This is a genomic window from Marinagarivorans sp., from assembly GCF_982758155.1.
Genome location: NZ_CEXWTU010000002.1, coordinates 1 through 57,671 on the forward strand (window position 1 = coordinate 1; position 57,671 = coordinate 57,671).

Below are 57,671 nucleotides of genomic sequence, written 5' to 3' on the forward strand. Positions count from 1 at the left end.
AAAACCGAAAGTTGGGGGTTCGAGTCCCTCCTGGCCTGCCACTATATGCACGAATGCGTGCGGCGCGAAAGGTTGAAATGCGAGTTTCAACCTTTCTGTGTATTACGCACTATCGTAGAAAGAGAAGAAGCCATGAGTACAAATGTAGAGTCTCCACAGAATAAGCTAGACGGCCTTAAATGGTTGGTGGTTATCGCTATTATTGCTGCTGGCACGGTAGGAAATTCTTATTACGCCGAACAAGTTGCGATCCTTTATCGCGTGTTGGCGATGGTTGCTTTGGGTTTGGCTGCTGCGTTTGTTGCTTTGCAAACTGCCAAAGGTGCTGCTTTTTGGGAGTTACTAAAATCTGCCCAAATAGAAATGCGCAAAGTGGTTTGGCCCACCAAGCCAGAGACCAATCAAACGACTTTGATGGTGTTAGTGGTCGTGTTCGTGATGGCTCTTCTTTTGTGGGGCCTTGATGCCGTATTCGGAAAGATCGCCTCTTTTATTATTGGATAACTACGGACATTTCTCCCCATGGCAAAGCGTTGGTATGTGGTACACGCCTATTCAGGTTACGAAAAGAAAGTTGCAGCAGTACTGAAAGAGCGTATTGAGCTCGAAGGTATGCAAGAACATTTTGGTGATGTTCTCGTTCCCACTGAAGAAGTGGTTGAGATGAGAGATGGGCAAAAGCGACGTTCAGAGCGTAAGTTTTTCCCTGGTTACGTTCTTGTTCAAATGGAGCTTAACGACGAAGCGTGGCACTTAGTAAAAGAAACGCCACGTGTGATGGGTTTCATTGGCGGTAAGGCAGATAAGCCTGCCCCAATTACTGAGAAAGAGGCTAACTTAATTCTTCAACGTGTTGATGACTCTGTTGATAAGCCTAAGCCTAAAACGTTATTTGAGCCCGGCGAGATGGTCCGTGTGACTGATGGCCCGTTCAATGACTTTAACGGTGTTGTTGAAGAGGTGAATTATGAGAAGAGTCGCTTGCGAGTAGCGGTTCTTATTTTCGGTCGTTCAACTCCTGTTGAATTGGAGTTTGGTCAGGTCGAAAAAAGCTGATTAAAAAACTGAATTTTTATGACTCTCACTGCCTTTCAGGGCAGTGGGGGTTTTTGTGTCTCTGGGTGTCACGTATTTAGTAGCGTGTCTATTACCCAAAACGGGGAGCCGATGACGTTAGGTTTAACCTAACAGAGGCGTTTAACCCATAACCTGAGGAAGTTGAAAATGGCTAAGAAAATTAATGCCTATATTAAGCTGCAAGTTGGTGCCGGTAAGGCCAATCCAAGTCCACCAGTTGGTCCTGCTCTAGGTCAGCACGGTGTGAACATTATGGAGTTCTGTAAAGCGTTTAACGCACAGACTCAAGATATTGAAGCCGGCTCTCCAGTGCCAGTTGTTATCACTGTATACAGCGATAAAAGCTTCACTTTCGCAATGAAGACTCCACCCGCTTCTTACTTGTTAAAGAAAGCGGCTGGCATCACTAGCGGTAGCAGCAATCCTAATACTAAGAAAGTGGGTGCTGTAACGCGTGCACAGTTAGAAGATATTGCAACAGCTAAGGCTCCGGACTTGACTGCTGCTGATATGGATGCAGCTGTGCGTACTATCGCGGGCTCTGCTCGTTCCATGGGTTTGGATGTTGAAGGGGTTTAATAATGGCTAAGTTATCTAAGCGCCAGCGCGCTATCAACGAAAAAGTTGAATCAACTAAACAGTACAGCATTGACGAAGCCGTTGCTTTGTTGAAAGAGCTTTCTGGTGTTAAGTTTGCAGAAACAGTAGAAACAGCGATTAACTTGGGTATCGATCCTCGTAAATCTGACCAGTCTGTACGTGGCGCCACGACTCTACCGAACGGTACCGGTAAAGAAGTTCGCGTTGCTGTATTTACTCAGGGTGCAAACGCTGAAGCTGCAAAAGCTGCGGGCGCTGACTTTGTGGGTATGGAAGAGCTAGCAGCTGAAATCAAAGGCGGCATGATGGACTTTGATGTTGTTGTTGCTGATCCTGCTGCCATGCGTGTTGTTGGTCAATTAGGTCAGGTGTTAGGTCCTCGTGGTCTTATGCCTAACCCTAAAACCGGTACTGTAACGCCTGACGTTGCAACTGCTGTTAAAAATGCTAAAGCCGGTCAAGTGCGTTTCCGTGCTGACAAAGGCGGCATTATTCATGGTGGTATCGGCAAGTTAAGTTTTGATGCGTCAGCATTAAAGCAAAACTTAGAAGCATTATTACTTGATGTGAAAAAATTGAAGCCTGCTTCATCTAAAGGCGTTTACATCAAGAAAATTACTTTGAGCACGACAATGGGTCCAGGTTTAACCTTGGATGCATCGACTCTCGAAGCATAGTTATTCCGCGCTATTACATTAGTGCAGCGCCTTTGGGTGCAAAAAACTTTGGGGTCTAGCTCCTAGAGCTAGGTCGTCAAAGACCGTAGGTGAAGTGAGTGGTAACGGGTTGGAGCGAGATGTGAATCTGGGTCTGTAGCTCGCGTGTCATGAATTTCTTAATTGAGTTTTGCAAAGCCTACGCAGATGGTGGACCCTGTTCAGAATTCTGAACCTGTTGTCGCCGACATAGGGTTCAAGTGGAAACATTTGAACTGGTAGAAAACGATGGGGGTAGCCCCGTCATTAACCAGGAGAAATCCCGTGGCATTAGGACTTGAAGACAAAAAAGCGATTGTTGCTGAAGTCTCAGAGGCTGCCAAGAGCGCTCTTTCTGCAGTAGTAGCCGATTCACGCGGCGTTACTGTTAGTCAGATGACGGCTCTACGAAAAGAGGCTCGTGAGCATGGCGTATGGTTACGCGTTGTTCGCAACACCTTGGCTCGTCGCGCGGTTGAAGGCACTGACTACGAATGTCTCGTTGAGAGTTTCGTAGGTCCAACTATCATTGCATTTTCGAGTGAGCACCCAGGTGCTGGTGCACGTATTTTACGTGACTTCGCTAAAGCAAATGAGATGTTGGAATTAAAAGCTGCCTCGTTTGAGGGCGTTTTAGTTGATGTTAATTTGTTGGCTTCTTTACCAACATACGACGAAGCTATTGCACGACTCATGAACGTGATGAAAGAAGCAGCCGCTGGCAAGTTGGTACGTACTCTTGCAGCACTTCGCGATCAAAAAGAACAAGAAGCCGCTTAATTTCATATCTCAACAGATTGGAATTACCGACTTTTTTAAAAAATTATCCGAGCTTAATGCTCACGTAAGAATAGGACTTGAAAAATGTCTATCTCACAAGAAGATATCTTAAACGCTGTTGCTGAAATGTCTGTTAAAGACGTTGTTGAATTAGTTTCTGCAATGGAAGAAAAATTTGGCGTTAGCGCTGCAGCAGCAGTTGCTGTTGCTGGCGATGCTGGTGGCGCTGCTGAAGAGCAAACTGAATTCGATGTTATCCTTACCTCTGCTGGTGAGAAGAAAGTTAGCACGATTAAAGCTGTTCGTGAAATTACCGGTCTTGGCTTGAAAGAAGCTAAAGCAATCGTTGATGGTATACCTTCTCCTGTTAAAGAAGGTGTTTCTAAGGACGACGCTGAAGCGGCTAAAGAAAAACTCGAAGCTGCTGGTGCAGCTGTCGAAGTTAAGTAAGCTTGAAGTTAAAGTCCAATCTCTGATTGGCACAGGGCTGGCAGGTAATTTACCTGCTGGCCTTTTTCCGTTTGCGGTCTAGTGTGCTTTGGATCGTAGAATGGAACTGATATTTAATATTCGCGCTTATTAGTGTGAATTGGGAGTTAACCCTCCCCGTGTCTCGCAAAGATTGCATCCCCGTGAAAAGCTGAGGAAATCTGATGGCTTACTCGTATACTGAGAAAAAACGTATCCGCAAGGATTTTGGCAAGTTGCCGCACGTCATGGATGTGCCGTTCCTCCTGGCAATACAGCTCGATTCATACAGAAAATTTACGCAAGTTGATACCGCGCCCAAAAAGCGTTTGGATATGGGTTTGCATGCCGCGTTTAAATCGGTATTTCCTATCGTAAGCTATTCTGGTAGCGCCGCTCTCGAATACGTGAGCTATGCACTTGGGAAACCAGTATTTGACGTTAATGAATGTGTATTGCGCGGAGCAACTTATGCCGTGCCTTTACGCGTTAAAGTTCGCTTGATCATTTACGATAAAGAATCCAGCGCAAAAACAATTAAAGATATTAAAGAGCAAGAAGTGTACATGGGCGAAATTCCGCTCATGACCGATAACGGTACTTTTGTTATTAACGGTACTGAGCGCGTTATTGTTTCTCAGCTACATCGTTCTCCTGGTGTGTTCTTCGAGCACGACAAAGGTAAGACTCACTCATCAGGTAAATTACTCTATTCTGCGCGCGTTATTCCTTACCGTGGTTCATGGTTGGACTTTGAGTTTGACCCCAAAGACCTTGTCTTTGTACGTATTGACCGTCGTCGTAAATTACCAGCGACAATTCTTTTGCGTGCGTTAGGTTATAGCTCGCAAGAAATGCTGGATATGTTTTTTGAAACCAGCAGTTTCCGCCTTTTAGAAGATGGCAGCTTAAAGCTTGAGCTAGTGCCTGCTCGTTTGCGTGGCGATACGGCTTCTTTCGATATATGCGATACCGAAGGTAATGTCATTGTTGAAGAGACTCGCCGCATTACGGCTCGTCATATTAAGCAGCTTGAAAAAGCGAATGTTAAAGAGCTGGATGTCCCTTCTGACTACATCTTGGGGCGTGCTTTAGCAAAAGACATCATTGACGAAAGCACCGGTGAAGTTCTCGTCGAGTGTAATACCGAAATTACAGAAGAAGTCGTTGCGCAGCTTATTGCTGCAGGCATCTCTGATGTGGAAACGTTGTACACCAACGATCTTGATTGCGGTTCTTTCTTGTCCGACACCTTGCGCAGCGATCCTTCTCGCACTGAGCTTGAAGCGTTAGTTGAAATTTATCGCATGATGCGTCCAGGTGAGCCGCCCACAAAAGAATCAGCAGAAGGTTTATTCCAGAACTTATTCTTTAGCCAAGAGCGTTATGATCTTTCTGCTGTAGGTCGCATGAAGTTTAACCGTCGTCTGGGTCGTGATGAAGATACTGGCGAAGGCACCTTGTCGCGTGAAGATATCGTTGATGTCTTAAAAACCTTGATCGATATACGTAACGGTAAGGGTGTTGTTGATGATATCGATCACCTCGGTAACCGTCGCATTCGTTCTGTTGGCGAAATGGCTGAGAACCAATTCCGTGTTGGTTTGGTGCGTGTTGAGCGTGCTGTTAAAGAACGTCTTTCTATGGCTGAAAGTGAAGGCCTTATGCCGCAAGACTTGGTTAATGCTAAGCCTGTTGCTGCCGCGGTTAAAGAGTTCTTCGGTTCTAGTCAGCTGTCCCAGTTTATGGACCAAAACAATCCGCTTTCAGAAGTTACGCACAAACGTCGTGTTTCGGCTTTAGGGCCTGGCGGTTTAACGCGTGAGCGTGCTGGTTTTGAGGTTCGAGATGTACACCCGACTCACTATGGTCGTGTATGTCCTATTGAAACACCGGAAGGTCCAAACATTGGTTTGATCAACTCGTTGGCAACCTATGCGCGTACTAACAGCTACGGTTTCCTTGAGAGTCCAGTGCGTAAAGTCATTGGCAACAAGGTCACTGATGAAATCGAATACTTGTCTGCAATTAACGAATCAAAGTTTGTTATTGCCCAGGCATCTGCAACGCAAGATGAAAACGGTAATTTGATCGACGAACTTGTTTCTTGTCGTCACATGAATGAATTCACCTTGGTGGCGCCATCTGAAGTTCAGTACATGGATGTGTCACCTCGTCAGGTTGTATCGGTTGCCGCATCGCTGATTCCATTCCTGGAGCACGATGATGCTAACCGAGCCTTGATGGGTTCGAACATGCAGCGTCAGGCTGTACCCACACTAAAAGCACAAAAGCCTTTAGTGGGTACGGGTATGGAGCGTAAAGTTGCTTCGGATTCTGGTGTGTGTGTTGTTGCTAAGCGCGGTGGTGTTATTGACCGTGTTGATGCTGGCCGAATTGTTGTTCGTGCTGGTCAAGAAGAAGTTGAAGCGGGTGATGCGGGTGTAGATATCTACAACCTCACTAAATACACCCGTTCGAACCAGAATACGTGTATTAACCAGCGTCCTATCGTTAGCACTGGCGACACCATCGTGCGTGGCGACATTCTAGCGGATGGTCCTTCGGTAGATATGGGTGAGCTTGCCCTCGGTCAGAATATGCGTATCGCATTTATGCCTTGGAATGGTTATAACTTTGAGGATTCGATCCTTGTTAGTGAGCGCGTTGTTCAAGAAGACCGCTTTACGACAATTCACATCCAAGAGTTAACCTGTATTGCGCGTGATACCAAATTAGGCTCTGAGGAGATCACGGCTGATATTCCCAACGTGGGTGAGTCTGCGCTATCTAAGCTTGATGAGTCTGGTGTTGTTTATATTGGTGCCGAAGTAGGCCCTGGCGACATTCTCGTGGGCAAGGTAACACCTAAGGGTGAAACCCAATTGACGCCAGAAGAAAAACTTCTTCGTGCAATCTTTGGTGAAAAAGCCAGTGACGTTAAAGATACCTCCTTGCGTGTGCCTACCAGCACCAAGGGTACAGTTATTGACGTTCAGGTCTTTACTCGTGATGGTCTAGAAAAAGATCAGCGTTCACGCGATATCGAAAAAACTCAGCTTAACCAAGTCCGCAAAGACCTTAACGAAGAATACCGAATTGTTGAAACGGCAACGTTTGAGCGCTTGCGCGTCGCGTTGGTTGGCCAAGTGGCTGCCGGTGGCAAGGGTGTTGTTAAGGGTAGTTTGGTTACTAATGAGCAGCTTAATGAATTGCCGCAAAAAGAATGGTTCAAAATCCGTATGGATGAGGACGTTCTGAGTGAGCAAATCGACCGCGCTGAAGAAAGCTTAGCAGAGCGTCGTAAAGAGCTTGATGATCGCTTTGAAGATAAAAAAGGCAAGCTGGAAACAGGTGATGACTTAGCACCGGGTGTTCTGAAAATTGTTAAGGTTTATTTGGCGATTAAACGTCGTATTCAGCCTGGCGATAAAATGGCGGGACGTCACGGTAACAAAGGTGTTATCTCTGTGATTATGCCTGTTGAAGATATGCCATACGACGAGCATGGCGTACCTGTTGATATCGTTTTGAACCCTCTTGGTGTTCCTTCGCGAATGAACGTTGGGCAGGTGCTAGAAATGCACTTAGGCTTAGCGGCGAAAACCTTGGGCGAGAGAATCGATACCATGATGGCTGAGCAGCGTGCTGTTGCAGAGGTCCGTGGTTTCCTTGAGGAGATCTACAACAAGTCTGGCATTGCGAAAGATAAAGAAGATCTTAATTCATTCTGTGATAAGCAAATTCTAGACATGGCTCAAAACCTACGTGCTGGTGTGCCAATGGCTACGCCTGCATTTGATGGTGCGAAAGAGAGCGAAATTAAAGAGTTGCTGCGTTTAGCGGGTCTTTCTGATACAGGCCAAATGCAATTGCATGACGGCCGTACAGGCGACGCCTTCTTGCGTCATACCACTGTGGGCTACATGTACATGTTGAAGCTCAACCACTTGGTTGATGACAAGATGCATGCACGTTCTACCGGTTCTTACAGCTTAGTTACTCAGCAGCCACTGGGTGGTAAAGCGCAGTTCGGTGGTCAGCGTTTCGGTGAGATGGAAGTGTGGGCACTTGAAGCATACGGTGCTGCTTATACCTTGCAGGAAATGTTGACGGTTAAGTCGGATGACGTGAATGGTCGAACCAAAATGTATAAAAACATTGTGGACGGCGATCATCGTATGGAGCCTGGCATGCCCGAGTCGTTTAATGTATTGGTCAAAGAGATTCGTTCTTTGGCGATCAATATTGAGCTTGAACACGATAAATAAAGTAGACCCTTAAAACGGTGGCGGGGTGATAATCACCGCCCCGCCGTGCAAGGCTCCCACTGGAGGAAACACCTTGAAAGATTTGCTGAACATTTTGAAAAACCAAGGGCAAGCGGACGAGTTTGATGGCATCCGCATTGGTTTATCGTCCCCCGAAATGATCCGCTCTTGGTCATTTGGTGAGGTTAAAAAACCTGAAACTATTAACTATCGTACTTTTAAGCCTGAGCGTGAAGGTTTATTTTGCGCCAAGATTTTTGGCCCAGTAAAAGATTACGAATGCTTGTGTGGTAAGTACAAGCGTATGAAGCACCGCGGCATCATTTGTGAAAAATGTGGCGTTGAAGTGACTTTGGCAAAAGTGCGTCGCGACCGTATGGCGCACATCGAATTAGCTGCACCGTGCGCGCATATTTGGTTCTTGAAATCATTGCCAAGCCGTATTGGTTTGCTGCTTGATATGACCTTGCGTAGCATTGAGCGCGTGCTGTACTTCGAATCTTATGTGGTTGTTGATCCCGGTATGACGACGCTTGAGCGTGGTCAGTTATTAACGGATGAGCAGTATTTCGAAGCGATGGAAGAGTTCGGTGACGACTTTGATGCCAAAATGGGTGCAGAAGCTATTCAGCGCCTAATGATGGATATCGATTTGGAAGCTGAAGGGCAAATGTTGCGTGAAGAAATTCCCAACACCAACTCTGAAACTAAGATCAAGAAGCTTTCTAAGCGTTTGAAGTTGGTTGAAGCCTTCATTAACTCCGGCAATAAGCCGCAGTGGATGGTGCTTGAAGCCTTGCCGGTTCTTCCGCCTGATCTTCGTCCGTTGGTTCCTCTTGATGGCGGTCGTTTTGCGACTTCGGATCTTAACGATTTGTATCGTCGTGTTATTAACCGTAACAACCGCTTGAAGCGCTTATTAGATCTGAATGCGCCAGACATTATCGTGCGTAACGAAAAGCGTATGCTGCAAGAGTCTGTTGATGCATTGCTGGATAACGGCCGCCGCGGTCGTGCGATTACCGGTTCAAACAAGCGTCCATTGAAGTCGCTTGCTGACATGATTAAAGGTAAGCAAGGTCGTTTCCGTCAAAACCTTCTTGGTAAGCGTGTTGATTACTCGGGTCGATCGGTAATTGTTACTGGTCCTACCTTGCGTTTGCATCAGTGTGGTCTTCCTAAGAAGATGGCATTGGAACTCTTTAAGCCATTCATTTTTAGTAAGCTTGAGTTGCGTGGCCTTGCCACCACAATTAAAGCCGCCAAGAAAATGGTTGAGCGTGAAGAGCCTGTTGTTTGGGATATCCTCGACGAAGTGATTCGTGAGCACCCGGTATTGCTTAACCGTGCGCCAACACTTCACCGTTTGGGGATTCAGGCATTTGAGCCTGTTCTTATTGAAGGCAAGGCGATCCAGCTTCACCCACTCGTTTGTGCGGCTTACAACGCCGACTTCGATGGCGATCAGATGGCTGTTCACGTTCCGTTGACTATCGAAGCGCAGCTTGAAGCGCGCGCCTTAATGATGTCGACCAATAACATTCTTTCGCCAGCATCAGGCGAGCCCATTATCGTGCCGTCTCAGGATGTGGTATTGGGTTTGTATTGGATGACACGTGAGCGTGTAAATGGTTTGGGCGAAGGCATGGCATTCTCTGATGCGCTCGAAGTCTCGCGTGCATTCTATGCCGGTAAAGTTCATCTTCAGTCACGTATTAAATGTCGTATTAACGATATCGTGATGAGTGAAGGTGGTGATACCGAAGAAACAATGAAAATCGTTGATACGACTGTTGGCCGAATTTTGTTGTGGGAGATTGTTCCCGATGGCGTACCTTTCGAGCTGATTAACCGCAATATGGTTAAGAAGGCGATCTCAACGGTTATTAACTTTTGTTATCGTATTGTTGGTCTTAAGGCGACGGTTATCTTTGCTGACCAATTAATGTATATGGGTTATGACTTCTCGACTAAGTCTGGCTCATCGATTGGTGTAAATGACTTCCAAATCCCAGATGCAAAAGCTGAGCTTATTGGTCGCGCTGAAGCCGAAGTTAAAGAAATCGAAACGCAATATGCTTCAGGCCTTGTAACGCAAGGTGAGAAATACAACAAAGTTATCGATATTTGGTCTCGCGCTAACGACTTAGTGGCGAAATCGATGATGGAAGGTATTTCGACTGAGCCTGTTATTAATAAGCAGGGCGAAGAAGAGAAGCAGGCATCATTCAACTCTGTCTATATGTATGCCGACTCAGGTGCTCGTGGTTCACCAGCTCAGATTCGTCAGCTTGCTGGTATGCGTGGCTTGATGGCGCGTCCGGATGGTTCGATTATTGAAACGCCTATTACGGCAAACTTCCGTGAAGGTCTAAACGTACTTCAGTACTTTATTTCTACTCACGGCGCGCGTAAGGGTCTAGCGGATACAGCACTTAAAACCGCAAACTCGGGTTATTTGACTCGTCGTTTGGTGGATGTTGCGCAAGATGTTGTTATCACCGAAGTTGATTGTGGTACTGACCGCGGTTTGATTATGACGCCTGTTATTGAAGGCGGCGACATTATTGAATCGCTGGGCGATCGTATATTGGGTCGTGTTATTGCGCAGGATGTTATTCGTCCCGGTACTGATGAGATATTGGTATCTGCCGGTACTATTATCGACGAGAAATGGGTTGAGCGCGTAGAGCATATGGCGATCGATGAAGTGATCGTACGTTCTGCCATTAACTGTGAAACACGCCATGGCATTTGTGCGCAGTGTTACGGTCGTGACTTGGCTCGCGGTCATCGTGCAAACGTTGGTGAGGCTATTGGTGTTATTGCGGCGCAGTCTATTGGTGAGCCAGGTACACAGCTTACTATGCGTACCTTCCACATTGGTGGTGCGGCTAGCCGGGCTTCTGCTGTAGATAGCGTACAGATCAAGCAAGACGGTACAATTCGTCTACACAACATCAAAACTGTATCGCGTGATGATGGTTCTTTAGTTGCTGTATCGCGCTCTGGTGAGATCGCAGTTGCTGATGTTACTGGTCGTGAGCGTGAGCGTTATAAGGTGCCGTACGGTGCTGTTATTAGCGCGAAAGAAGGTGCTGAAGTTGCTGGTGGTGCCATTGTTGCTAAATGGGATCCACATACTCACCCCATTGTGACTGAAATGACCGGTAAGGTTATTTTGAGTGGAATGGAAGATGGCTTATCTGTGCGTCGTCAGCAAGATTCGATCACAGGTCTTTCATCGATTGAAATTCTTGATCCATCAGAGCGTCCATCGGCGGGTAAAGATTTAAAGCCTGCAGTAACCTTGGTTGACGCTGATGGTAACGAGCTTTACTTACCCAATACCAATCAGCCTGCGCACTACATGTTGCCGCACAAGTCCATTTTGAGCTTGGCTACAGGCGATATGGTTAGCATTGGTGATGTTATTGCGCGTATCCCACAAGAGAGTTCAAAAACTCGAGATATTACGGGTGGTCTACCGCGCGTTGCTGACTTGTTCGAAGCGCGTAAGCCTAAAGAGCCTTCTATCTTGGCTGAAATTTCGGGTACGGTAACCTTCGGTAAAGAAACTAAAGGTAAGCGTCGTCTAGTGATCACTCCGCCAAATGGCGAGGCGATGGAAGATGGCTCTACCCACTATGAAGTGCTTATTCCTAAGCATCGTCAGCTCACCGTGTTTGAGGGTGAGGCGGTAACTAAGGGTGAGGTTGTATCTGACGGCCCGTCTAACCCGCATGACATCTTAAGGCTTAAGGGCGTTGCAGCATTGGCTGATTACATTACCAATGAGATTCAGGATGTTTACCGCTTACAGGGCGTGAAAATTAACGATAAGCACATCGAAGTTATTGTTCGTCAGATGTTGCGCAAAGTTGAGATCACCGAAATGGGTGATTCTGACTTCGTTAAGGGTGAGCAAGCTGAGTTCGTTCGTGTGCTTGAGCAAAACGAAAAGCTGCGCGCTGAAGATAAACAGCCTGCACGCTATGTTCGTGAGCTGCTGGGTATCACTAAGGCATCTTTGGCAACGGAATCGTTCATATCGGCGGCATCGTTCCAGGAGACAACACGCGTACTGACCGAGGCTGCTGTAACTGGCAAGCTGGATACTTTACGCGGCTTGAAAGAAAACGTGGTTGTTGGTCGACTCATTCCTGCGGGAACGGGTTTGTCATATCACAAAGAGCGTAAGCGTAGGCGTGAGCAAGTTGAAGAGGTTGTTACTGAAGGCGTAAGTGCTGCAGAAGTTGAAGCAGCACTCACAGAAGCTTTGCGTTCGAGTAATGATTAATTTTCAGGCAATCACTGCTTGACCTTGCTGGGTGGCGCCTTTATTATGCGCCACCCGCATTTTGCGGGCGGGTTATTTGCACCCGATTTTGTTTAATAGCTGTTTAATTACGGCGTAATTTATTTTGGAGTTTTTTCCATGGCAACGATCAACCAGTTGGTTCGTAAGCCGAGAAAACGTAAAGTACAGAAAAGTGACGTTCCTGCGTTGCAAAACTGTCCTCAGCGTCGCGGTGTTTGCACCCGCGTTTACACCACAACCCCTAAGAAGCCAAACTCTGCCTTGCGTAAAGTTTGTCGTGTTCGCTTAACTAGCGGCTACGAAGTGACTTCCTATATCGGTGGTGAAGGGCACAATTTGCAGGAGCACAGTGTTGTATTGATTCGCGGCGGTCGAGTAAAAGATTTGCCGGGTGTTCGTTATCACACTGTTCGCGGTTCGCTTGACACCTCTGGTGTTGCCGATCGTAAGCAAGCACGTTCTAAGTACGGTACTAAGCGTCCTAAATAAGGTTGCTTAACGTTTTTGAATCTTAAGATCCAGTAAGGCTGAGCTAAATTGTTAATCAATTTGGTCTCAGGCAAGCCTGAATTAAAGTGAGTGTAGTTATATGCCAAGAAGACGCGTCGTCGCAAAACGTGAGATTCTTCCTGATCCAAAGTTTGGAGACCAAACTTTGGCTAAGTTTATGAACCACGTAATGGTTAGCGGTAAAAAATCTGTCGCTGAGCGTATCGTTTATGGTGCTTTGGATGTTGTTGCTGAGAAAACCAGCAAAGATCCGTTAGAAGTGTTTCAAGAAGCTCTTGAAAATGTTGCTCCAATGGTCGAGGTTAAGTCTCGTCGTGTTGGTGGTGCAACTTACCAAGTTCCTGTTGAGGTTCGTCCTTCACGTCGCACAGCTTTGGCTATGCGCTGGTTGGTTGATTACTCGCGTGGGCGTGGTGAAAAGTCTATGGCTTTCCGCTTAGCGGGCGAGCTTATTGACGCGGCCCAGAGTAAGGGTGCTGCTGTTAAGAAGCGTGAAGATGTTCACCGTATGGCTGAAGCGAACAAAGCGTTCTCGCATTTTCGTTTCTAGGTTTTGTGTGGTGTTCGCAGCGAAAAGGCAGCTATATTTGCTGCCTTTTCGTTGTTTATCTGGTTTGTTTTTAGTTTAAAAAGTTTTTCATATTAAGAATTCTGAGGAATGTCATAGTGGCACGTAAGACTCCAATTTCGCGTTACCGCAATATTGGTATTTGTGCGCACGTTGATGCGGGTAAAACCACAACAACGGAGCGAGTGCTTTTTTACACTGGCGTTTCACATAAAATCGGCGAAGTGCATGATGGTGCTGCGACGATGGATTGGATGGCTCAAGAGCAAGAGCGAGGGATTACAATCACCTCGGCCGCGACAACCTGTTTTTGGCAGGGTATGGCGAAGCAGTTCGAAGAGCATCGAATTAATATTATTGATACACCTGGCCACGTAGACTTCACGATTGAAGTAGAGCGTTCGCTCCGTGTGTTGGATGGTGCGGTTGTTGTGTTATGCGGCTCTTCTGGAGTGCAGCCACAAACGGAAACCGTATGGCGTCAAGCGAATAAGTATGAGGTCCCGCGAATAGTTTTCGTGAATAAGATGGATCGTACGGGCGCAGATTTTCGTCGAGTGGTAGAGCAGCTAAAGGTGCGCTTGGGCGCAAAAGCAGTACCTCTTCATATGACGATAGGTTCAGAAGAAGATTTTAAAGGTGTTGTAGATTTAATTAAGAATAAAGCGATCCTCTGGGATGAGGGTGATCAGGGTGTTTCTTTTGAATATGCTGACATTCCTGCAGATTTAGCCGAAGAGTGTGCTGAAATGCGGGAGTTTGTTGTTGAATCGGCTGCCGAGGCAACTGATGAGCTTATGGATAAGTACCTCGAGGGTGGGGAGTTGACGGAGGATGAGATTAAATTCGGTATCCGCAAGTTGACGCTAGAGAATAAGCTTGTGCCTGTTTTGGGCGGCTCAGCTTTTAAGAATAAGGGTGTGCAGGCGGTTTTGGATGCGGTGGTTGAGTTTTTACCTGCACCGGATCAGGTTAAAGCTATTGAAGGTATTCTTGATGATAAGGAGTCTTCTGTAGCTACGCGTGCAGCCGACGATAGCGCCCCTTTTGCGGCGCTGGCGTTTAAAATAGCGACGGACCCTTTTGTGGGGACGTTGACGTTCTTTCGTGTTTATTCTGGCACCTTAAAGCAGGGTGATTCAGTTTTTAATTCGGTGAAGGGCAAAAAAGAGCGTGTTGGGCGGATGGTGCAAATGCACGCCAATCAGCGCGAAGAAATAAAAGAGGTTCTGGCGGGGGATATTGCTGCTGGAATTGGCTTTAAGGATGTAACCACTGGCGATACCTTGTGTGCGCAGAGTGATGTTATTACCTTGGAGCGAATGGAGTTTCCTGAGCCGGTGATCTCGGTGGCTGTTGAGCCCCGTACGCAGGCTGATCAGGATAAAATGGGTGTCGCGCTAGGTAAATTGGCGCAAGAGGATCCTTCGTTTCAGGTAAAAACGGACGAGGAAACTGGGCAGATCATTATTTCGGGTATGGGGGAGCTCCATTTAGATATCCTAGTTGATCGCATGGCGCGTGAATTTGGGGTGCAGGCCAATATTGGTAAGCCTCAGGTCACCTATCGAGAGGCGATACGCATTGCCTGTGAGGTTGAGGGTAAGTTTGTGCGTCAGTCTGGCGGTCGCGGCCAGTACGGGCATGTTTGGATTAGGTTTGAGCCGGGTGAGGATGAAACATCCGAAGGGCTTGAGTTTGTGAATGAGATTGTAGGCGGTGTTGTGCCTAAGGATTTTATTCCAGCTATCCAAAAAGGCATAGAAGAGCAGATGAAAAACGGCGTTGTTGCCGGCTATCCTCTGCTTGGGCTAAAGGCGACAATTTACGATGGTTCGTACCATGATGTTGACTCTTCCGAAATGGCCTTTAAGATTGCTGCCTCGATGGCAACTAAAAAGCTGGTTGAGTTTGGTGGTGCGGTGCTGTTGGAGCCCATGATGAAGGTTGAGGTTGTCACCCCTGAAGAAAATATGGGGGATGTAGTTGGCGATTTGAATCGGCGTCGTGGGATGATCTTAGGTATGGATGATAGTGCTTCCGGTAAGGTCGTCACTGCTGAGGTACCTTTGGCACAAATGTTTGGTTATGCAACGGCTGTCCGTTCTGCCACACAGGGTCGCGCGACCTATGCCATGGAATTCTGTAAATATGCAGAAGTGCCAGGTAATGTTGCGCAGGACATCATCGCTAGAATCTGACTGTAAAAATTTAACTGTAAGATGGTACCGGCGAATAATTGGTTTTTATCTGACTTCACTAAAGTAATTTTTTGAGAGGACTTTAAAAGTGGCAAAAGAAAAATTTGAACGTAATAAACCCCACGTTAACGTCGGTACTATCGGCCACGTGGATCACGGTAAAACAACTTTGACTGCAGCGTTAACACGCGTGTGTGCTGAAGTTTACGGTGGTACTGCCGTTGCTTTTGATGGTATTGATAATGCCCCAGAAGAAAAGGCGCGCGGTATTACCATTGCAACTTCACACGTTGAGTATGACTCACCAACTCGTCACTACGCGCACGTAGATTGTCCTGGTCACGCCGATTATGTGAAAAACATGATTACTGGTGCTGCTCAAATGGATGGCGCTATCTTGGTTTGTGGTACAACTGATGGTCCAATGCCGCAAACGCGTGAGCACATCTTGTTGTCTCGCCAGGTTGGTGTTCCTTATGTTGTTGTATTCTTGAACAAAGCTGATCTTCTTGCTGAAGATTGTGGCGGCGTTGATTCAGAAGAATATGCAGAAATGCTTGAGCTTGTTGAAATGGAAATTCGTGACTTGTTGTCAGCTTACGATTTCCCTGGTGACGACACTCCAATCATTGCAGGTTCTGCATTGATGGCGTTGGAAGGTAAGGATGAGCACGAGCTCGGAACAACCGCTGTTACTAAATTGATCGAAGCTTTGGATTCTTACATTCCTGAGCCTGAGCGTGATATCGACAAGCCATTCTTGATGCCTATTGAGGATGTTTTCTCTATCGCGGGTCGTGGTACTGTTGTAACTGGTCGTGTAGAGCGCGGTGTTGTTAAAGTTGGTGAGGAAATCGAAATTCTCGGTATCCGTGACACCACTAAGACAACATGTACTGGTGTAGAGATGTTCCGCAAGCTTCTTGACGAAGGTCGTGCTGGCGAGAACGTTGGTGTTCTTTTGCGTGGTACTAAGCGTGAAGATGTTGAGCGTGGTCAAGTTTTGGCTAAGCCTGGTTCAATTCAGCCGCACACTAAGTTCGAAGCTGAAGTTTACGTGTTGTCAAAAGATGAGGGTGGTCGTCACACTCCTTTCTTTAAGGGCTACCGTCCGCAGTTCTACTTCCGTACTACTGACATTACTGGTGCTTGTGAGCTTCCAGAGGGTGTTGAGATGGTAATGCCTGGTGATAACATCAAAATGGACGTTACTTTGATCAACCCTGTTGCGATGGATGACGGCTTACGTTTCGCTATTCGCGAAGGTGGTCGTACCGTTGGTGCTGGTGTTGTAGCAAAAATCATAGAGTAATTTCTACGATTTAGCCTTCGGGCATTAAAAAGGGAGCCATTGGCTCCCTTTTTTGTGGTTGTTCGCAAAAATGCACTACTGTCCAAAAAGTATGCAGTTATTTCCCCGCTACTGTTGACATGGTGTGGCTCCGCACATAGAATGCCGCCTCCATTTTGACTGAGTCCAATAAGGCGCTCGTTCAAAAGTTCTTTAAAAATTACTGGAGTTTTGGTTCAAATGCAGAATCAACGCATACGAATTCGCTTAAAAGCATTCGATCACAAGCTGATTGATGCTTCGACGCAAGAAATTGTTGAAACAGCAAAGCGTACTGGTGCTCAGGTTCGCGGTCCTATTCCGCTGCCTACGCGCAAAGAACGCTTTACAATTTTGGTATCACCGCACGTTAACAAAGATGCGCGTGACCAATACGAGATTCGCACTCATAAGCGTTTACTCGACATAGTAGAACCAACCGAGAAGACCGTAGACGCCCTAATGAAGTTAGATTTGGCGGCTGGTGTTGAAGTACAGATTAGTCTCGGTTAATAAAGCTCCACAGCCAGCCCCTTCCGGCAAGTCCATTCGGGGTGTGTAACGCTCTGAGATGGGCGGCCATAGCGGGTAAGAGCCCCGTACACTTGAGGTTAAAACAATGACAATTGGTATTGTCGGCCGCAAAAGCGGTATGACGCGTATATTTACAGAAGATGGTTCTTCCATTCCTGTCACTGTGATTGAGGTAGATCCCAATCGCATCACCCAGGTTAAGAGCGTAGAAACCGACGGCTACAATGCAGTGCAGGTAGCGGTAGGGTCTCGTCGTGCCTCCCGTGTAACTAAGCCACAAAAAGGCCATTACGAAAAAGCGCAATCAGAAGCAGGTTCTATATTGATAGAGCTTCGCAATGACGCGCAAGAATCTTTCGAAGTGGGCGGCAAAATTACAGTAGAAGCTTTCGAAGCTGGTCAAGTTGTTGACGTAACAGGTCAATCTAAAGGTAAAGGTTTTGCCGGTGGTGTTAAGCGTTGGAATTTTGCAATGCAAGACGCGACTCACGGTAACTCTTTGTCTCACCGTGCGCCAGGTTCTATTGGTCAGTGTCAAACTCCAGGTCGTGTTTTCAAAGGCAAGAAAATGGCCGGTCACATGGGTGCTGCTCAGGTGACTACACAAAATCTGGAAGTTGTTAGGGTCGATGTTGAGCGCAACTTGCTTCTTATCAAGGGTGCAGTTCCTGGTGCTCCAGGTGGCAGCGTGATTGTTCGTCCTGCCGTTAAATTGCGTAATAACGGTTAATTTCCTAGGGGGTCGACCATGGAATTAAATATAGCTACACCAACCGGAACCAATGGAACTGTTTCAGTTTCAGAAGTTGCTTTTGGTAAAGAGTTTAACCAAGACCTTGTACACCAAGCAGTTGTTGCGTACATGGCTGGTGGCCGTCAAGGCACCAAAGCTCAGAAAACCCGTGCAGAAGTATCTGGCGGTGGCAAAAAGCCATTTCGTCAAAAAGGTACTGGTCGTGCACGTGCTGGTACTATTCGTAGCCCAATTTGGCGTACGGGTGGTGTTAGTTTCGCTGCGAAGCCGCGTAATTTTGAGCAAAAGTTAAATAAGAAAATGTATCGCGCTGCGTTGCGTTGCATTTTGTCAGAGCTTGCACGTCAAGAGCGTTTAATCGTTGTTGAAAGCTTTGATGTTGATGCGCCTAAGACTAAGTCTTTGATTGCTAAGCTGAATGAATTTAGCTTGTCAAACGCGTTGATTGTAAGCCAAGAAATAAGTGAAAACTTATACCTTGCTTCACGTAACTTACACAAAATTGAAGTGTGTGATGCGCAGGCTGTTGATCCTGTTAGCTTAATCCGCGCCGAGAAAGTTGTAGTTACTGTTGCTGCACTTAAACAACTTGAGGAGGCTTTGGCATGAACCAAGAGCGTTTATACAAGGTGCTTTTAGGGCCAGTTGTTTCTGAAAAAGCTGCGATCCTAACTGAAGCGTCAAATCAAGTTGTATTCAAAGTTGCACGCGATGCGGCTAAGCCTGAAATCAAAGCAGCTGTTGAACAGTTGTTTGAAGTTAAGGTTATTGATGTCCGTACTGCGCTTGTTAAAGGTAAGACTAAGCGCACTAAGCACGGTATCGGTAAGCGAAACGATTGGAAGAAAGCTTACGTTCGCTTGGAAGAAGGTCAAGATTTAGATCTTCTTTCTGCAGAAGCAGGAGCATAAGAAATGGCTATCGTAAAACGTAAACCTACGTCACCAGGACGTCGCTTTGTTGTAAGTGTCGTGACTCCTGATTTGCACAAAGGCGCACCACACGCACCTTTGATTGAGAAAAAGTCTAAAAGCGGTGGTCGTAACAACAACGGTCGAATTACTATTCGTCACGTTGGTGGTGGTCACAAGCAGCGTTACCGTCTAATCGACTTTCGTCGTAACAAAGATGGCATTCCGGCAAAAGTAGAGCGTTTGGAATATGATCCAAATCGCACTGCAAACATTGCTTTGGTTTGTTATGCAGACGGTGAGCGTCGCTACATTATTGCTCCTAAAGCGCTTAAAGCTGGTGATGTTATCCAGTCTGGTGATGCGGCGCCTATTAAGATAGGTAACACATTACCTTTGCGTAACGTGCCTTTAGGTAGTGTTGTTCATTGTGTTGAAATGAAGCCTGGTAAGGGTGCTCAAATCGCTCGTTCAGCTGGTACAAGTGTTCAGTTGGTGGCTCGCGAAGGTGCTTACGCAACTCTTCGTTTGCGATCTGGTGAGATGCGTAAAATACCTGCAGATTGTCGTGCGACTCTAGGTGAAGTTTCTAATAGTGAGCATAACCTGCGTTCACTAGGTAAGGCAGGTGCTACGCGCTGGCGTGGTGTTCGTCCTACTGTCCGCGGTGTTGCAATGAACCCAGTTGATCACCCGCATGGTGGTGGTGAAGGTCGTACCTCTGGTGGCCGTCATCCAGTATCGCCTTGGGGTACCCCAACTAAGGGTTATAAAACGCGCAGTAACAAGCGTACCGACAACATGATAGTTCGTCGTCGCAATAAAAAATAACGACGACTGACCGGACATAGAGAGGAACTTGCAGTGCCACGTTCACTAAAGAAAGGCCCGTTCATTGATCACCATCTTTTAAAGAAGGTAGAAGTGGCAGCCGAGAAAAACGATCGTCGTCCTATTAAAACTTGGTCACGACGCTCAATGATTTTGCCTGAAATGGTTGGCTTGACCATCGCAGTACATAATGGTCGTCAGCATGTCCCCGTTTCAATTAATGAAGAAATGGTTGGGCACAAATTGGGTGAGTTTTCTGCAACACGTACCTATCGTGGTCATGTTGCAGACAAGAAAGCTAAGCGCTAATCGCGCGAGAACCTACGAGGTGTTTCACGATGGAAGTAGCAGCAAAACATAAAGGTGCTCGTATCTCTGCGCAGAAAGCGCGATTGGTGGCTGATCAGATTAGAGGTTTAGGTGTTGAAGAAGCACTCGAACTTTTATCGTTCAGCACGAAGAAGGGTGCAGCCTTAATTAAGAAAGTTCTTGAATCCGCAATCGCCAATGCTGAGCATAACGAAGGCGCCGATGTCGATGAGCTTAAAGTATCTACGATCTTTGTAGATGAAGGTATAACCATGAAGCGGATAATGCCGCGTGCTAAAGGTCGTGCAGATCGCATTCTTAAGCGCAGCTGTCACATTACCGTTAAAGTAGCTGATCAATAAGAGAGCGACGTTATGGGTCAAAAAGTACATCCGACAGGCATTCGTCTCGGAATCGTTAAAAAGCATACGTCGACTTGGTATGCCGGTAAGGATCAATATGCTGAAAAGCTATTTAACGACCTTACTGTGCGTGCATTTATTCAATCGACATTGGCTCACGCATCTGTAAGTCGTGTGGAAATTGAGCGTCCAGCTAACACTGCTCGCATCACTATCCACACTGCTCGCCCCGGTATTGTTATCGGTAAAAAAGGTGAGGATGTGGAGAAGTTACGCGCTGCGATAACTAAGAAAATGGGTGTGCCCGTGCACATCAATATCGAAGAAATTCGCAAGCCTGACTTGGATGCAACTTTGGCTGCGCAGAGTGTTGCGCAACAACTTGAGCGTCGTGTTATGTTTCGTCGTGCTATGAAGCGCGCGGTACAAAATGCAATGCGTCAAGGAGCCGAGGGTGTAAAAATTCAAGTTGGCGGTCGCTTAGGCGGCGCAGAGATCGCACGTACCGAATGGTATCGTGAAGGTCGCGTACCTCTTCATACTTTTCGCGCAGATATTGACTACGCACACGCAGAAGCAGCTACTACTTACGGCATCATTGGTGTCAAGGTGTGGATCTTCAAAGGCGAAGTTATTGGTGGTGTCGAGAATGTCGAGACCAATCAAAAGAAAAAGAGCTCAAAATAAGGGGTACGCAAAATGTTACAACCTAAGCGTACGAAATTTCGTAAGCAGCAAAAAGGCCGTAATCGCGGCTTAGCCCATCGCGGCTCTAAAGTAAGTTTCGGTGAGTACGGTTTAAAAGCAACCGGACGTGGACGCATTACTGCGCGCCAAATCGAAGCTGCTCGTCGCGCTATGACTCGTCACATTAAGCGTGGCGGTAAAATTTGGATACGAGTGTTTCCTGATAAGCCGATTACTCAAAAGCCTTTAGAAGTTCGTCAAGGTAAAGGTAAGGGTAATGTTGAATACTGGGTTTGCCAGATTCAGCCAGGTAAAGTTCTTTATGAAATGGAAGGTGTTTCTGAAGAATTGGCGCGAGAAGCTTTTGCCTTAGCGGCAGCCAAGCTTCCTGTGGAAACAACGTTTGTTAAGCGATCGGTGATGTAATGAAAGCGCAAGAACTCCGCGAAAAAACAGTCGAAGAGTTGAACAGCGAATTGCTCGCTCAATTGCAAGAACAGTTCAAGCTTCGCATGCAAGCGTCTACGGGTCAGTTGACGCAAACTCACTTGGTTAAGCAAGTGCGTCATAATATTGCCCGTATTAAAACTTTGCTCGCAGAAAAGGCAGGTAAATAAGATGTCTGAGACAAAACTTGTTCGTACTTTAACCGGAAAAGTTGTTAGCGACAAAATGGATAAGTCTATTACTGTACTTATCGAGCGTCGTGTTAAGCATCCTATTTACGGCAAATACGTCAGTAAATCATCAAAAGTCAAAGCTCATGACGAAAACAATGAGTGTAACACTGGTGATTTGGTAACGATTGCAGAATCGCGTCCTCTTTCTAAGACCAAAAACTGGTCTTTAGTGAAAGTGGAAGAGCGTACTGCGGCGATATAACCGCCATTGGAGCTTTGGAGATAAAAAATGATTCAAACGCAAACATATCTTGATGTGGCGGATAACAGTGGTGCACGTCGAGTGATGTGTATCAAGGTTTTAGGCGGTTCGCACCGTCGTTACGCTGCAGTAGGTGACATTATTAAAGTGACCGTTAAGGAAGCAATTCCCCGCGGTAAAGTTAAAAAAGGCCAAGTAATGACAGCCGTAGTCGTGCGCACCAAAAAAGGTGTTCGTCGCAACGATGGTTCTATTATTCGCTTCGATGACAATGCAGCAGTTTTACTGAATGCTCAAAATGCGCCGATTGGTACGCGTATTTTTGGACCAGTAACCCGCGAGTTGCGCAGCGAAAAATTCATGAAGATTATTTCTTTGGCGCCCGAAGTGCTTTAAGCACGCCGGTATTTAGAGGACGGGTTAATGCGTAAAATTAAACGTGATGACGAAGTGATTGTAATCACTGGTCGCGACAAAGGAAAAAGAGGCAAAGTGTCTCGTGTATTTTCTGATGGTCGCTTGTTAGTTGCCGGTGTACAAATGATTAAGAAGCACCAAAAGCCAAACCCTCAAGCAGGTATTGCCGGTGGCATTATCGAAAAAGAGGCGCCAATTCAGGAATCTAATGTAGCGATTTTTAATGCTGCAACAGGTAAGGCTGACCGTGTTGGTTTTAAAGTTTTGGACGATAAGCGCAAGATTCGTGTGTTCAAGTCCAATGGCGAGGCGGTAGACGCGTAAGCGCACTGAGAGAATGATGGCCAGGCTACAAGAACGTTTTAAAAACGAAATTGCACCCCAGCTCTTTAAAGATCTGGGTTTGAAAAATGTAATGGAAACACCAAAGATTACCAAAATCACCATTAACATGGGTGTTGGTGAAGCTGTTGGTGATAAAAAAGTTTTAGATCACGCAGTAAGCGATATGCAAAAAATTGCTGGTCAAAAACCTGTTATTACTTTGGCGCGTAGATCAATCGCTGGTTTTAAGGTTCGCGAAGGCTGGCCAGTCGGTTGTAAAGTAACTCTACGTGCAGAAAAAATGTACGAATTTTTGGATCGTTTAGTTTCAATTGCGATTCCACGTATTCGTGACTTCCGTGGTATTAGTCCTAAGCAATTTGATGGGCGTGGAAACTTCTCTATGGGTGTTTCTGAGCAAATCATTTTTCCTGAGATTGACTACGACAAGATCGACAAAATGCGCGGTTTGGATATTTGTATTTCCACCACAGCCCGCACTGATGACGAAGGTCGCGCGCTGTTAAAAGCGTTCAACTTCCCGTTCAAAGGTTAATAGGAATTGGTGTAGGAAATGGCAAAGAAATCTATGATCGCGCGCGAAGCAAAACGCGCCAACCTTGTTAAAAAAGATTCTTCAAAGCGTGATGCGTTGAAGGCAATCATTTCTAGCGTAGACTCTTCTGAAGAAGAAGTGTGGGACGCGATGATTAAGCTGCAGAAATTACCACGTGATGGTAGTGCTGCACGTATTCAGCGTCGTTGTCGTATTACAGGTCGTCCACATGCGGTATACCGCAAGTTTGGCTTGTGTCGAAATAAGCTCCGCGAAGCAGCAATGCGCGGTGATGTCCCTGGCTTAGTTAAAGCTAGTTGGTAAGGTTGGTTCTGAGGAGCAATTAACAATGAGCATGCAAGATCCATTAGCTGATATGCTGACTCGCATCCGAAACGCACAAATGGTTGGTAAAACCAGCGTTTCTATGCCTTCATCTAAGCTGAAAAAAAACGTAGCACAAGTTCTTAAGAGCGAAGGCTACATTACAGATTTTGGTGTAAACGACGCAGTGAAAGCTGAGCTGTCTATCGAACTTAAGTACTTCGAAGGCAAGCCTGTTATCGCCGAAATCGACCGCGTGAGCCGTCCAGGTTTACGTTCTTATGCCGGTAAAGGTGCATTACCTTCGGTTCGGGGCGGCTTAGGCGTAGCGATCGTTACTACCAGTAAAGGTGTAATGACAGATCGCGCGGCTCGTGCTGCAGGTATCGGCGGTGAAGTTCTCTGCACCGTTTTCTAAAGGCCGAGATTTAACGGGAATACAGTTATGTCACGTGTTGCAAAAAGCCCAGTGAGCTTGCCTAGCGGTGTTAGTGTGACCCTAAACGGTCAAAGCATTAGCATTAAAGGAAGTCAGGGCACGCTTGATTTTGAAGTTCACAATAGCGTTGAAGTAAAGCAGGAAGATAACGTTTTAAGTTTTGCCGCCCGTGATGGTGGTAAATCGTCTGACGCATTAGCCGGTACTACTCGCGCTTTAGTAAATAATATGGTGACTGGCGTTAGCGCTGGTTTCGAGAGAAAATTACAGTTAGTTGGTGTTGGTTATCGAGCGAAAGCAACGGGCAACACAATTAACTTAACTTTAGGTTTTTCTCACCCTGTTGATTATGAATTGCCAGAAGGTGTTAAAGCCGAAACTCCAACGCAAACTGATATCGTACTGAAAGGTATGGACAAGCAATTGTTAGGTCAGGTCGCTGCTGAGATCCGTGCTTTCCGTCCACCTGAGCCTTATAAAGGTAAGGGTGTTCGCTACGCCGACGAGCATATTCGTCGTAAAGAAGCTAAGAAGAAGTAGGCATAGGTTATGAGCGATAAAAAAGAAGCACGTCTACGTCGCGCTCGCCGTGCTCGTAGCAAAATCAGTCAGCTAGGTGTTACGCGCTTGAGTATTCATCGTACTCCGCGTCACATTTATGCCCAAATCATTGCCCCTGAAGGCAATCGTGTTTTGGCAAGCGCATCGACTGTAGAGAAAGATTTTTCTCTTGATAAAACCGGTAACGCAGATGCTGCAAAAGTTGTTGGTCAACTTGTTGCAGAGCGAGCAAAAGCAGCTGGTGTTTCCAGCGTCGCTTTTGATCGTAGCGGTTTCCGTTACCATGGTCGTGTTAAGGCGTTAGCCGATGCTGCACGCGAAGCCGGATTGGAGTTCTAAGACTATGTCGACTAACGATAAGAAAGATAGCAGCGCCGAAGGCATGCAAGAAAAATTGGTTCAAGTGAACCGCGTTTCTAAAACTGTTAAAGGTGGACGTATCTTCCAGTTTACCGCTCTAACAGTTGTTGGGGACGGAAATGGTCGCGTAGGTTATGGCCGCGGTAAAGCACGTGAAGTGCCTATCGCAATTCAAAAAGCGATGGAAGCTGCTCGTCGTAATATGATTAGTGTTGAGCTTAATGGCGACACCATTCAATATCCTACGAAAGGTGTTCACAGCTCTTCAAACGTTTATATGCAGCCTGCTTCTGCTGGTACCGGTGTTATTGCTGGTGGCGCTATGCGTGCTGTATTAGAGATTGCTGGTGTGCAGAACGTTCTTGCTAAGTGCTACGGTTCTACTAACCCAGTAAACGTTGTTCGCGCTACTTTTGAAGCGTTAGGGGCAATGTCTTCTCCTGAGTCTGTTGCTGCGAAACGCGGCAAGACTGTAGAAGAGATTTTGAATTAATAGGGCGCCTTCGGGCGCTCTAGTACTAATTACGAGTATCTAGCCATGTCTAAGAATACGATCACGGTTACTCAGGTTAAGAGTATTGCCGGCCGACTAAAAGCTCACCGAGCCTGTGTTGCAGGTTTAGGGCTTCGTCGTATAGGTCACACTGTTCAAGTAGAAGACACACCTTCTGTGCGCGGTATGATCAACAAAGTTAACTACCTACTTAAGGTTGAGGGTTAATCCGATGCGTTTGAATGAATTATCGCCAGGCCCAGGCCGCTCTCAGAGCACTAAGCGTGTAGGTCGTGGTATTGGTTCTGGCCTGGGTAAAACCTGTGGCCGTGGCCACAAAGGTCAAAAGTCTCGTTCTGGCGGTAGTGTTCGTCCAGGTTTCGAGGGTGGCCAGATGCCTTTGCAGAAGCGTTTACCCAAGTTCGGTTTCACAAGTCGCGTTAGTTTAATTTCTGCTGAGATTCGTCTCGGTGAATTAAACAAAGTTGATGGCGATGTGATCGATCTGGATGCGTTGAAGCGTGCCGATCTTGTTAAGCTTAGTGCCAAGCGTGCGAAAGTATTCTTGTCTGGTGAGCTAACGAAAGCTGTAACCTTGAAAGGTTTGGCTGTTACTAAGGGTGCCAAAGCTGCAATTGAAGCTGCTGGTGGCAAAGTAGAAGACTAAGCGAGGTTCCTATGGCAACGCCGGGAAATATAGCGCTAGGTGGTTCTAAAGGCACAGGTGAGCTTAAGGCTCGTCTGTGGTTTTTGTTTTTGGCCATTGTGGTATACCGTATAGGTACTCATATTCCCGTTCCGGGAATTGATCCACAGCGTGTAGCTGATCTATTTAATCAAAATCAAGGCACTATCTTGGGAATGTTCAATATGTTCTCTGGCGGTGCTTTAGAGCGTATGAGTATCCTAGCTTTGGGTATCATGCCTTATATCTCTGCCTCTATTATTATGCAGATGATGACGGCTGTGACTCCTTCGTTAGAGGCGCTAAAGAAAGAGGGTGATGCGGGGCGTCGAAAGATTAGCCAATATACGCGTTATCTTGCTTTATGTTTGGCGTTAGTGCAGGGCTTTATCATGGTTGCCGGTATGGCTGGCCAGGGTATGGCTTATGTAGGATTAAATAGCCTTAGCTTTTATCTAGTGGCTGTGAGCTCTTTGGTGACTGGTGCCATGTTTATGATGTGGTTAGGTGAGCAGGTTACTGAGCGAGGTATCGGTAACGGTATTTCAATGCTTATCTTTGCAGGTATTGTTGCTGGATTGCCGAGTGCAATTGGACAGGCAATTGAAAGTGCGCGCCAAGGCGATTTGCACTTCCTCTTGTTACTGTTGATTGGTTGTTTTGCCATCGCTATTGTTTGGTTTGTCGTATTTATGGAGCGTGCGCAGCGTCGTATCACCATCAATTACGCCAAGCGTCAAACGGGTCGTCATGGTGGGTATAATCAGCAGACAAGTCATTTGCCATTAAAAATTAACATGGCCGGTGTTATTCCTGTGATTTTTGCCAGTAGCTTGCTTCTATTTCCTGCGTCTATTGCTCAGTGGTTCGGCCAGTCGCAAGAAGGTCGTGCAGGAGAAATATTGCAAGAAGTTGCTTTAGCTATTGGGCCGGGTCAACCGCTGAATTTTGTTATATTTGGTGCTTTGATCATTCTCTTCTGTTTTGTTTATACAGCTATGATGTATAATCCGAAAGAAGTCGCTGATAACCTTAAGAAGGGTGGGGCTTATATTCCTGGGATTCGTCCTGGAGAGCAATCAGCAAAGTATATTGATTCAGTATTAACTCGCTTGACCATGGTTGGAGCTGTCTACATCGCTGGTGTGGCTCTTCTTCCACAGTTCTTAGTCGTTTCTGCAGATATTCCATTCTATCTTGGTGGTACATCGCTGTTGATTGTTGTGGTGGTTGTCATGGACTTTATGTCTCAAGTTCAATCTCACCTCATGAGTCACCAGTATGAATCTGTGCTGAAAAAAGCAAATTTGAAAAACTACGGTCGCTAAGTAAGCGGCCACTTTCGGTGAGGTTAAATCGATGAAAGTTCGTGCATCTGTTAAAAAAATCTGCCGTAACTGTAAGATTGTTCGTCGTAGTGGTGTTGTACGCGTAATCTGTAGTGCGGAACCCCGTCATAAGCAACGTCAGGGTTAAGTATTAAGCGGTTCGCCGCTTAGCTGGTCAGTAATGACTGGCAAAACTGGGGGCACTAACTGTCGTTAATCATACGGTTAGCTATTGAAATCCAGCAACAATGCCGTTATTCTTCCGCGCCTTTGGCCCCAGGGTAATACCTGGGGTCTTGCGTTTGTAATGTGTAAGGGTTGCTGTTAGTGCCGCAACATAATGAAATATTGGAGTAACTAGATGGCTCGTATTGCTGGTGTCAACATACCAGATCACAAACATGCCGTAATCTCTTTGACTTACGTCTATGGCGTAGGTGCTACATCAGCTAAGAAGGTTTGTGCTGATGCTGGTGTTGAAGAGAGTGCAAAAATTGGCGACTTAACTGAAGAGCAGCTTGAATTGTTGCGTGCTGAAGTGGCTAAATTAACGGTTGAAGGTGACCTTCGTCGCGAAGTGTCAATGAACATCAAACGTTTAATGGATTTAGGTTGTTACCGTGGCTTACGCCACCGTCGTAATCTGCCATTACGTGGTCAGCGCACTAAAACAAATGCGCGTACCCGTAAAGGTCCACGTAAGCCCATTAAGAAGTAATAGCCCGTTAAGTTGAGGATCCATTGCTATGGCCAAGCCAGGTAATAAAAGCACTCAGCGCAAAAAGGTCAAAAAGACAGTTGTCGATGGCATTGCGCATATTCACGCATCGTTTAATAACACGATCGTAACAATTACAGACCGTCAAGGTAATGCTCTTTCTTGGGCTACATCTGGTGGTTCTGGTTTCCGTGGTTCACGTAAGAGTACTCCATTCGCTGCGCAGGTTGCTGCAGAGCGTGCGGGTCAAGCTGCGTTGGATTATGGTTTGAAGAACTTAGACGTTGAAGTTAAGGGCCCCGGTCCTGGCCGAGAGTCAGCCGTTCGTGCACTTAACAATGTTGGTTACAAAATAACTAACATTACCGATGTGACACCCATTCCACACAATGGTTGTCGCCCTCCCAAGAAACGTCGCGTTTAGGAGTTTAATCAGATATGGCTCGTTATGTAGGACCTACCTGTAAACTGGCGCGTCGCGAAGGAACTGATTTGTTCCTGAAAAGCGGAGCGCGCCCATTAGAATCAAAATGTAAGCATGAAACTGCACCTGGCCAGCATGGTCAGCGTCGTGGTCGTTTATCCGACTATGGTGTTCAGTTACGTGAAAAACAAAAAGTTCGTCGTACTTATGGCGTTCTTGAGAAACAATTCCGAGGCTACTATAAAGAAGCAGCTCGCCGTAAAGGCGCTACTGGTGAAAACCTACTGCAAATTCTTGAGTGTCGCTTAGATAACGTTGTGTACCGTATGGGCTTTGGCTCTACACGTGCAGAATCGCGTCAGTTGGTTTCTCACAAAGCTATTGTTGTTAATGGCATTGTTGTCAATATTGCTTCATTCCAAGTGAGTGTTGGTGATGTTGTTGCAATTCGTGAAAAGTCTAAAACCCAATTGCGAATTCAAAACTCAATGGGCATTGCCGCACAGCGTGCTGATGTTGAGTGGGTTGATGTAAACACTGATAAGAAAGAAGGTGTTTTTAAGCGTGTTCCTGATCGTGCTGATCTACCCGCTGATATCAACGAGAACCTCATTGTAGAGCTTTACTCTAAGTAAGGTCTCCAACTAACCGCTAACAGGTGAAACTATGCAGACAGCTGTGAATGAATTTTTGACCCCGCGTCACATTGACGTCACCGAAGTATCTCCTAATCGAGCTAAGGTTGTTTTGGAGCCGCTTGAGCGAGGTTTTGGTCATACTTTAGGTAACGCTTTGCGTCGTATCTTGCTGTCTTCAATGCCGGGTTGCGCAATTACTGAAGTTGAAATCGAAGGCGTTCAGCACGAGTACAGTGCAGTTGAGGGTGTGCAGGAAGATGTTATTGAAATCTTGCTTAACCTCAAGAACGTTGCTTTGACTCTAGAAGGTAAAGATAGCGTTACTCTAAGCTTATCAAAGCAAGGTCCCGGTGTTGTAACTGCTGGCGATATTCAAGTTGATCAGAGTGTTGAAATTAAAAACCCTGATTTAGTTATTGCCAACATTACTGGTGATGCTAGTTTGAATATGCAGTTGATTATTGCTCGTGGTCGGGGTTATCAGCCAGCCGATGCCCGCGTTGTTGACGAAGAAGAAAACCGAACTATCGGCCGCCTTCAGTTAGATGCCTCTTTCAGCCCTGTTCGTCGTTTGGCGTACTCAGTTGAAAGTGCTCGTGTTGAGCAGCGTACGGATCTTGATAAGTTGGTATTGGATCTAGAGACCAATGGGACCTTAGATCCAGAAGAAGCTATTCGTCGTGCTGCCACTATCCTTCAGCAACAGTTAGCGGTATTCGTTGACCTTGAAGGTGAAAAAGAAGCAGAGCCAGAGAAGAAAGAAGATCAAATTGATCCTGTTCTTCTTCGCCCAGTAGATGATCTTGAGTTAACAGTTCGCTCTGCAAACTGTTTGAAAGCCGAGAATATTTACTATATTGGTGACCTTATTCAGCGTACAGAAGTTGAGTTGTTGAAGACACCAAACTTGGGTAAAAAATCTCTTACTGAGATTAAAGATGTGCTCGCATCTCGTGGCTTGTCATTAGGTATGCGTTTAGAAAACTGGCCACCAGCCAGCTTGCGTACCGGCGACTAATTAATTGAGCGGGCTCTTAGTGGGCCCCAGTAACGTTTGCTGAGAAGCAAAAAGAAGGGTTTAAGTTATGCGTCATCGTTTAAGTGGCCGAAAATTAAATCGGAACAGCTCGCATCGTAAAGCGATGTTCAAAAACATGATAGCTTCTCTTGTAGAGCATGAAGCTATCAAGACTACTTTACCTAAAGCTAAAGAGCTTCGTCGTTTTGCCGAGCCTCTAATTACTTTAAGTAAAGTAGACTCTGTTGCTAACCGTCGTTTGGCGTTTGATCGCCTTCGTTGTAAGGCTGCAGTAGGTAAATTGTTTAATGAGCTAGGTCCTCGCTACGAGGCTCGTCCTGGTGGGTATGTCCGCATTTTAAAATGTGGATTCCGTACTGGTGATAAAGCGCCAATGGCGTTTGTAGAGTTAGTAGATCGTCCAGTAACGGGCGAAGTGGTTGAAAGCGCTGAAGCTGAGTAAGCTTAAGTGTCGTAAAAACCGGGCATTGCCCGGTTTTTTTTCGCCTGAAGAATACGTAGATGCCACTATTTAGGTTGTTTCTGGTGCGGTTTGTGTGATATCTGATCGCTTGTTGCCGTAACGCAAATTTATCTGCCATTGTTTTGTTTGTGAGTGGCATATAGAGTGCAAACAACTTAACATTCACGAACCTCTTTCCTTTTAAACGGGCTGATAATACGCTATGGAAACCCTCGATCAGTTATTGTATTGGCGCGGTATTGCTTCGGATTACTTTAACTACAAGGGGGAGAAAGTTCAGGTCTCGCTTGAGAATCGTAAAGCCTTATTAAGAGCAATGTCGATTGACCCTGATGACGCTAAAAAAGTCGCTGAAGCAGCTTATAAGCTGGATGTTGCGCCTTGGAAAGAGTGGGTTCAGGCTTTTCAAATTGTTGAAAAGCATAAAGAGTGTTGTTTTTTCATCAATGCCGCGCCACAAGATCTGAATCAGCCCCTGTCCTATTCAATCACACTGGAAGATGGCTCTATTCAAGAAGGTGTTTTCACGCCGAGCACCCAGCCTGAAGTGGGCGATTATATCTATGACGGAGTCCGTTTTTCACGTCGAGTGATCATGTGTGGTGCACTTCCTTTAGGCTATCATGCACTCGAAGTTTCTAGTCCTAAGCGTACGAGTTCTGGTCAGATTGCAGTGGTGCCTGAAAAAGCCTACGTTTCTGAGGAGCTTGATAGCGGTAAAAAAATATGGGGCGTTATTGTTCAGCTTTATACTTTAAGGTCTTCTCGTAACTGGGGAGTTGGAGATCTTTCTGATTTAAAAGCTTTGGTTGTTAATACGGCTAAGGCGGGGGCAAGTATTGTTGGCCTTAACCCCTTACATGCTTTGTGCACGCCAAATGAATATCATTGCAGCCCCTATAGCCCATCAGACCGGCGCTTTATTGAGCCCTTATATATTGACCCCGAGCAGCTAGAAGAATTTTCACCCGAGCTATTCCCTTCGCAGGAATCTTTTGACGAGCTGCGGGGCGGTACTCAGGTTGATTACAAGCGTGTTTATGGCACTAAGTTTAGTGTCTTTACCGAATTGTTCCTGCGTTTTCAGCAGCAACACTTAGCGTTAGACTCACCTAGGGCGAAGGCTTTTTCACGATATGTCGTCAAAGGCGGTGAAGCGTTACATAGCTATTGTGTTTACCAGGTTATGCGTGATGCTGGGGTGCATGAATACGATATTGGTGCGGTTGAATTAACACCTGAGCAGCAAGAAAAAATAGATTTTTATGCGTACTTACAGTGGGCTGCGCAGCTGCAAATGGCTGAGTGCCAAGATGCTGCTGAAGAATTAGGTATGGCTGTTGGGCTTATGCGTGATTTAGCCGTTGGTGCTGACGGTGGTGGTGCTGAAGTGAGTTCGACGGGACGTCTTTTTTGTAAGCAAGCATCCGTTGGCGCGCCGCCAGATCCTTTGGCTGAAAAAGGCCAAAATTGGGGTTTACCCCCCATGGACCCAGCATTGATGCGTGCAACAAAATTCGAGCACTTTATAACGCTACTTCGAACCAATATGGCAAATTGTGGTGCTTTGCGTATTGATCATGCTATGGCGCTAATGCGTTTGTGGTGGTGCCCTCCAGGGCATACCGCCGATTATGGTGCTTACATTTACTATCCCTTCCCTGAAATGTTAGGTTTGTTAAAGCTTGAAAGCGTGAGAAACCGTTGCATGGTTATTGGTGAAGATATGGGTGTTGTTCCCAATGAATTCCGTGAAGCGATTATTGACGGCGCTGTCTTCACCAATAAATTGTTCTATTTTGAGCGTGAGCATGATGGGCAGTTTAAAGCGCCGGAAAATTACATGCCGCGTGCGTTAGCGATGTTAACCAATCACGATGTCCCCACTTTAACGAGCTGGTGGTCAAGTACTGATATTGCATTGAGGGGTGAACTCGACCTATTGGACGACACTGTACCCATAGCCGATGTTTATGCTGAGCGCGTTAAAGATAAGCACCGATTACTCGATTGGTTGGAGCGAGGAGGACTGACATTGTTGGCTCCTAGACACGAGCTTATTGATCTACCGCTCACAAAGTCACTGGCGGCTCAAATTTTCACATGCGGGGCCAGGGTGGCCTCTCAAATATTTGTCATTCAGCTCGAAGACTTAGAATTAATGGATGCTCCGGTTAACGTACCGGGTACCAGTACACAATATGCCAACTGGCAGCGCAAGCTTGCGGATAATCTCGACGATGTCTTTGCTGACTCTGATATTCAGGCAGTAATGGCGAGTATTACCAAAGAGCGTAATCAATAATTAAAAGCCTGCTAGGCACATGATAATAACTTGGGGGAAACGTGGAAGTAACAACAGCGATGATATCGGCGGCTGAACTGGATTCGATTGTTCACGCCTATCACGGCAATATTTTTGCGGCGCTTGGACCGCACCAAATGCACAGCGGCAACTATGTTGTTCGTACTTTTTTGCCCGAAGCTAGTCAAGTCATCGTTGTGGATCGCGACACGCATAGCCACGTTCAGGTGTTAAATAGAATTCATCCGGCTGGTGTTTTTGAGGGCGAAGTTGCCCTTCGTACGCGTAGCGATTACAAGCTTGAAGTTCACTATGGTGAAAGCAAGGTTGTCGTAGAGGACACCTATCGTTTTCCGAGTGCTTTGAGTCCTACCGATGTTTATCTGTTTGGTGAAGGCACACACGAAAAACTGTACCACTGGCTGGGGGCGCATTTACGTGAAATTGACAACGTAAAAGGTACGCTCTTCACCGTGTGGGCGCCTAACGCTAAGCGTGTTTCAGTGGTCGGTGAGTTTAATTACTGGGATGGCCGTCATCATGTAATGCGACAGCATGCCGCAAGTGGACTGTGGGAATTATTTATTCCAGGTGTTGCGGCAGAGACACTCTACAAATATGAAATATTAAGTCAAAGTCATGGCATTTTGCCGTTAAAAGCTGACCCTATGGGGGTTGCTGCACAGCACCCACCTGAAACCGCGTCAAAAGTTATGGCTCCGAGTGAGTACACTTGGTCTGATCAGGAATGGTTGGGTCGAAAAGTCGAGCAGGGCTATCGGGATCAACCCGTATCCATTTACGAAGTTCATTTGGGCTCTTGGAAAAGACGGGGTGATAACGGCGAAACCTATTTAACATATCTAGAATTGGCCGATGAGCTAATTCCCTATGTTCAGTCATTAGGTTTTACTCACATTCAGCTTATGCCTATTAGTGAATTCCCTTTTGATGGCTCATGGGGTTACCAACCGGTAGGTTTGTATGCACCAACAAGTCGTTTTGGTTCTCCAGACCAGTTTCGGGAATTTATTAACCGCTGCCACTTAGCAGGCGTGGGTGTCTTAATTGACTGGGTACCGGGCCACTTTCCATCCGACGGACACGGCTTAGCCTTTTTTGATGGCTCGCCTTTATATGAACATGCTGATCCGCGGCAGGGTTTCCATCCTGATTGGAATACTTATATTTACAACTATGGTCGCTGTGAAGTTGCCAACTTTTTATTCAGTAATGCCTTGTATTGGTTTGATGAGTTTCACATTGACGGTCTTCGAGTTGATGCCGTGGCTTCAATGTTGTACCTCGATTACAGTCGTGAAGCGGATGAATGGGTGCCGAATACTCACGGTGGCCGAGAAAACCTTGAAGCAATTGCCTTGTTAAAGCGAGTAAACCAAAAAGTTTATGAGCATTACCCAAATGCAATGATGGTGGCTGAGGAATCGACGGCATGGCCGGGCGTATCGCACCCTGTTTATGCCGGCGGTTTGGGCTTTGGTTACAAGTGGAATATGGGCTGGATGAATGACAGCTTACGCTATATGAGTAACGACCCAATCCATCGTCGTTACCACCACCATGACATGACTTTCAGTTTGCTCTACGCGTTTAATGAAAATTTCATGCTACCGTTGAGCCATGATGAAGTGGTTCATGGCAAGGGTTCGCTGCTGGATAAAATGCCTGGGGACACTTGGCAGAAGTTTGCTAATTTACGTGCTTACTACGGTTTTATGTGGGCTCATCCCGGTAAAAAATTGTTGTTCATGGGGTGTGAATTTGCTCAAGGGCGAGAGTGGGATCATGACAACTCACTAGATTGGCACTTGATGGACGAGACCCACTGGCATGGCGGTGTACAAAAGCTGGTTGAAGATTTAAATAATTTATACAGCAGTACGCCAGCACTTTACTATGATGATTGCGAGGCGCGTGGCTTTGAGTGGTTAGATGCCGATGATAACGGAGCTTCGGTTTTTGCTTTGGCTCGTAAAGCCCATAATGATGTTGTTATTGTTGTGAGTAACATGACCCCCGTGCTACGAGAAGGGTATCGCTTAGGTGTACCAAAGCTGGGTTTTTATAAAGAACGGTTGAATACGGATGCGGGTATTTATGGCGGTGGGGAGAAAGGTAATGCAGGCGGTGTTAATGCCGAAGTTATACCGTCTCACGGTCGAGATAATTCAATCACAATTACTTTGCCGCCACTGTCGACGGTATTTTTTGAGTGGAAGCCTGAGTAGGGGATTGCAATAGAATGGTTCAAACTGCTGATCGTTACGAGCTTGAGTTAGGTAAGCCTTATCCGTTAGGTGCAACGGTTGTAAGCGGCGGGGTTAACTTTGCACTTTTTTCGGCGCAAGCTAAAAAAGTAGAGCTTTGCTTATTCTCAAATGATGGAAAGGAAGAGCTTCAGCGTATCGAAATGCTGGACCGAACTGATCATGTTTGGCATGTCCATTTGGTGGGGGCGGCGGCTGGATTAGTCTATGGTTATCGCGTCGATGGTGATTACAATCCCAAAGAAGGCTTGCGATTTAACGCCCATAAATTATTGGTGGACCCTTATGCAAAATCGCTGGTTGGTGAGTTTGTTTGGTCTGATAATCATTACTCCTACATACCCGGCGACGTGGCTGGCGATCTCAGCTTTTCAACATTAGATAACGCAGCCTTTATGCCGAAGGCGGTCGTGCTCGCACCTTCTTTACCTCCGACTCCGTTGGCGAAGCCTATCGCTTGGGAGGACACGATCATTTATGAAACGCATGTAAAAGGGTTTACTCATTTACAGCGTCGATTACCCCCTGCGTTACGCGGTAAATATTTAGGCTTTGGGCACCCGGATGTTATTAGTTATTTAAAAGACCTAGGCATTACTAGCGTAGAATTTTTACCTGTACATGGTTTTATTCATGACCAATTTGTCGAAGATAAAGGGCTTAAAAATTATTGGGGTTATAACAGTCTCAACTTTTTTCTTCCGCATGGCGAATATGCCAATGACGATGCCGTGGCCGAGTTTAAGCAAATGGTCTCGGCATTACACGAAGCTGGAATCGAAGTTTTATTGGATGTCGTTTACAACCATACCGGTGAAGGTAATCAGTTGGGGCCAACCTACTCTTTTCGGGGGGTTGATAATGCAAGCTATTATGGCCTAGAAGCGGATCGACGTTTCTATATTAATGATACGGGTTGCGGCAATACGATTAACATCAATCACCCGCGCGTTTTACAGCTTGTAATGGACAGCTTGCGCTATTGGGTTACTGAAATGGGCGTTGATGGTTTCCGGTTTGATTTAGCCAGTGTTCTTGGGCGGGAACCCCATGGCTTTGATCCGCACTCGGGATTCTTTGATGCGGTTAGACAAGACCCTGTTTTATCAACGGTGAAAATGATTGCTGAGCCTTGGGATATTGGCCCAGGTGGCTATCAATTAGGTAATTACCCCGCTGGCTGGGGCGAGTGGAACGATAAGTATCGCGATATTGTGCGCCGTTTTTGGCGTGGTGATAGCGGCATGCTGCCAGATTTTGCTAAACGTATTCATGGTTCCAGTGATTTATTTGAAGCCGGCGGTCGCCGTCCATCCGCAAGTATCAATTTTGTTGCTAGTCACGATGGTTTTACCACAACCGATATGGTGAGTTATAACCAGCGTCATAATCTTGCCAACAAGGAAGATAATAATGACGGCCATAAAGGTAACTTTAGTCATAATCATGGTGTTGAAGGTCCGACTAATGATGCCGTGATTAATGAAATTCGGAATCGTCAGAAGCGCAATCTTTTAGCGACCTCATTACTGAGCCAGGGCACGCCCATGTTACTGGGCGGTGACGAGCTAGGGCGAAGCCAAAAAGGTAATAACAATGCGTATTGCCAAGATAGTGAAATTAGCTGGTTCAATTGGGCGGAGCTAACACTTGATGACTGGACGCTAAAAAACTTTGTACGACAAGTGATTAAACTTAGGCAAAGTGTATCGTTATTGCGTAACCCTCGTTATATCCATAATCCCGGTGAGGATGAAGCGCAAAATATCAATATTGTTTGGCTTAGTCGTGACGCCAAGCCTATGGAGGACGGTGATTGGCATGAGCAAGATAATCACAGTTTAGGCTGGATGCTGGAGTCAACGTACCCTACTCGCGAGTGCGTACTTACCTTATTTAATGCAGACAGTCGCAAGCAATCGTTTGGCTTGCCGAGTGGTTGGGAGTGGGAGCTCAGGTTGGATACAGCAAAGCCGAATGGGCAACCGGTTAAGTTAATGGCCGGTGTGGAAAGTGTCACTTTAGAAGATAAAAGCTTAATGGTTTTTTTGGGTGTTGAGAGTACTACTGAATAACGATTAACTGATGTAACGATAGCGCATGCAGGGGTTCGGCATGTTTTTTCCTCTTTAAATCTTCAAGGGCAAAAAATGAAAAAGGATGACGGCAATTCAACTCTAGGTGATAGCGGTGTGCATTTGTCTGCGGACCTGCAGCGGCATTACAACTTTACACTGGGTCGTGTTGATAGCCATGTACAGCCACCCTATTTATTAAAAGCATTATCTTTTGCTGTTCGCGACCGTTTGATGGAGCGCTGGCGCTTATCGCGAGAGCTTGAGAGTAGCCATAATTCGAAACGGGTTTATTATTTATCGCTAGAGTTTTTACTGGGGCGAAGTTTATCGAATGCGGTTAAAAACTTAGGTCTTGAGGAAAGCGCTGAAAAAGCTTTGCACCACTACGGTTGTACGTTAGAGGAGTTAGAAACGTCTGAAATTGATGCCGGGTTGGGTAATGGTGGATTAGGACGTTTAGCCGCATGCTTTTTAGACAGTTGTGCAACTCTAAATTACCCTGTTATGGGTTACGGTATTCGTTATGAATACGGTATGTTCCAGCAGCGAATAGAGCAAGGGCGGCAGGTTGAATGCCCTGACCACTGGTTGCGTGATGGCAACCCCTGGGAATTAGAACGTCCGGATCATCGGCGTCGTATTAAATTCTATGGTCAGACCGAACATTATACGAATGATGTTGGCAAACAGTGTGCGCGCTGGGTCGACACTAGCGATGTTTACGCCTTGGCTTACGATATGCCAATTCCTGGTTTTGATACGCAAACGGTGAATACCTTGCGCTTATGGAAGGCCACCGCTACGGACGAATTTAATCTGAATGAGTTTAATGCCGGTGACTATGCCGAAGCGGTTGCCGCTAAAAATTTAGCCGAGCAAATTACAATGGTGTTGTACCCCAACGACGCCAGTGAAAACGGTAAAGAGTTACGATTACGCCAGCAGTACTTCTTAGCCTCAGCCAGCCTGCAGGATGTAATTGAGCAATATCTAGAGCATATAGACACTGACTTTAGTGCGTTCGCCGCAAAAAATTGCTTTCAGCTCAATGATACTCATCCCACCTTAGCCATTGCCGAGTTAATGCGACTCTTAATGGACGACCACAAGTTACCCTGGGACGAGGCATGGGCCATTACACAAAAAACGATGGCATATACGAACCATACGCTATTACCTGAAGCCTTAGAGCGATGGCCGCTGCGTTTATTCGGTGAGCTACTGCCGCGCTTACTCGATATTATTTATGAGATTAATGCGCGCTTTTTGGCGCTACTTTCACAGCGTTGGCCGGGCGATACAGAGCGCCAGCGCAGAATGTCGTTAATTGAAGAGGGGCCTGAACCCATGGTACGCATGGCGTATTTGGGTATTGTGGGTAGTTTTAGTGTGAATGGTGTTGCTGCCTTGCACTCGCGGCTTTTGGTTGAAGACTTATTTAAAGATTTTTATGAGTTATGGCCTGAGAAGTTTAATAATAAAACGAATGGCGTAACGCCGCGGCGTTGGCTGTCACACTGTAACCCTAGCTTGTCGCAGCATATTACACAGGCGATTGGTTCTGGTTGGAAGAAAGACTTAAGTGAGCTTGTGCGTCTTAAAGAGTTTGCTAATGATGCTGCCTTTGCTGATGAGTGGCATCAAATTAAATATGATAATAAGGTACGTTTAGCTCAGTTGGTTGAAGACTCGACAAAAACTGTTTTTAACCCCGATAGCCTTTTTGACGTACAAGTGAAGCGTATTCACGAGTACAAGCGCCAGCTATTAAACATTATGCATGTCATTCACCTCTACGATCGTATTTCACGTGGCGATGTTGAAGGTTTACAGCCTAGGTGCGTGCTTATTGGCGGGAAGGCGGCGCCAGGTTATTTCTTGGCTAAGGGCATTATTAAATTGATAAATAATGTCGCGGCGGTGGTGAATTCAGACCCAGCTGTTTCGCACTTATTGCAGGTGGTGTTTTTACCCAACTATTGTGTTTCAGCAATGGAAATTATTACCCCCGGTACTGATTTATCTGAGCAAATATCGACGGCAGGTAAAGAGGCTTCAGGTACTGGTAACATGAAGTTCATGATGAACGGTGCTTTGACGATAGGCACTTATGATGGCGCTAACATTGAAATACTTGATGCTGTTGGTGAGGATAATTTCTTTTTGTTTGGTTTGAAGGTCGAGGACATTTCAGCGCATCGCTCAAAGTATAGCCCTAATCGCATTATTGAAGCTGATGCGGATTTATCTCGAGTGATGCGTTTATTGGAGTGTGGGCATTTTAGTTTGTTTGAGCCGAGTCTATTTGATCCCATCGTGCAAACTATTCGCAACCCCAATGACCCTTGGATGGTCGCGGCTGATTTCCGTAGTTACATCGATGAGCAGCAGCGTGCGATTAGTTGTTATCAGGATAAGACCAGCTGGGTAAGAAAGAGTATATTAAATACAGCGGCAAGCGGCTTATTCTCGAGTGACCGAACTATTGCTGAGTACGCGAAAGATATTTGGAAGTTGTAACGCAGCGGATGATATAAGATTTTTGAAACGTTTTAATTTGGAGTGAGCATGGAACATCCTAACCCGCGCTATGTGAGTCGTTTAACAAAAGACACGCTCGCGCTTGTATTGGCCGGCGGCCGCGGCAGCCGTTTGTATGAATTAACTGATTGGCGCGCCAAGCCTGCCCTGTATTTTGGTGGTAAGTTCCGCATTATCGATTTCCCGTTATCGAACTGTGTGAATTCTGGTATTCGTAAAATCGGTGTTTTAACGCAGTATAAGGCGCACTCATTAATCCGCCATATTCAGGTAGGTTGGAGTCACTTTAAACGCGAGCTGGGTGAGTATGTGGATGTCTTACCTGCATCGCAGCGTAATTCCCCAAACTGGTATCAAGGCACTGCAGATGCGCTTTATCAAAACACGGATATTATCCGCGCCTCTGGGTGCAAGTACGTCATGGTGCTTTCTGGCGATCATGTTTATCAGATGGATTACGGCAACATGCTGGCTTACCACGTCGAAAACGAAGCTAAGTTAACGGTGTCTTGTATTGAATTTCCAATAGAAGAAGCGGCTGGCGCTTTTGGTGTTATGTCTGTTGATGCAAGTGATCGCGTGTTGGGCTTCGAAGAAAAGCCCGAAAAACCGACACCTATCCCTGGGGATGAAACCCAGTGTTTAGCGTCTATGGGTAATTACATTTTTGATACTGAGTTTTTGCTCGATATCTTAGAAAAAGATGCGGCTAAAGAAAACTCTGAGCACGATTTTGGTAAGGATATTATTCCCTCCATTATTGATAGCACCGATGTTTTTGCCTATCGCTTTCGCGACGAAAATGGCGAACGTGCCTATTGGCGTGATGTAGGTACGCTTGATGCGTTCTGGGCTGCAAACATGGAGTTGATCTCGCCAACGCCTTCGTTAAACCTTTACGATCACCAGTGGCCGATCTGGACTTATCAAACACAACTGCCACCGGCTAAGTTTGTATTTGATGATGATGATCGTCGTGGTTATGCGGTTGATTCTATGGTGAGCGGTGGCTGTATTATTTCTGGTGGTAAGCTGACTAAATCTCTGTTGTTTTCAGATGTTCGCGTGCACTCGTATGCTGAAATTGAAGAGTCGGTTATTTTGCCTGAAGTAGAAATTCATCGCAGTGTCAAAATTAAAAAAGCGATTATTGATCGTCAGTGCGTCATTCCTGAGGGCATGGTTATTGGCTATGATCACGAGCAGGACCGCGCCAATGGTTTTCGGGTGACATCGAAAGGGGTTGTGCTTGTAACTCCTGAAATGCTCGGTCAACGCGGTGGGGCTAAACCTCAGGTTTAACCTATTTAAGTGTTGAAGCATAAAAAAGCCCGCAATCGCGGGCTTTTTTATGTCTATTATCTTACAGAAATGTTAGTACTATTTGATAAGCTGATAGCCGCTGCTGCTGAGTGCTTCGAGAATTTCAGCTTTCGGATTTTCAGGTATTTTGATGTTGGATCCGGTAATTTTACGGGCGATATCTAAGTAGGTGTTAGAAACATCCATAATAGCTTGTTGTGGTAGTGGGTTGTTCTTAGCAAGCAGTTCGCGCTCTGGCATTCGGTCTTTGTTTAATAAAATATCGGGGTCATCAAAATTATTCAGCAAAAACTGCCTGAATGCTTCTTTGCTCTGTTCTTCTATTTTACCTTCGCGGTAGCTACTCCCCGTCCATATGCGCGAAGAGTCTGGGGTGCCGACTTCGTCCATATAAATGAGTTCATCGTCACCTTTTGCGTTTTTAACGTAACCAAACTCAAACTTCGTATCGACAAAAATTTGATCCAGAGCGGATAGCTTTTGGCTGATTACGTTAAAGCCTTCCCTGAGTAGTGTTTCATAGCGTGCAATGTCGACGATGTTTTTAAAGTTGAAAGCTGCATAGTTATCCACAATGTTCTGGCGGGTAATGTTTACGTCATCAGCTTCGGGGACGCCGGCAATACCTTTAAGGATCCCTTTTGTAGAAGGGGTAATGAGCAACTCGGGAAGCTTTTGATCTTTCTTAAGGCCTTCTGGTAGCGTAATGCCGCAGAAGTTTCGCTCGCCTTTAGCGTAAGCCCGCCACATGCTTCCTGTAATGTACTGGCGGCAAATCGCCTCAATCATCACGGGTTTTGCTTGTTGCACAATCCACACAAAAGGGTGAGGGATGTCCACGATGTGGCTATTTGCTAAACCTTGTTGCTTGAACTCATTAAACCAATGGTTGGCGATGCTGTTAAGCGCAGCACCTTTACCGGGTACGCCGGCCAAGCCGCCTTCACCTTGCCATATGCAGTCGAAGGCTGAAATACGGTCGCTGATCACCATAATTGCAAGCGGTGTTTCGGTTGGAATGGCGTAACCTTGCTCTTGAATTAAGCGCTTGCTATCACCGCTGTCCAGCCAGTAAACCGAGCGGACTTTACCGCTGTGGACTGGGCGAGAGGTTTTGATAGGAAGGTCGTTGTTAACAGCTAATACTTGGGAGGCAAGAGACATAAGAAACCCGGCTACAGAGGTAGTCATCAATCAAGGGAAATTTAGGTCGCGATGATACCAGCTGCCTTCCCAATCAACAATTTAGGGGCGAGGCAATAATAGTTTGTCCAAATTAGACGCAGAGTCCTGCTTTCTCAGCAAGGCGCTCGAAGAGGCGCATGCCTGGGCCTGTAACGCATCGAGCAACGCAGCTGAGGAAGCAGGAAACCAGTATTATTGGATAAAGTATTACTGCCTCGTCCCTTACCTGAAGCCTTTGTAGTTCAAGGAGTGAGGCAATTTATGCTATGGTTCTGGCCTGTTTTTAAAGCTTGAATGACCCTTTGGGAGAGTAAGGATCTGTGACTAAACGCATATTAATGGTAGCGGCTGAAAATGATGCTTTACCGAACGCAAAGGTCGGTGGTATTGGCGATGTTGTACGGGATATCCCTTTAGCGCTAGCCGAACAAAACTGCAACGTACAGGTTGTGTTGCCTGATTATGGGCACTTCGCCATTATGCCGGGAGCCGAACTGTGTGGGCAGTATCAATTGCGCTTCGCGGGTGTTACTGAGCGCGTAGAGCTCTATCGCCTGCAATCAAAGAGCCATCAACACAAAAATGTCACTTATTGGGGGCTAGGGCATACACGCTTTTCTCCATGTGGTGATGGCAGTGTGTATTGCAATGATGACGACAATCGTCCCTTTGCCACGGATGCTTCCAAATACGCTTTCTTCTGTGCCGCCGTAGGGCAGGTGATTGTGAATGGGGGTTTTGACGAGCTGGATGTTATACATCTCCACGATTGGCATGCGGCATTGTTACTCGTTCTAAGAGAGTACGACCCAAGCCTTGCCTCTTTGAAAAGCATTCATACCACTTATACGATCCATAATTTATCGCTACAAGGCGTGCGCCCGTTTAAAGGCGACGATTCCTCTTTTGAATCATGGTTTCCTCAACTGGATTACAGCCCGCATTTAATTTGCGATACACGGGCCGTCCATTGCTTAAACCCGATGCGGGCCGGCATTAACTTGGCCAACAAAGTACACGCCGTATCGCCGACGTATGCCAAAGAAATTACGCGTCGCAGTGATGTGGCTAAGGGTGTTTACGGGGGCGAAGGGTTAGAGAATGATTTGATCATGGCGCGAGAGCAGGGGCGCTTAGTGGGTGTTTTAAATGGATGCGAATACCCTGACGGCGTTAGCTATATCAAGGTGCCGAAAACACGGTTAGCCCCCGCATTGGAAAATGCGCTTTTAGGATGGGCTTCAAAAAGTGCAGAATTACTCAGTTGCCATTGGTTGGCGGAAAAGCGATTGCTGCGATGGGCGGCCAAAAAAGATCGTGGCATGTTAGTGACATCGGTGGGGCGTATTACTGGGCAAAAAGTTCGCTTGTTGTTTGCAACGCTCGCAGATGGTCAAACTGTGCTTCAACATATTCTTAATGAGCTAGACGATAAGGGAATGTTTATTTTCTTAGGCTCAGGCAACGAGCAATATCAGCGTCAGTTGTTGGAATTAGCTGGCGCAAATGCCAACTTTATTTACTTGCAAGGCTATTCCACGGCCGTGTCAGATTTACTCTATAACTCAGGCGATCTATTTTTAATGCCGAGTTCGTTTGAGCCTTGTGGCATTAGCCAAATGCTAGCGATGCGTGCCGGTCAGCCTTGTTTGGTGCACAGCGTAGGCGGCTTAAATGATACTGTTGAAGATGGTGTCACCGGATATAGTTTTAGTGGTAATTCTATTTCAGAGCAGTCCGAAAATTTAGTGGCCACGTTTAAGCGCGCTTTGCTCAATTATAAAAAACATCCAACCAAGCATGCCGCGCTTGCGAAAAAATCAAGTGCACAGCGATTTTTGTGGTCGGCAGCAGCGAAAGATTATTTAACTCAGTTATACAGGTAAGCATTTATGGCTTCTACGCCAGCGTTAACGCGCAAAGCCACAAGCCTTCTCAAGGCGCGCGGATGGGATATTGAATATTTTAAAGGTTTCATACTTGGCCTAGTGTGGTTGGATTTGTATCGCGAAAATAGTCGTTATGAAGCATTTCTGGATGTTAAAGAGGGCGAACTAAGCCAAGACGAAAATACGGTGCTGGAGCAATATGCTTCAAAGATCAGTGACGAAGTCGAGCTGGAGCGTTACCGTTTCTCATCTGGCTGTAAAGTCGATATAGATAATTTCTCCGCTAATTACACGCATGAAAGTAAACTGTATCAGTGGGCAAGCGGTGTCCATATGGCGTGTCGGATTTTAGAAGTTATGATCGAGGATGGTGATGTTGAGGCGGATGAAACAACCATTTATTTAATGGACCGTATAGCTGAAACCGTTTATCCCTTCCTGGAAAAGAAGTTCGCTAAAGATTTTTTTAGTGAGCTCAACGAGCGTCGAATTCCACCGAGTGAATGCGCAGAGCTGCTCGGACATTTACGCAGTGATTTACCGAAGCTTATCAGGGATATAACGTTGTCCTCACAGATGGTCAATCATATGCCTGCAAGCGGTGAGTACGAAGACCATGAAGAGGAGTTTCAGGGGCCAATAAGTAATGTACATAGCTATTTTGCGGGTGTAACGGATCCGTTGGCCGTGAATGATCGCATTGATCGCTTATTACCTGCTGTAATGGAGGGGCCAAAAGCAAGCCGCGTTAAACATGTGGAGGCCCTTCAACAATATGCCGAAAAGGCCTTGGGGGCCGAATGCTTCGAAGACAATGCGGGTATGTTTTGGGGCTTAATTGAAACACGCACCTATATGCGTGTATTAACGGCATTAGCTGAAGCCTATCGCACATCAATGCAGCGTGAAAAAGCCGTGGCTTGTTACGAGAAAAGTCTGTTGCTTTGCGAGGATGACAATCTGGGTGCGCGCTATTTATTAGCTGATTTATATATGGAGCTGCGACGTGTAGATGATGCGCTTGCGCTGATCGAGCGTTTTGATTCGGATCGTGGCGCAATGATGTTATTTACTAAAGCGCTAGCGCTGTTTATCAAATATGGCGATTCGAAAAAATCGTGTGCTGGGCTAAAAATGGCTATCAAAAGCAATGCTCATATTGTGCCTTTATTATTGGATAAATCCCCTATGCCTACCGAGCTTCCCGGTTATTACAGCCCTGGCGATGAAAGTGAGGCAGCATTGTATGTGGCCGAGAATCGTTTGTTGTGGCGAAACTCTGCGGGTGTAATGGCCTGGTTATCTAATGACGCATCGAACGCCTAAAATCGATTAAGGGAGGGGTTATGAAAGTATTAGTTCAGCGCGTCACGCAGGCTCAGGTTGATATTGCCGGTGAATGTGTGGGAAAAATAGAGGCCGGATTATTATTACTTGTTGGGCTTGAAAAAAATGATAACGAAAAAACCTTAGAGCGCATGCGACACAAGGTTTTAAATTATCGTATTTTTGGCGATACAGACGGGAAAATGAATCTCAGCGTTAAAGATATTGATGGCGGCGTATTAGTCGTCTCACAATTTACGTTGGCAGCAGAAACCCATAAAGGCTTAAGGCCTGGTTTTTCAACGGCAGAATTGCCACATATTGCTAAGGTTCAATACGAAGAATTTGTTGTTTTGCTAAGGCAAGAAAGTCAAAAAATTCAAACGGGCGAATTTGGCGCAGATATGCAAGTTAGCTTAGTGAATGATGGTCCCGTCACATTTATGTTAGAGCTATAAACGGCATACCGCCTATCCATTGTTAAAAGGGACGAGGAGACAATATTTCATCCACTAATACTTGAGTCGAACTCCTTACCTTCGTTGCTCAAAGCGTTGCATGCCTCGGTAACTGCTCCATGCGTTACTCTAATGACCTATATCCGTATAGGCCCCGGCATGCGCCCTTTAAGCGCCTAGGTAAGAAAGCCGATCTCTTCGCCTTATTGGACAAACTATTATCGCCTCGCCCCTAACTCCTCTTTTTTTTGCCCACAGGTATTCGATGTTCACCTATATAGAAAAAATCACGCAGCCCTTCAAAGCGATACAGGCAGAGCAACCACCTACAGAGATCTGGGCATTTTGTCGTTATTTCACAAAAGGGTACGGCAAGTTATTAATTGTGATGGCGATTTTTAGTGTGCTCACGGCATTAATGGAAGTGTCACTGTTTAGAATGTTGGGTTTGTTGATTGATTGGCTAAGCGCGTTAACACCTAGCGAGCTATGGAAGCAGCATGGCACTCATTTATTGATTATGTCTTGTGTTGTCGTTTTTGCACTGCCGCTCTGTATATTTCTTCATGGTGTTATTTTACATCAAGGCTTAATGGGGAATTATCCCATGGCTATTCGTTGGCAGGCGCATAACTATTTATTGCGGCAGAGCATGGCTTTTTATCAAGATGAATTCGCTGGTCGAATAGCAACAAAGGTGTTGCAAACATCATTAGCTGTTCGCGAAACGGTTGTTAAATTGTTAGATGTTTTTTTATATGTCGTTATTTTTTTTGGTGGCGTTGTCGCCATGGTTGCCAGCCTGGACTGGCGCCTTGCAATCCCTTTTTTAGTCTGGTTAGTCGCTTATATTTTAGTTCTTCGGTTCTTTTTACCGCGTTTAAAGGCAATATCAATGAGTCAAGCTAATGCGCGTAGCGAAATGACGGGTCGCATTGTCGATACCTATACCAATATTAATACCGTAAAACTGTTTAGCCATGCTCAGCGCGAAGCCGGTTATGCGCGCGAGAGTATGGATGGTTTTTTACAAACGGTTTATCCGCAAATGCGATTAGCGGTACAGCTTAAAACCTGTGTTTGGAGCATTAATGCGATTTTGATTTTTTCTGTATCGGCATTGTGTATCCATTTATGGTCACTCAGCATAATTACTGCGGGTGTTGTTGCCGCTGCAGTCGGTGTGATTCTTCGCTTATATGGCATGAGCCAGTGGATAATGTGGGAAGTGAGTGGGCTCTTTGAAAATATTGGTACGGTTCAGGACGGTATTAATACATTAAGCCAGCCATTAGCCATTAAAGATAAGCCCGATGCAAAACCTTTAGATTGCACCCGTGGCGCTATTTGCTATCGCAATATGAATTTTCACTATGGAAAAAGCAGCGGCATTATAGCGGGCTTTAATCTAGATATTAAGCCCGGTGAAAAAATAGGTTTGGTAGGGCGCTCGGGAGCGGGTAAGTCTACATTGGTAAATTTACTACTACGATTTTATGACATTGAAAGCGGCAGTATTACGATTGATGGGCAGGATGTTTCAGCAGTAACGCAAGATAGCCTGCGTGAGCATATTGGAATGGTTACGCAAGACACCGCTTTAATGCATCGCTCAGTGTATGAGAATATTACTTATGGCCAGCCCAGCGCCACAATGGAGCAGGTTGTTGCTGCAGCTAAAAAAGCACAAGCCTATGACTTTATTCAAGACCTGAGTGATGCGCGAGGGCGTACCGGCTTTGAGGCGCATGTGGGCGAGCGAGGCGTTAAGTTAAGTGGCGGTCAGCGTCAGAGAATTGCAATCGCAAGAGTGCTGTTAAAGAATGCACCAATTTTAGTTTTAGATGAAGCAACTTCTGCGTTAGATAGTGAAGTGGAGGAAGCTATTCAGGAAAATTTCAACGAGCTAATGCATGATAAAACGGTTATTGCTATTGCGCACCGTTTGTCGACAATTGCCGCATTGGATCGCTTGGTCGTACTCGATCAAGGAAATATTGTTGAGCAAGGTACCCATAAAGAGCTATTGGCAATGAATGGCCTTTATGCAAAATTATGGGCCCGCCAAAGCGGTGGCTTTTTAGGCGAAGACTAGTGTGCACTAATCATATAAGCTCGACCTTGGTCGGGCTAGTACAAAACTCACTCGTTGTGTTGATTCGCCGATAGCTAAATCAGCGAGTTGATAAATGATGCCGCTATTCTCTTAGCGCTATTGCTGCTCCTAACTTATCCGCGTTCTCGTATTTCTTTAATTGGGGGTTGATTTTTCTCCACCTTTTTCTTGCCGCAGCTGCAGCTCCACTGTAAATCCACACTCTTTTGCAAATATGATGAAAAATGGCATCTTGTGATCAATGGTGTTGTTGGGTTTTATTATTGCTATTTCTTCGTATGATTAATAATAATTTATGGAGAACAGTATGCAGTTAATTCGTATTAGTAGTGCAGTGGCGGTTTTGGGGTTTATCGTGTGGGCAATTTACCTGGCTAATCAGGGGGGCTCACATACTATTTTCCGGTGGTTGGCTGTGGTGCCCCACGGAGATAAGTGGGGGCATTTTATGCTTTTTGGGTTGTTAGCCCTCACCGTAAACTTAGCCTTGCGTTTCTCAACATTTAAAATATTTAGCTCTCGTATTTATTGGGGGTCGGCTCTTGTCATCACTTTTGCCCTGCTGGAGGAGTTTAGCCAATATTATATACCGGCGAGAACTTTTGACCCCGTAGATTTCGCTGTTAGCGTTATGGGCGTTACATTCGCTACTTGGCTATCGCGAAAATTTTTCACGCTTTAGGGCCGAGGGGAAAATATTTTATCCAATAATACTAGATTTGACCTCCTTGGGGACGTGCATGAAATAACGTCCCGTTTTTGAATTCCTGGGTGCACGCTTGCCTTCGTTAAAAACATTTTCAATAGCCGGCTATTACGCCATATTGTCGCCTCGTCAAGCAAGCACCCACAAACCCAAGTTCCAGCAACTTATTCCGAGCACGCCCCTTACCTTCGTTGCTCTAAGCGTTACACGCCTCTTATAAACGTCTAGGTAGAAAGCTGTATCCTTCCTCCAACTGGATAAGCTGCTATTGCCTAGCCCTTTTGAATCATGTGTCGCTAAAAATAACAACTCATCGCGATAATTCGTCTTGGCTTACCTTTGCGGCATAATGAATGCGTTGTTGCTGGGTATTAAAACGGCTGTTTTTATTGTTCGCTTGCGGAAAGGTGAATAACGCGATAACTTTTGTCACTATTTTTGTGGATATCCATGTCGAATGAGTCGCATAATTATTATTTGGGTGTCATAGTAAAATTTATTGTGTATGTGCTAAATCGGTGGGGATAAAATTCTGGGCTGTATAAGAAAAATAAAATGCAATTACCTCAATACACTAGTATTGCTGGCTAGCGCCTGCTTTTCATTCAGTGTTTGCACTTATGCAGAAGGCTGCCTTCCGTTGGAGCCTTATCAGGACGTTCGCTTGGGGATGAGCACTGCCCTCAGTGGCCCAAGCCAGCACCTGGGCTTGGCTATGCTAAAGGGGGTAGAGAAGCGAATTAAAGAAGAAAACTGTAACCCGTATTGGCTGGATAGGGGGATTCATTTCAGCTTGCGGGTCAAAGACGATAGTTATGATCCTGTCGTGGCTGAGGTTAATGTAAAGCAATTGATTCATGATGAAGGCGTGATTGCTTTAATTGGTAATGTGGGTACGCCAACAGCGAAACGAACTTGGTCAATTGCGAATGAATCCGAGGTAGTCTTTTATGCGGCCTATACTGGAGCGAATATATTACGGCTAGATCCCCCGGCGCCCTATGTTTTCAATTTTAGGGCAAGTTACGATCAAGAAATAAAAAAAATCGTTAGCGAAATTCTAGAGCAAGGTATACCCGTAAAGCATTTAGGTCTTTTTTTGCAGGATGATGCCTTTGGGCAGGCAGGATTATTAGCTGTGCAAAAAGTATTGAATGAAGGTTGTGTTGAGTGCGCAAAAGATATCTTCCAAATGCGTTATAAGCGCAATACTCTCAATATAGATAGCGCATTAACAGATTTCATTAATAAAACAGAGAAGCCCGCTGCCGTTATTCTGGTAGGGGCCAGTGAGGCGAGCGCAGACTTTATTGAATTTGCGCACCCGTTGTCACCCTCCACGCAATTTTTCTGCTTGTCGTTTACCGGTGTGTCGAAGCTCAGCGCCCGCTTAAAGGGCAGTTCTGCAAAAGTGTATATGAGTCAGGTAATTCCCCTCGAAAGTGAGCGCGAGCGCTTAATAAATTTTATATCCTTCCCGTCAGAAAAATTTGAATATTCATGGCGTGTACCTGAGGGGAATGAGATTTCCGACGAAGGGTATATGGCAACGGCTCTTTTAATGGCTGCAATAAGGACAGTGCCGCAGAGTATTGATGGGCCCAGTTTGAAAGACGCGCTAGTTCGTATTGAGCGGCGATTAAGCCCTGAAGAAGTATCCCAGGATCAGCAAATGCTTAATCAGGTTTGGTTGACAGCGTTAGGGGAAATCAAATCACAGTCTAAAGTCGATAAACAATGACAAAGCGTTTTAAAAATAAATTATATCCCTTGTTGTTACTTTTAACGGTATTGCTAGGTCTATTCTCTGTGGTTCAAGCGGTGAAGATGTATTCCGTTCACAAGCAAAACCTCGAATATTCAAAGTTGTGGGCAGAAAATAAAACGACTGAAATAGCGACTGATTTATCGGTCCGCATTAATTATGTTGCCGGTGTCGCAAGGGCCTTGGCGGATGAAATTAGCCGTGCAGGGTGTAGCCCTTGTAATATTGAAAAAAGTTTAAAACAGCATTATTTAAACAGTGATGAGTTTATGAATCTGGGCGTGGCTTTTAAGGCGTCGCAGTCAGGAACTCCCTATCGATTATATGCCCCCTTTATTCGTAAAGGGGCTATGGGGGCTGTTGTTGAGCGCCTAGATAGTTATTACGATTATCTCGCAGAGTTCGGCGGCGCTAATTATATTTTGAATCATAATCCCGAATTTTGGTTTGAGTATGCACAGCAGCATGCGGATGAGTGGCTGCCTCCGTTTTACGAAGCTGCGCTGGGCGCTTATGTCGTTCGTTACTCGTCGCCAATATTGAATGCACAAAAAGAAATTATTGGGTTGGCATTTGTCGATGTGAGTCTGGAGTGGTTAGGTGAAGCGGTTGAGCGTTACGACTTACGAGATAATAACTATTTAAGTTTGATGTCTCGTGAGGGTGATGAACTTTACCATAGCCTCAAAGGCCCCAAGCAAATTGTTACCGGTTTAGGTGGGCAGCGAGTTGGACTGGTTGCTCAATTTAAGACCCGTAATACACTAACCGGAAAGCCAGCTTGGGCAAACGGGCTGGAAGTTAAAGGTACCGGTTGGTGGTTGCAAACTTCAATAGCGATGCATGATGTGTTGCCGGGTTTTAAGTTGGATGATGAGTCGTGGCTTGCGACTATTCCTGTCGTTATTTCGCAACGTAACCCCGTTGCGTGGGTGAGTTTACTGGTATTGATATTTAGCTTGGGCTACTCCTGTATACGATTGCGGCGAAAGCGTACAACGTTGAAGTTGTTATGCTGGGATTCAACCGTTTACACTCTGTTTTTTGCTTTCGGTATTGTTGCAATTTGGATATTTGAATATGGTTCTGTTTCGGCTCAGCAAACTAATGGTGTTGTGATCGCCAACAAGGCAATAATAGAAAAATATAAAAGAGATCATGCGTTAACGTCATTAACATCTTTTGATCAAGCACCTACGTATATTCCTGTTGGTTTGTTTATTCAGTCAATTGAATTTTTAAGTGCAAGTAATGTGAGTATTACAGGTTATATCTGGCATCGCTATCGGGAGGGGCAGTCGTCGGATTATGAGACTGGAACCATATTTCCAGAAGCGATTTCAACCAATATGAATTTGGCATACGAAGAAGTTATTGATGGTGAAACGGTAAAAGGGTGGTATTTCGAAACCACACTGCGTGAAAATTTTTCACCTGATCGATTTCCTTTGGATCGGCAGTCTGTTTGGATTCGGTTGTGGCATGAAGATTTTGGTGGGAATACAGTATTAATTCCAGATATTCGATCTTACGATAGTTTAAATACGAGATCTTTACCGGGTATTGAAAAAGACTTTGTATTGTCGGGGTGGTTGCTTTATCGGTCCTATTTTGAAATGCGAAGTAATGTATACAATACACGTTTTGCTGGTTTAAAAGGTTCTGCTAGTGGTGCTATTCCAGAGCTCTATTTTAATGTGGAAGTTACGCGAAATTTTATAAACCCCTTTCTGGCGCACTTATTTCCTCTCTTTGTCGTGGTTTTAATGCTATATGCCATAGTTATAACTATGTCTACAGATCATGAAAAGAAGGACTTTCTTGGCTTTAATGCATCGGGTGTCGTTGCTTCCTGCTCCGCATTATTTTTTGTGGCTTTGATTGCGCATGTTCAAATGCGAAATGAATTAGCTGCTAACTCGGTTGTGTATCTCGAATATTTCTATTTAATAACTTACGTTTTCATTCTAATGATAACGGCAAATGCTGTTTTGTTGTCACTAAATACTAAGTTATGGTTTGTACAGTATCATGATAATCTTCTCCCAAAGCTCATATATTGGCCAGCGTTAACGTTGGGGATATTTTTGTGTACCTTATGGTCCTTTCGTTAGTGTCTTATGGATATGCTGTCGCGAAAAGCGCTAAGCTGGCGCTGTTGAGTGTTGAACCTACAGTCTAAGAGTGTATTTTGTTCTCCTGTTAGTGAAGTTATAAAAATAAAAAACAACTGCCGATAAAATTTACATCTACGTCTTTTTAACGTTACTCGCTTATTTCTGTTAGGTGGTGTGGGTTGTGTGTTATTGGTCCGGTCATATAAGCAAGTAGCAGGAATTATTTGTTAAATTAATTTTCATGGCATCACTGCTGGGTAGGTAGTGTTTTTGCCGTACCAATGTATGGCAATCATATGGCTCAACTTGACGGTGCTCAGCAATTTTCAGAAGAAGTATTAACGGCAGAGTTAGGCGAGATTCGCCAGCGTAGAAAAAATATAGGTGAGCAGGGGAGTAGTCCGAATGAGAATACCCAAGGAGAAGATCTTGTCGGCTTGGCTTGCTCTGGCGGTGGTATTCGATCAGCTTCTTTCTGCTTGGGTGTTGTCCAGCACTTAATAAAGAATAATCTTTTTAATAAAATAGACTACCTGTCGACAGTGTCTGGTGGCGGATATACCGGGTCTTGTATTAGCGCCTTAACTAAAGGTGCTCCAGGGCGTGAAGCTCTTTTGGTGGAGCGTAAAGGTAGTGAGGAGCCGGCTGCGCTTAATCATATTCGTAATTACAGCAAATATTTAGATTCTACCGGGCCTCTTAGCGCAATACGTATCCCTGTCTTAATTGTTGAAGGCGCCATTCGAAGCTTTTTTACTTTCCTCCCTATTATTATCTTGGCGGTTTTCTTCACTGAAGTTTTTTTTGAGGCATCTGGACGATTTAATAGTTTGATTCAGTGGGCCGTGCCAGCGCTGGGTATTGCCCCAATGCTAGCGGTTCTAGCTGCAAGGCCAATGTTTTTTGATCGGTTGGGTTGGCAGGGGCGGGATAAAAGTGACAGAACATTAACAAACTTTACTTTAGTCGCTTTGCTATCAATTATCTCAATACCATTTTTAATATTACTTCGAAACGCTGTTGATCTTGATTCCTATGCGTTTTTTTCCACAATAAAACACACTCTTTTTTCTAATACTTATTTATCTATTACAGGCTCTTTAGCGTTATTAGGTGCATTTGTCTTTGGAGTTATAAAGTTTAAAGGTCGAGCGATTGTTTTAATAGTCAGCATTTTGGCGCCGCTAGCATTGTTCGGTGTTTATGTTTATTTATGTGTTGTGGCAATAAATTCACCCTATGTCGAGCATGCTGGCCTGCAAGATGCGCAAAGGGAGGCAATCCTGGCTGGAGAGGATGTTGAATCTACAACGTTGGCAACCAGTATTTTGCTGTTTAATCGATTAGCGGCTAAGTCCGAAAGCGGAATGTTGCCTCCTATTATTGATGCTGGTGCTCAGCCTGAAGCTTTGAGCTCTGATGATTGCCTGTGTGCAACGGCACAAATGACATTGCCCGGGTATTCTGCAATGGAGGTATCGTTGGATGCGGTATTTAAGCAAAAGCAATTAGATTTTAGCGCTTATTGTTTGTCCGGTGTGTCAACCGAAAGCCTGCAGTTTTGCCGTATGTCTGATGCTAATTCTGAATCTGCCTTTGGGGATTATTTTCAGCGTTACTTGACCACGCAAACCCCTCCATTCATTACGTTGTCACTAGCAGAAGGTTTTTTTGTTAAGGCAAAGATGCTGGTTTTTGAAGAACTCAGAATCTTACACGGTCATGCTGAATGGTGGTTGTACTTATTAGGTTTTTTGCTGCAATGTTATAACTGGATGTTTATCAACATTAATCGTTTTTCGTTGCACTCTTTTTATCGGGATCGCTTGAGTCGTACCTTTTTAATCTCTGGTGACGATGACAGCATAAAAAATATAGATAAGGTCAAGCTGAGTGAGCTTAAAGGCGCTGAAAGTACAGCGCCATACCATATTGTGAATACGGCATTAAATTTACAGGGTAGCTCTAACCCTCAATTACGCTCACGGAAAACAGTATCATTCATATTGACTAAATTGTTTTGCGGTAGCGATATGACGGGCTATTGCAGTACTACAGATGTCGAAAAACAAGACTCTCACTTTGACTTAGGTGCAGCCATGGCTATTTCGGCTGCAGCCGCATCACCCAATATGGGTACGGTAGGGAATAGTTCTTTGTCATTCATAATGACGCTGTTAAATATCCGTTTGAACTATTGGTTGCCAAATCCCGCATTATTTTTAAATCGTGTTTCAAAAAAAGCGTTGCATTTTAAGTCTTTGGGTTTGTCTTACTTAATGAGTGAGGCACTATCAACCGTTAATGAAAGCACCCCTTATATCAATTGTTCTGATGGCGGGCATATCGAGAATTTAGGGGTGTATGAATTGCTTCGCCGGCGCTGTAAAACCATTGTTTGTATCGATGGCGAGGCAGATCCATTATTTAATTTCGACGGCCTTACAACTTTGCAACGCTATGCTGAAATTGATCTCGGTATTGTGCTAGATATCGATGTTAACGCAATTAAACCTGTTGATGGTTTGTCCGCTTTGAATTCGGTGTTGGGGCGCATCGCTTACCCCGATGGTACCGTCGGTACGTTTATCTATTTGAAGTTGTCTTTTAGTGGTGCTGAACCTGAGTATCTACACAGTTATCGCCAGCGAAATACGGCGTTTCCCCATGAAAGCACTGGGGATCAATCTTTTGATGAAACGCAATTTGAGGTTTACCGAGCCTTGGGCTGCTTTGTGGCAAAAAGTGCTGAAGGGCATTTTCATCACATACTATAAAATCATAGTTTATTTGGGTGGCGTTTTATCTATAAGCACACGCCCTCGCGTGTATTTTACTCGTAATAGCAACGCCGTTTTACGGCAACGTGGAGAACCAAAGTGAAAATAAGAAAGTATAAGTTGGAGTCTAACTTCCTGGTTGCAAACTCTAGCAGTGGAACAAAAAAATGGTTACCTCTGATTGCGTTGGCGTCATCGGTGTTTTATGGCTGTGAAATTGTTGCTGAACAAGCAGAGGCTGTAAAGTGCTCAGATAAAGAAAATTTAGCGGTAGCTGTAAAATCAAACCCTAAATTAAGCTGGTCTAAACTACATAAAGCTTGTGATGTAGAGATTCAGGAATACCAAAAGCAAGATCCTGTTGGATATACATGGTTTACAAATGCAGCCAATGGATTCTCAGGGACACCATTAGTTGTTCTTAAGTCGTTACCGGGGATCGCGCCCGAGATTTGGGGTAAACCAGAAGATAACTTCTCAAAATTTGGTTTATTTTCGGACCCTACTAATCCTAATCGGGTTCTTCCTCGTGGATTAGGTATTGCTTCTCCTGATGGTCGCCCGCTTGATGGTGATAAAAAACCGACGGGAGAAATTGACTATACAAAACCCAACTTATATATCACGACATTCTCGTGTGGTGCATGTCATAGCTCGCGGGTTAAGGTGGGTAACAACTACCATGTTATAGAAGGCGCGCCCAATACACAGTTTGATGTTAGAAGCTGGCGGCAAGCATTTATAGATACTTATATTAACTATCTAACACCAGAAAAAATTGGTAATAAAGAGGCTCCAGGTTCCACTACGAAAGCAATGTTGGCATTTATTGATGCGCAAGAGCCCGGTTACTTTGCGCGGGGGTTACCTCTACTGCCAGAAAAAGACGAGGCGGCTATTGATACGCAGCAGCGCGCTTATGCAAAGGGCGGCATCTTCACTGTTTTAAATATGGTTGCAGCTGGGGTTAAGGGCAGCGACTGGATGGTTAAGCTACAAAAAAGTGAGCACGGAAATTATGGTTATGAGGGGCATTCTCCAGCCTTAGCGGGTAACAGTAGTGGGCAGTCTGATGGTAGTGGTGATTTGTTGGCACAGCTAATTGCCTCAAGGGCGAGCTTGGACCCCAATTTAACGGAGGAAGCATTTTTAGCAACCCCACAGCCAGCAATACCTCCTTTTGCGACAGTCACTGATGCGCCGAGTGTATGGAATCAGCAAGCTCGGGCCGCGGCGCAATGGGATGGCAGTGTTTCTATGGGCTTTTGGCGGAATATTGCCGCTCAGCTCCCAATTGTTGGAATTCCAAGTAAGGTGGATCTCAATAATACGCATATTGTAGATAAATATTTAACTCACTTACCCAGTGCTCCATATCCTTTCAAAGTAGATTTGTCTAAAGCGGTAAAAGGGCAGGCATTATTTAAAGAGAATTGCGCTGATTGCCATAGCCCCAATAATAGCCGTCCATACTGGGAAATGTATACTGACTTTAACCGTGCCAAGGTCTTGAATGAAGAGGCTCGAAACCTTTTCCTTTCAGCATTTACGGCGTCTTGTCACGATAAAGAATTTAGTTATGTGGACGCTAAAGGTAAAACAATAAAGCCTTGCACTATGGATGGAGAGAAAATTATTCGCGATACAACGGTTGCTGAAAAGCAGGGGTATATGGCGAATGTTCTCGATGGTATATGGGCGCGGGCACCCTACTTGCACAACGGCTCTGTGCCGACGCTTCGTCATTTGTTGGTGCCACATGAAAGGCCTAATACCTTCTTGCGTGGTACTGAAAGTTACGATCAAAGTGCAGTGGGTTGGATTTGGAATGTTAAAGATATAAGTAAAGTATCAAAATCGGATGCGCCAACATTAATGACCTATAACACCGCCAGTGATGGATTGTCGAATCGTGGCCATGATAAAAATATTGC

General features: G+C 45.5%; 56 protein-coding genes (1 of these 56 running past the window's edge). 54 read left to right on the forward strand and 2 right to left on the reverse strand.

Annotation, left to right across the window (positions count from 1 at the left end; genetic code table 11):
* The first annotated feature begins 132 nt into the window (after positions 1–132).
* The 45 genes from secE (at position 133) to glgC (ending at position 41,374) form a co-directional block, all read left to right on the forward strand.
* On the forward strand, positions 133–504 hold the full coding sequence (gene secE / locus AC3A8L_RS00305; RefSeq protein ID WP_487960213.1) for a preprotein translocase subunit SecE: 372 nt from the start codon (positions 133–135) through the stop codon (positions 502–504).
* Positions 505–522: 18 nt separating this feature from the next.
* The gene (nusG, locus tag AC3A8L_RS00310; RefSeq protein ID WP_487960214.1) at positions 523–1,056 is read left to right on the forward strand and encodes a transcription termination/antitermination protein NusG; all 534 of its coding nucleotides are present in this window, start codon (positions 523–525) and stop codon (positions 1,054–1,056) included.
* Between the two features lie 168 nt (positions 1,057–1,224).
* Positions 1,225–1,656, forward strand: a complete 432-nt coding sequence (rplK, locus tag AC3A8L_RS00315; RefSeq protein ID WP_487960215.1) for a 50S ribosomal protein L11 — start codon at positions 1,225–1,227, stop codon at positions 1,654–1,656.
* A gap of 2 nt (positions 1,657–1,658) precedes the next feature.
* Positions 1,659–2,354 (forward strand): 50S ribosomal protein L1, encoded by a 696-nt coding sequence (gene rplA / locus AC3A8L_RS00320; RefSeq protein WP_487960216.1) that lies wholly within the window; start codon positions 1,659–1,661, stop codon positions 2,352–2,354.
* Positions 2,355–2,657: 303 nt separating this feature from the next.
* Positions 2,658–3,152: a 50S ribosomal protein L10 gene (rplJ, locus tag AC3A8L_RS00325; protein WP_487960217.1), complete on the forward strand. Its 495-nt coding sequence runs from the start codon at positions 2,658–2,660 to the stop codon at positions 3,150–3,152.
* An 84-nt stretch (positions 3,153–3,236) separates the two neighbouring features.
* Positions 3,237–3,602: a 50S ribosomal protein L7/L12 gene (gene rplL, locus AC3A8L_RS00330; protein ID WP_487960218.1), complete on the forward strand. Its 366-nt coding sequence runs from the start codon at positions 3,237–3,239 to the stop codon at positions 3,600–3,602.
* Between the two features lie 203 nt (positions 3,603–3,805).
* Positions 3,806–7,891, forward strand: coding sequence for a DNA-directed RNA polymerase subunit beta (rpoB, locus tag AC3A8L_RS00335; RefSeq protein ID WP_487960219.1), 4,086 nt, complete (start codon positions 3,806–3,808; stop codon positions 7,889–7,891).
* Between the two features lie 73 nt (positions 7,892–7,964).
* Positions 7,965–12,191 (forward strand): DNA-directed RNA polymerase subunit beta', encoded by a 4,227-nt coding sequence (gene rpoC, locus AC3A8L_RS00340; protein ID WP_487960220.1) that lies wholly within the window; start codon positions 7,965–7,967, stop codon positions 12,189–12,191.
* Between the two features lie 138 nt (positions 12,192–12,329).
* Positions 12,330–12,701 carry a 30S ribosomal protein S12 gene (gene rpsL / locus AC3A8L_RS00345; protein WP_487960221.1) on the forward strand — a complete coding sequence of 124 codons (372 nt, stop codon included), beginning with the start codon at positions 12,330–12,332 and terminating at the stop codon, positions 12,699–12,701.
* Positions 12,702–12,801: 100 nt separating this feature from the next.
* Positions 12,802–13,272, forward strand: coding sequence for a 30S ribosomal protein S7 (rpsG, locus tag AC3A8L_RS00350; RefSeq protein ID WP_487960222.1), 471 nt, complete (start codon positions 12,802–12,804; stop codon positions 13,270–13,272).
* A 116-nt stretch (positions 13,273–13,388) separates the two neighbouring features.
* Positions 13,389–15,491, forward strand: coding sequence for an elongation factor G (fusA, locus tag AC3A8L_RS00355; protein ID WP_487960223.1), 2,103 nt, complete (start codon positions 13,389–13,391; stop codon positions 15,489–15,491).
* Between the two features lie 88 nt (positions 15,492–15,579).
* Positions 15,580–16,803 (forward strand): elongation factor Tu, encoded by a 1,224-nt coding sequence (tuf, locus tag AC3A8L_RS00360; RefSeq protein ID WP_487960224.1) that lies wholly within the window; start codon positions 15,580–15,582, stop codon positions 16,801–16,803.
* Between the two features lie 219 nt (positions 16,804–17,022).
* A complete protein-coding gene (rpsJ, locus tag AC3A8L_RS00365; RefSeq protein ID WP_053979669.1) occupies positions 17,023–17,334 on the forward strand; it encodes a 30S ribosomal protein S10 in 312 nt (103 codons plus the stop codon).
* Positions 17,335–17,440: 106 nt separating this feature from the next.
* On the forward strand, positions 17,441–18,085 hold the full coding sequence (gene rplC, locus AC3A8L_RS00370) for a 50S ribosomal protein L3 (RefSeq protein WP_487960225.1): 645 nt from the start codon (positions 17,441–17,443) through the stop codon (positions 18,083–18,085).
* Between the two features lie 18 nt (positions 18,086–18,103).
* Entirely contained in the window at positions 18,104–18,718 is a 615-nt protein-coding gene (rplD, locus tag AC3A8L_RS00375; RefSeq protein ID WP_487960226.1) for a 50S ribosomal protein L4, read from the forward strand.
* Complete coding sequence (gene rplW, locus AC3A8L_RS00380; protein ID WP_487960227.1) at positions 18,715–19,020, forward strand: 50S ribosomal protein L23; 306 nt, start codon at positions 18,715–18,717, stop codon at positions 19,018–19,020. Before rplD ends, rplW begins: the two co-directional genes overlap by 4 nt.
* A 3-nt stretch (positions 19,021–19,023) precedes the next feature.
* A complete protein-coding gene (gene rplB / locus AC3A8L_RS00385) occupies positions 19,024–19,851 on the forward strand; it encodes a 50S ribosomal protein L2 (RefSeq protein WP_487960228.1) in 828 nt (275 codons plus the stop codon).
* Between the two features lie 33 nt (positions 19,852–19,884).
* The gene (gene rpsS, locus AC3A8L_RS00390) at positions 19,885–20,160 is read left to right on the forward strand and encodes a 30S ribosomal protein S19 (RefSeq protein WP_487960229.1); all 276 of its coding nucleotides are present in this window, start codon (positions 19,885–19,887) and stop codon (positions 20,158–20,160) included.
* 29 nt (positions 20,161–20,189) lie between these two features.
* Complete coding sequence (rplV, locus tag AC3A8L_RS00395) at positions 20,190–20,522, forward strand: 50S ribosomal protein L22 (protein WP_487960230.1); 333 nt, start codon at positions 20,190–20,192, stop codon at positions 20,520–20,522.
* A 12-nt stretch (positions 20,523–20,534) separates the two neighbouring features.
* The gene (rpsC, locus tag AC3A8L_RS00400) at positions 20,535–21,209 is read left to right on the forward strand and encodes a 30S ribosomal protein S3 (protein WP_487960231.1); all 675 of its coding nucleotides are present in this window, start codon (positions 20,535–20,537) and stop codon (positions 21,207–21,209) included.
* Positions 21,210–21,221: 12 nt separating this feature from the next.
* Positions 21,222–21,635: a 50S ribosomal protein L16 gene (gene rplP, locus AC3A8L_RS00405; RefSeq protein WP_487960232.1), complete on the forward strand. Its 414-nt coding sequence runs from the start codon at positions 21,222–21,224 to the stop codon at positions 21,633–21,635.
* Positions 21,635–21,826 carry a 50S ribosomal protein L29 gene (rpmC, locus tag AC3A8L_RS00410; RefSeq protein ID WP_487960233.1) on the forward strand — a complete coding sequence of 64 codons (192 nt, stop codon included), beginning with the start codon at positions 21,635–21,637 and terminating at the stop codon, positions 21,824–21,826. The genes rplP and rpmC overlap by 1 nt, the downstream gene beginning before the upstream one ends.
* Position 21,827: 1 nt before the next feature.
* Positions 21,828–22,091 (forward strand): 30S ribosomal protein S17, encoded by a 264-nt coding sequence (gene rpsQ, locus AC3A8L_RS00415; protein ID WP_487960234.1) that lies wholly within the window; start codon positions 21,828–21,830, stop codon positions 22,089–22,091.
* A gap of 27 nt (positions 22,092–22,118) precedes the next feature.
* Positions 22,119–22,487 carry a 50S ribosomal protein L14 gene (rplN, locus tag AC3A8L_RS00420; protein ID WP_487960235.1) on the forward strand — a complete coding sequence of 123 codons (369 nt, stop codon included), beginning with the start codon at positions 22,119–22,121 and terminating at the stop codon, positions 22,485–22,487.
* Positions 22,488–22,514: 27 nt separating this feature from the next.
* A complete protein-coding gene (rplX, locus tag AC3A8L_RS00425; protein ID WP_487960236.1) occupies positions 22,515–22,832 on the forward strand; it encodes a 50S ribosomal protein L24 in 318 nt (105 codons plus the stop codon).
* Between the two features lie 16 nt (positions 22,833–22,848).
* The gene (rplE, locus tag AC3A8L_RS00430) at positions 22,849–23,388 is read left to right on the forward strand and encodes a 50S ribosomal protein L5 (protein WP_487960277.1); all 540 of its coding nucleotides are present in this window, start codon (positions 22,849–22,851) and stop codon (positions 23,386–23,388) included.
* 18 nt (positions 23,389–23,406) lie between these two features.
* Complete coding sequence (gene rpsN / locus AC3A8L_RS00435) at positions 23,407–23,712, forward strand: 30S ribosomal protein S14 (RefSeq protein ID WP_487960237.1); 306 nt, start codon at positions 23,407–23,409, stop codon at positions 23,710–23,712.
* A 25-nt stretch (positions 23,713–23,737) separates the two neighbouring features.
* Positions 23,738–24,130, forward strand: a complete 393-nt coding sequence (gene rpsH / locus AC3A8L_RS00440) for a 30S ribosomal protein S8 (RefSeq protein WP_487960238.1) — start codon at positions 23,738–23,740, stop codon at positions 24,128–24,130.
* Positions 24,131–24,157: 27 nt separating this feature from the next.
* Positions 24,158–24,691: a 50S ribosomal protein L6 gene (gene rplF, locus AC3A8L_RS00445; protein WP_487960239.1), complete on the forward strand. Its 534-nt coding sequence runs from the start codon at positions 24,158–24,160 to the stop codon at positions 24,689–24,691.
* A 9-nt stretch (positions 24,692–24,700) separates the two neighbouring features.
* The gene (rplR, locus tag AC3A8L_RS00450; protein WP_487960240.1) at positions 24,701–25,051 is read left to right on the forward strand and encodes a 50S ribosomal protein L18; all 351 of its coding nucleotides are present in this window, start codon (positions 24,701–24,703) and stop codon (positions 25,049–25,051) included.
* 4 nt (positions 25,052–25,055) lie between these two features.
* A complete protein-coding gene (gene rpsE, locus AC3A8L_RS00455) occupies positions 25,056–25,565 on the forward strand; it encodes a 30S ribosomal protein S5 (RefSeq protein WP_487960241.1) in 510 nt (169 codons plus the stop codon).
* A gap of 45 nt (positions 25,566–25,610) precedes the next feature.
* Positions 25,611–25,793: a 50S ribosomal protein L30 gene (gene rpmD / locus AC3A8L_RS00460; protein ID WP_487960242.1), complete on the forward strand. Its 183-nt coding sequence runs from the start codon at positions 25,611–25,613 to the stop codon at positions 25,791–25,793.
* A gap of 4 nt (positions 25,794–25,797) precedes the next feature.
* The gene (rplO, locus tag AC3A8L_RS00465; RefSeq protein ID WP_487960243.1) at positions 25,798–26,232 is read left to right on the forward strand and encodes a 50S ribosomal protein L15; all 435 of its coding nucleotides are present in this window, start codon (positions 25,798–25,800) and stop codon (positions 26,230–26,232) included.
* Between the two features lie 11 nt (positions 26,233–26,243).
* On the forward strand, positions 26,244–27,578 hold the full coding sequence (gene secY, locus AC3A8L_RS00470) for a preprotein translocase subunit SecY (RefSeq protein WP_487960244.1): 1,335 nt from the start codon (positions 26,244–26,246) through the stop codon (positions 27,576–27,578).
* Between the two features lie 31 nt (positions 27,579–27,609).
* Complete coding sequence (gene rpmJ / locus AC3A8L_RS00475) at positions 27,610–27,726, forward strand: 50S ribosomal protein L36 (protein ID WP_236985662.1); 117 nt, start codon at positions 27,610–27,612, stop codon at positions 27,724–27,726.
* A 213-nt stretch (positions 27,727–27,939) separates the two neighbouring features.
* Complete coding sequence (rpsM, locus tag AC3A8L_RS00480) at positions 27,940–28,296, forward strand: 30S ribosomal protein S13 (RefSeq protein ID WP_487960245.1); 357 nt, start codon at positions 27,940–27,942, stop codon at positions 28,294–28,296.
* Positions 28,297–28,324: 28 nt separating this feature from the next.
* The gene (gene rpsK, locus AC3A8L_RS00485; protein WP_053979646.1) at positions 28,325–28,720 is read left to right on the forward strand and encodes a 30S ribosomal protein S11; all 396 of its coding nucleotides are present in this window, start codon (positions 28,325–28,327) and stop codon (positions 28,718–28,720) included.
* A 14-nt stretch (positions 28,721–28,734) separates the two neighbouring features.
* A complete protein-coding gene (gene rpsD, locus AC3A8L_RS00490; RefSeq protein WP_487960246.1) occupies positions 28,735–29,355 on the forward strand; it encodes a 30S ribosomal protein S4 in 621 nt (206 codons plus the stop codon).
* Between the two features lie 31 nt (positions 29,356–29,386).
* Positions 29,387–30,376 (forward strand): DNA-directed RNA polymerase subunit alpha, encoded by a 990-nt coding sequence (locus AC3A8L_RS00495; RefSeq protein WP_487960247.1) that lies wholly within the window; start codon positions 29,387–29,389, stop codon positions 30,374–30,376.
* A 67-nt stretch (positions 30,377–30,443) separates the two neighbouring features.
* Positions 30,444–30,839 (forward strand): 50S ribosomal protein L17, encoded by a 396-nt coding sequence (rplQ, locus tag AC3A8L_RS00500; RefSeq protein WP_487960248.1) that lies wholly within the window; start codon positions 30,444–30,446, stop codon positions 30,837–30,839.
* Positions 30,840–31,062: 223 nt separating this feature from the next.
* Positions 31,063–33,165 (forward strand): 4-alpha-glucanotransferase, encoded by a 2,103-nt coding sequence (gene malQ / locus AC3A8L_RS00505; RefSeq protein ID WP_487960249.1) that lies wholly within the window; start codon positions 31,063–31,065, stop codon positions 33,163–33,165.
* A 59-nt stretch (positions 33,166–33,224) separates the two neighbouring features.
* On the forward strand, positions 33,225–35,414 hold the full coding sequence (gene glgB, locus AC3A8L_RS00510) for a 1,4-alpha-glucan branching protein GlgB (protein WP_487960278.1): 2,190 nt from the start codon (positions 33,225–33,227) through the stop codon (positions 35,412–35,414).
* A gap of 14 nt (positions 35,415–35,428) precedes the next feature.
* Positions 35,429–37,528, forward strand: coding sequence for a glycogen debranching protein GlgX (glgX, locus tag AC3A8L_RS00515; RefSeq protein WP_487960250.1), 2,100 nt, complete (start codon positions 35,429–35,431; stop codon positions 37,526–37,528).
* A gap of 75 nt (positions 37,529–37,603) precedes the next feature.
* On the forward strand, positions 37,604–40,051 hold the full coding sequence (locus AC3A8L_RS00520) for a glycogen/starch/alpha-glucan phosphorylase (protein WP_487960251.1): 2,448 nt from the start codon (positions 37,604–37,606) through the stop codon (positions 40,049–40,051).
* A 48-nt stretch (positions 40,052–40,099) separates the two neighbouring features.
* Entirely contained in the window at positions 40,100–41,374 is a 1,275-nt protein-coding gene (glgC, locus tag AC3A8L_RS00525) for a glucose-1-phosphate adenylyltransferase (protein WP_487960252.1), read from the forward strand.
* 78 nt (positions 41,375–41,452) lie between these two features.
* Here glgC and AC3A8L_RS00530 read toward each other — a convergent pair whose 3' ends face one another.
* The gene (locus AC3A8L_RS00530) at positions 41,453–42,559 is read right to left on the reverse strand and encodes a phosphoribosylaminoimidazolesuccinocarboxamide synthase (RefSeq protein WP_487960253.1); all 1,107 of its coding nucleotides are present in this window, start codon (positions 42,557–42,559) and stop codon (positions 41,453–41,455) included.
* 341 nt (positions 42,560–42,900) lie between these two features.
* On the opposite strand from AC3A8L_RS00530, the gene AC3A8L_RS00535 reads away from it, so the two are divergent.
* From AC3A8L_RS00535 to AC3A8L_RS00555, 5 genes are all read left to right on the forward strand, one after another.
* Positions 42,901–44,466, forward strand: a complete 1,566-nt coding sequence (locus tag AC3A8L_RS00535; protein ID WP_487960254.1) for a glycogen synthase — start codon at positions 42,901–42,903, stop codon at positions 44,464–44,466.
* 6 nt (positions 44,467–44,472) lie between these two features.
* On the forward strand, positions 44,473–45,795 hold the full coding sequence (locus AC3A8L_RS00540; RefSeq protein WP_487960255.1) for a transcriptional repressor TCF25 family protein: 1,323 nt from the start codon (positions 44,473–44,475) through the stop codon (positions 45,793–45,795).
* Between the two features lie 20 nt (positions 45,796–45,815).
* Positions 45,816–46,253: a D-aminoacyl-tRNA deacylase gene (gene dtd, locus AC3A8L_RS00545; RefSeq protein WP_487960256.1), complete on the forward strand. Its 438-nt coding sequence runs from the start codon at positions 45,816–45,818 to the stop codon at positions 46,251–46,253.
* A gap of 265 nt (positions 46,254–46,518) precedes the next feature.
* A complete protein-coding gene (locus AC3A8L_RS00550; RefSeq protein WP_487960257.1) occupies positions 46,519–48,348 on the forward strand; it encodes an ABC transporter ATP-binding protein in 1,830 nt (609 codons plus the stop codon).
* Between the two features lie 328 nt (positions 48,349–48,676).
* Positions 48,677–49,051, forward strand: coding sequence for a VanZ family protein (locus AC3A8L_RS00555; RefSeq protein ID WP_487960258.1), 375 nt, complete (start codon positions 48,677–48,679; stop codon positions 49,049–49,051).
* A gap of 334 nt (positions 49,052–49,385) precedes the next feature.
* On the opposite strand, the gene AC3A8L_RS00560 is transcribed toward AC3A8L_RS00555, so the two are convergent.
* Positions 49,386–49,508, reverse strand: coding sequence for a hypothetical protein (locus AC3A8L_RS00560; protein WP_487960259.1), 123 nt, complete (start codon positions 49,506–49,508; stop codon positions 49,386–49,388).
* Positions 49,509–49,745: 237 nt separating this feature from the next.
* Between AC3A8L_RS00560 and AC3A8L_RS00565 the strand changes: the two genes are divergently transcribed.
* The 4 genes from AC3A8L_RS00565 to AC3A8L_RS00580 form a co-directional block, all read left to right on the forward strand.
* Positions 49,746–50,816 (forward strand): ABC transporter substrate-binding protein, encoded by a 1,071-nt coding sequence (locus AC3A8L_RS00565; RefSeq protein ID WP_487960260.1) that lies wholly within the window; start codon positions 49,746–49,748, stop codon positions 50,814–50,816.
* Positions 50,813–52,954, forward strand: a complete 2,142-nt coding sequence (locus AC3A8L_RS00570; RefSeq protein WP_487960261.1) for a PDC sensor domain-containing protein — start codon at positions 50,813–50,815, stop codon at positions 52,952–52,954. Before AC3A8L_RS00565 ends, AC3A8L_RS00570 begins: the two co-directional genes overlap by 4 nt.
* A gap of 299 nt (positions 52,955–53,253) precedes the next feature.
* The gene (locus AC3A8L_RS00575; RefSeq protein WP_487960262.1) at positions 53,254–55,734 is read left to right on the forward strand and encodes a hypothetical protein; all 2,481 of its coding nucleotides are present in this window, start codon (positions 53,254–53,256) and stop codon (positions 55,732–55,734) included.
* Between the two features lie 102 nt (positions 55,735–55,836).
* A protein-coding gene (locus AC3A8L_RS00580) for a c-type cytochrome (RefSeq protein WP_487960263.1) crosses the window boundary here: on the forward strand, positions 55,837–57,671 show its 5' portion. It continues 91 nt past the right edge of the window; 1,835 of the gene's 1,926 nt are visible here — the first part of the coding sequence; the start codon lies at positions 55,837–55,839; its stop codon lies off the right edge, out of view.

What these genes read in the sequence shown, in the direction of transcription:
- rplN (WP_487960235.1), top strand. Translation starts at nt 22,119, where the DNA reads ATGATTCAAACGCAAACATATCTTGATGTGGCGGATAACAGTGGTGCA.
- rpsQ (WP_487960234.1), top strand. Translation starts at nt 21,828, where the DNA reads ATGTCTGAGACAAAACTTGTTCGTACTTTAACCGGAAAAGTTGTTAGC.
- rpmC (WP_487960233.1), top strand. Translation starts at nt 21,635, where the DNA reads ATGAAAGCGCAAGAACTCCGCGAAAAAACAGTCGAAGAGTTGAACAGC.
- rpoB (WP_487960219.1), top strand. Translation starts at nt 3,806, where the DNA reads ATGGCTTACTCGTATACTGAGAAAAAACGTATCCGCAAGGATTTTGGC.
- rpmD (WP_487960242.1), top strand. Translation starts at nt 25,611, where the DNA reads ATGTCTAAGAATACGATCACGGTTACTCAGGTTAAGAGTATTGCCGGC.
- rpmJ (WP_236985662.1), top strand. Translation starts at nt 27,610, where the DNA reads ATGAAAGTTCGTGCATCTGTTAAAAAAATCTGCCGTAACTGTAAGATT.
- AC3A8L_RS00530 (WP_487960253.1), bottom strand. Translation starts at nt 42,559, where the DNA reads ATGTCTCTTGCCTCCCAAGTATTAGCTGTTAACAACGACCTTCCTATC.
- secY (WP_487960244.1), top strand. Translation starts at nt 26,244, where the DNA reads ATGGCAACGCCGGGAAATATAGCGCTAGGTGGTTCTAAAGGCACAGGT.
- rplD (WP_487960226.1), top strand. Translation starts at nt 18,104, where the DNA reads ATGGAATTAAATATAGCTACACCAACCGGAACCAATGGAACTGTTTCA.
- rplX (WP_487960236.1), top strand. Translation starts at nt 22,515, where the DNA reads ATGCGTAAAATTAAACGTGATGACGAAGTGATTGTAATCACTGGTCGC.
- rplV (WP_487960230.1), top strand. Translation starts at nt 20,190, where the DNA reads ATGGAAGTAGCAGCAAAACATAAAGGTGCTCGTATCTCTGCGCAGAAA.
- rpsH (WP_487960238.1), top strand. Translation starts at nt 23,738, where the DNA reads ATGAGCATGCAAGATCCATTAGCTGATATGCTGACTCGCATCCGAAAC.
- rplO (WP_487960243.1), top strand. Translation starts at nt 25,798, where the DNA reads ATGCGTTTGAATGAATTATCGCCAGGCCCAGGCCGCTCTCAGAGCACT.
- rplB (WP_487960228.1), top strand. Translation starts at nt 19,024, where the DNA reads ATGGCTATCGTAAAACGTAAACCTACGTCACCAGGACGTCGCTTTGTT.
- AC3A8L_RS00495 (WP_487960247.1), top strand. Translation starts at nt 29,387, where the DNA reads ATGCAGACAGCTGTGAATGAATTTTTGACCCCGCGTCACATTGACGTC.
- AC3A8L_RS00570 (WP_487960261.1), top strand. Translation starts at nt 50,813, where the DNA reads ATGACAAAGCGTTTTAAAAATAAATTATATCCCTTGTTGTTACTTTTA.
- rplF (WP_487960239.1), top strand. Translation starts at nt 24,158, where the DNA reads ATGTCACGTGTTGCAAAAAGCCCAGTGAGCTTGCCTAGCGGTGTTAGT.
- rpsJ (WP_053979669.1), top strand. Translation starts at nt 17,023, where the DNA reads ATGCAGAATCAACGCATACGAATTCGCTTAAAAGCATTCGATCACAAG.
- dtd (WP_487960256.1), top strand. Translation starts at nt 45,816, where the DNA reads ATGAAAGTATTAGTTCAGCGCGTCACGCAGGCTCAGGTTGATATTGCC.
- AC3A8L_RS00575 (WP_487960262.1), top strand. Translation starts at nt 53,254, where the DNA reads ATGGCTCAACTTGACGGTGCTCAGCAATTTTCAGAAGAAGTATTAACG.
- nusG (WP_487960214.1), top strand. Translation starts at nt 523, where the DNA reads ATGGCAAAGCGTTGGTATGTGGTACACGCCTATTCAGGTTACGAAAAG.
- rpsC (WP_487960231.1), top strand. Translation starts at nt 20,535, where the DNA reads ATGGGTCAAAAAGTACATCCGACAGGCATTCGTCTCGGAATCGTTAAA.
- malQ (WP_487960249.1), top strand. Translation starts at nt 31,063, where the DNA reads ATGGAAACCCTCGATCAGTTATTGTATTGGCGCGGTATTGCTTCGGAT.
- AC3A8L_RS00540 (WP_487960255.1), top strand. Translation starts at nt 44,473, where the DNA reads ATGGCTTCTACGCCAGCGTTAACGCGCAAAGCCACAAGCCTTCTCAAG.
- rplK (WP_487960215.1), top strand. Translation starts at nt 1,225, where the DNA reads ATGGCTAAGAAAATTAATGCCTATATTAAGCTGCAAGTTGGTGCCGGT.
- rplQ (WP_487960248.1), top strand. Translation starts at nt 30,444, where the DNA reads ATGCGTCATCGTTTAAGTGGCCGAAAATTAAATCGGAACAGCTCGCAT.
- rplL (WP_487960218.1), top strand. Translation starts at nt 3,237, where the DNA reads ATGTCTATCTCACAAGAAGATATCTTAAACGCTGTTGCTGAAATGTCT.
- rplC (WP_487960225.1), top strand. Translation starts at nt 17,441, where the DNA reads ATGACAATTGGTATTGTCGGCCGCAAAAGCGGTATGACGCGTATATTT.
- rplR (WP_487960240.1), top strand. Translation starts at nt 24,701, where the DNA reads ATGAGCGATAAAAAAGAAGCACGTCTACGTCGCGCTCGCCGTGCTCGT.
- rplW (WP_487960227.1), top strand. Translation starts at nt 18,715, where the DNA reads ATGAACCAAGAGCGTTTATACAAGGTGCTTTTAGGGCCAGTTGTTTCT.
- glgC (WP_487960252.1), top strand. Translation starts at nt 40,100, where the DNA reads ATGGAACATCCTAACCCGCGCTATGTGAGTCGTTTAACAAAAGACACG.
- rplA (WP_487960216.1), top strand. Translation starts at nt 1,659, where the DNA reads ATGGCTAAGTTATCTAAGCGCCAGCGCGCTATCAACGAAAAAGTTGAA.
- AC3A8L_RS00550 (WP_487960257.1), top strand. Translation starts at nt 46,519, where the DNA reads ATGTTCACCTATATAGAAAAAATCACGCAGCCCTTCAAAGCGATACAG.
- rpsN (WP_487960237.1), top strand. Translation starts at nt 23,407, where the DNA reads ATGGCAAAGAAATCTATGATCGCGCGCGAAGCAAAACGCGCCAACCTT.
- rplE (WP_487960277.1), top strand. Translation starts at nt 22,849, where the DNA reads ATGGCCAGGCTACAAGAACGTTTTAAAAACGAAATTGCACCCCAGCTC.
- rpsD (WP_487960246.1), top strand. Translation starts at nt 28,735, where the DNA reads ATGGCTCGTTATGTAGGACCTACCTGTAAACTGGCGCGTCGCGAAGGA.
- rpsE (WP_487960241.1), top strand. Translation starts at nt 25,056, where the DNA reads ATGTCGACTAACGATAAGAAAGATAGCAGCGCCGAAGGCATGCAAGAA.
- rpsG (WP_487960222.1), top strand. Translation starts at nt 12,802, where the DNA reads ATGCCAAGAAGACGCGTCGTCGCAAAACGTGAGATTCTTCCTGATCCA.
- AC3A8L_RS00555 (WP_487960258.1), top strand. Translation starts at nt 48,677, where the DNA reads ATGCAGTTAATTCGTATTAGTAGTGCAGTGGCGGTTTTGGGGTTTATC.
- AC3A8L_RS00520 (WP_487960251.1), top strand. Translation starts at nt 37,604, where the DNA reads ATGAAAAAGGATGACGGCAATTCAACTCTAGGTGATAGCGGTGTGCAT.
- AC3A8L_RS00565 (WP_487960260.1), top strand. Translation starts at nt 49,746, where the DNA reads ATGAGCACTGCCCTCAGTGGCCCAAGCCAGCACCTGGGCTTGGCTATG.
- rpsK (WP_053979646.1), top strand. Translation starts at nt 28,325, where the DNA reads ATGGCCAAGCCAGGTAATAAAAGCACTCAGCGCAAAAAGGTCAAAAAG.
- secE (WP_487960213.1), top strand. Translation starts at nt 133, where the DNA reads ATGAGTACAAATGTAGAGTCTCCACAGAATAAGCTAGACGGCCTTAAA.
- glgB (WP_487960278.1), top strand. Translation starts at nt 33,225, where the DNA reads ATGATATCGGCGGCTGAACTGGATTCGATTGTTCACGCCTATCACGGC.
- glgX (WP_487960250.1), top strand. Translation starts at nt 35,429, where the DNA reads ATGGTTCAAACTGCTGATCGTTACGAGCTTGAGTTAGGTAAGCCTTAT.
- rpsM (WP_487960245.1), top strand. Translation starts at nt 27,940, where the DNA reads ATGGCTCGTATTGCTGGTGTCAACATACCAGATCACAAACATGCCGTA.
- rplP (WP_487960232.1), top strand. Translation starts at nt 21,222, where the DNA reads ATGTTACAACCTAAGCGTACGAAATTTCGTAAGCAGCAAAAAGGCCGT.
- rpsL (WP_487960221.1), top strand. Translation starts at nt 12,330, where the DNA reads ATGGCAACGATCAACCAGTTGGTTCGTAAGCCGAGAAAACGTAAAGTA.